The following is a 55,805-nucleotide window of genomic DNA, read 5'->3' as shown; positions in this document are numbered from 1 at the left end:
GTCAGGTGAGAGGGGCGGTCCGGCGGAGTCTAGGCGACCCCGAATCGATCGGACAACGCCAAGCATCGCATCCTGCCGCCGAAAGTGGCGACCCTCCGCCTGCACAGTTTCACCGGACTTCGCTCGGGGCCACTCCCCACGCCACCACGGGAGCACCGGACGGGAACCGACCCGTCGATCTCACCCGTTCAGCCGATGGCGGTCAACCTTCGTCGGCGGGGAACAGCTCCGACTGCGCCGGAACACCTCTGCGAGTGGCCTGGACCGGCGGAGTCAGGCCGAGGTGCTGCCAGGCGGCCGCGGTGGCGATCCGACCGCGCGGAGTGCGGGCGAGCAGGCCCTCGCGGACCAGGAAGGGCTCGGCGACCTCCTCGACCGTCTCGGACTCCTCCCCCACGGCGACGGCGAGTGTCGACAAACCGACCGGACCGCCGCCGAACAGCCGCAGCAGCGCGTCCAGCACCGCGCGGTCCAGCCGGTCCAGCCCGCGGGCGTCCACCTCGTAGACGTCCAGCGCCTGGGCGGCGATCTCGGCGTTGACCAGGCCGTCGTGCCGGACCTGGGAGTAGTCGCGGACCCGGCGCAGCAGCCGGTTGGCGATGCGCGGGGTGCCCCGCGAGCGCCCGGCGATCTCGGCCGCACCGGCCGGGTCTATCTCCACGTCCAGCAGCGTGGCCGAGCGGTGCACCACCCGCTGGAGCTCGGCCGGGGCGTAGAACTCCATGTGCCCGGTGAAGCCGAAGCGGTCGCGCAGCGGCGGCGGCAGCAGGCCGGCCCTGGTGGTGGCGCCGACCAGGGTGAAGGGCGGCAGCTCCAGCGGGATGGCGGTGGCGCCCGGCCCCTTGCCGACGATCACGTCGACCCGGAAGTCCTCCATCGCCATGTAGAGCATCTCCTCGGCCGGCCGGGACATCCGGTGGATCTCGTCGAGGAAGAGCACCTCGCCCTCGGTGAGCGAGGAGAGGATCGCCGCGAGGTCCCCCGCGTGCTGGATGGCCGGGCCGGAGGTGATCCGGATAGGGGCGCCCAGCTCGGCGGCGATGATCATGGACAGAGTGGTCTTGCCGAGCCCGGGCGGGCCGCTCAGCAGCACGTGGTCGGGCGCGCTGCCGCGCTTGCGGGCGGCCTGGAGCACCAGCGACAGCTGCTCGCGCACCCGCTCCTGGCCGATGAACTCGTCCAGCAGCTTGGGGCGCAGCGCCGCCTCCACCGCCTGGTCCTCGCCGTCGGCGGCGGCCGTGACCAGCCGGTCGGCGGGTTCCGAGTCGTACATCCTCGCGGGCTCCAGAGTCTCCAGTGTCGACAAACGGACAGATCGTCAGGTGATCAGCGGGCGCGGTTGAGGCCGCGCAGGGCGAGCCTGAGCAGGGCTCCGACGTCCGGCGTCGGCTGCGCCTCGGCCTCCGGGGTGACGGCGGCGACCGCCTCGTCCGCCTCGCGCGGGGCGTAGCCGAGGCCGGTCAGCGCGGAGTGCAGCTGCTCGCTCCACGGCGCCGGACCAACGGCGATCGGCTTCTGGGCGGGGACGGCGCCGTGCGGGGCGCCGAGCTTGTCCTTGTACTCCAGCAGCAGCTTGGCCGCCTTGGCCTTGCCGATGCCCGGCACGGCGACCAGCGCCTTCTCGTCGCCGCCCGCGATCGCGGCGCGCAGCGCGTCGGGGCTGTGCACGCCGAGGATCGCCTGCGCCAGCTTGGGGCCGACGCCGGGCGCCGCCTGGAGGATCTCGAACACGGCGCGCTCGTCGTCGTCCGCGAAGCCGAACAGGGTCAGCGAGTCCTCCCGGACCACCAGCGAGGTGGCCAGCCGGACCGGCTCGCCCAGCCGCAGCCCGGCCAGGGTGTTCGGGGTGCACTGTACGGCCATGCCGACGCCGCCCACCTCGACGACCGCGATCCCGGAGGAGACGGCCGCCACGGGCCCTTGCACGAAGGCGATCATCGGACGGTGCCTTTCGGAGGAGTGGAGCGGGTGGTGGTGCGGGCGGCCCGGACCGCGGCCTCCAGTCGGTTGCTCGCCCCGCCGCGCCAGATGTGGCAGATGGCCAGCGCCAGCGCGTCGGCGGCGTCGGCGGGCTTGGGCGGCGCGTCCAGCCGCAGCAGGCGCTGCACCATGGCGGTGACCTGCGCCTTGTCGGCCCGGCCCGAGCCGGTGACGGCGGCCTTGACCTCACTGGGGGTGTGCAGGGTGACGGGTATGCCGCGCCGGGTGGCGCAGAGCATCGCGACCGCACTGGCCTGGGCGGTGCCCATCACGGTGCGGACGTTGTGCTGGGCGAAGACCCGCTCGACGGCGACCAGGTCCGGCCGGTGCTCGTCCAGCCAGGCCTCCAGGCCCTGCTCCACCAGGAGCAGCCGCTGCCCGATCTCCGCCTCGGCGGGGGTGCGCACCACGCCGACCCCGGCCATCCGCAACGGCCGGCCCGGCGCGCCCTCGACCACGCCGACTCCGCACCTGGTCAGCCCCGGGTCCACGCCCAGTACCCGCACCACTCGCTCCGACTCCCTGCCACTCGCCACTCGAAGGACCCCCGCAGGCTACCGCCCGGGTCCGACAACCCGACCGACGACACCGGCCCGGTGGTCCAGGGACCACCGGGCCGGGCAGTGAGAACGGTCACTCGCCGTCGATCGATCGATGCCGTGTCACTCGGCGTCGAGCTGCGCACCGACCTCGTCGGAGATGTCGAAGTTGGCGAAGACGTTCTGCACGTCGTCGCTGTCCTCGAGCGCGTCGATCAGCTTCAGGATCTTGCGGGCGCCGTCGACGTCCAGCTCGACCTGCATGCTGGGCAGGAAGTTCGCCTCGGCCGAGTCGTAGTCGACGCCGGCGTCGACCAGCGCGGTGCGCACGGCGACCATCTTCGAGGCCTCGGAGACGATCTCGAACGAGTCGCCGAGGTCGTTGATCTCCTCGGGCTCCTGGTCCAGGACGACCTCGAACAGCTTGTCCTCGTCCACGCCGTCGGCCTTGGGGACGATGACGACACCCTTGCGGGTGAACAGGTACGACACCGAGCCCGGGTCGGCCATCGAGCCGCCGTTGCGGGTCATCGCGACGCGCACGTCGGAGGCGGCGCGGTTGCGGTTGTCGGTGAGGCACTCGATCAGGACCGCGACGCCGTTCGGGCCGTAGCCCTCGTACATGATGGTCTGGTAGTCGGCGCCGCCGGCCTCCAGGCCGCCACCACGCTTGACGGCGCGGTTGATGTTGTCGATCGGGACCGAGCTCTTCTTCGCCTTCTGGATGGCGTCGTAGAGCGTCGGGTTGCCCGCCGGGTCGGGACCGCCGGTGCGCGCCGCCACCTCGATGTTCTTGATCATCTTGGCGAAGAGCTTGCCGCGCTTGGCGTCGATCACGGCCTTCTTGTGCTTGGTGGTAGCCCACTTAGAGTGGCCGGACATCGCCAGCTCCTTTACGTCGCCAAAGGGAAATGAACAGATGAGATCTTACCGGTGTCGCCACCGGTGAGACGCACACGGTCAGCGCGCGGCCGCGGAGAGGTGCTCCTCGACCATCCGCACGAAGTACGCGTGCACCCGGTGGTCGCCGGTCAGCTCCGGGTGGAAGGAGGTGGCCAGCAGGTTGCCCTGGCGGACCGCCACGATCCGGCTGTCCGGGCCGTCCGCGGCGGGCAGCTCTGCCAGGACCCTGACGCCCGCGCCGACCGACTCGACCCAGGGGGCGCGGATGAAGACGCCGTGCACCGGCGCGTCGTCCAGGCCGGCGAAGTCGATCCCGGACTCGAAGGACTCGTTCTGACGGCCGAAGGCGTTGCGGCGCACCGTCATGTCGATGCCACCGACGGTCTCCTGGTCCTCGCGGCCGTCCAGGATCTTGTCCGCCAGCATGATCATGCCCGCGCAGGTGCCGTAGACCGGCATCCCGGCGGCGACCCGCTCGCGCAGCGGCTCCATCACGCCGAACAGCAGGGCCAGCTTCGACATGGTGGTGGACTCCCCGCCGGGGATCACCAGCGCGTCGACCTCGGCCAGCTCCTCGGCGCGACGCACCGGACGGGCGAGCGCGTCGGCCTCGGCCAGCGCCACCAGGTGCTCGCGGACGTCGCCCTGGAGGGCGAGGACGCCGATGACAGGAGTGCTCACGGTCTTCAACCTCTATCGATCGTTACGACGGACTACGTGGCGCGGCCCGCCGCGCGCCGAGGCGCTGCGGCGGCCCGGCCCGGAAACTGCGGGTGACTACCAGCCGCGGTTGGCGTAGCGCTCGGTCTCCGGCAGGGTGTCGCAGTTGATGCCGACCATGGCCTCGCCCAGGTTGCGGGAGGCGTCCGCGATGACCTTCGGGTCGTCGAAGAAGGTGGTGGCCTTGACGATGGCGGCGGCACGCTTGGCCGGGTCGCCCGACTTGAAGATGCCGGAGCCGACGAAGACGCCCTCGGCGCCCAGCTGGCGCATCAGCGCGGCGTCGGCCGGGGTGGCCACGCCACCGGCGGAGAACAGCACGACCGGCAGCTTGCCGAGCTCGGCGACCTCCTTGACCAGCTCGTACGGGGCGCGCAGCTCCTTGGCGGCGGCGTACAGCTCGTTGTTGTCCAGGGCGCGCAGGTGGCCGATCTCGTTCTTGATCTGGCGCAGGTGGCGGACGGCCTCGACGACGTTGCCGGTGCCGGCCTCGCCCTTCGAGCGGATCATGGCCGCGCCCTCGGCGATGCGGCGCAGGGCCTCGCCCAGGTTGGTGGCGCCGCAGACGAAGGGGGTGGTGAACGCGAACTTGTCCGAGTGGTTGACCTCGTCGGCCGGGGTCAGGACCTCGGACTCGTCGATGTAGTCGACGCCCAGCGACTGGAGCACCTGCGCCTCGACGAAGTGGCCGATGCGGGACTTGGCCATCACCGGGATGGAGACCGCCGCGATGATCTCCTCGATCATGTTCGGGTCGGACATGCGAGCCACGCCGCCGTCCTTGCGGATGTCCGCCGGGACCCGCTCCAGGGCCATGACGGCGACCGCGCCGGCGTCCTCGGCGATCTTGGCCTGCTCGGCGTTGACCACGTCCATGATCACACCGCCCTTGAGCTGCTCGGCCATGCCGCGCTTCACGCGGGCGGTGCCGATCTGCGGCTGGTCTGCGGTGGTGGGGGTGGTGGACACGTGAGACCTCACTCGAAGATGAATCAGTGCTATCGCCCTATGGTAGGCAGAACGGGTGACGCCTCCATGCGCCACCAAGTCCAGCCAGGACGACGGGACACGACAATCAGGCCGTATCCGGGGGACACCCTAAGCGGGCGCTCCTTCGGGCGTGAGAGCGGGCGGCGGGGCGTCGTCCATCTCGAACGCCAGCGGGAACGGCGCCTTCCCCGCCAGCCGGAAGTACCGCACCAGACGGTGCTCGCGCACCGCCCGCGCCGCCCGCACCGCGTCGTTGTGGAACCGACGGGCCATCGGCACCCGCCGCACCGCGGCCGTCAGGTCACGAACCGCGTCCTCACCGCCCGGCTCGGCCACCAGCGCCGCCATCTGCTCCGGCTCCTCGAACACCGCCCGCAGCGCCAGACTCAACTGGCTCTCCGCCACCTCGCGCTGCTCGTCCTCGGCCTGCCGGGCCGCGTGCGCCGCGTCCAGCAGCAGCAGCGAGGCCGCCGGATCCAGCAGCGAGGACGTCGCCAGCTCCATCGCCACCGACGCCCGGCGCACCAGCTGCGCGTCCAGCGCCGCCCGCGCGGCGTCGATCCGGGCGTGCAACCGGTCCAGCCGACCGGCCGTCCAACTCAGGTACATGCCGAACAGCACCACGGCCACGCCGGCCCAGATCCAGGTAGTCACGGGCCGCTACGTTACCGGGTGTCACCGGTTCAGCCCCGGGCGGTCGCGTTCCGGTAGCTCTCACGGTCGATGTCCGCGATGTTCACCGCCGTGAACAGCCGGGTGCCCGGCTTCGGCCGGACGTACTGCGCCAACAGCGCCAGCACGCCCTCGCTCAGCGCGGCCTTCGCCTCCGGCGTACGGCCGGGGAAGATCTGGAACTCCACGAACACCTGGGTGTCGGCGGCCGCCCCGCTGGTGCCCACCACCAGCACCTCGCTCTGCCGGAACACCGTCTTGCAGGACTCCGGCTTCGCGTCGATCGTCGCCTCCGCCAGCCGGTTGATCGCCAGGCCCAGGCCCCGGCGGTCGAAGGTGCCGGCCAGGTCGGCCGAGTAGTCGACGGAGATCTGCGGCATCGTCGCCCCCGTGGATCGCAGTGGTACGGACGCCCGACCCTAACCCCACCGACACCCGGACCCGCCCGCGGGGATCAGTCCCGCGCCAGCCCGAACCGGCCGCGCCGACCGCTGCGCACGTCCTCCTCGACCACCGCCGCCTCGCCGGCCGTCACCGTCTCGTACACCGCCAGGATGTCCGCGCCCACCGTCGACCAGTCGAACCGTCGCACGTGCCGCGACGCCGCCTCCCGCAGCTCCTCCAGCCGCGCCGGATCACCCAGCAGCCGCAGCGCCATACGGGCCAGCGCGTCCGCGTCCTCCACCGGGAACAGCTCCCCCGCGTCCCCGCCGTCCAGCACCTGCTTGAACGCGTCCAGGTCGCTCGCCAGCACCGGCGCGCCCGCCGACATCGCCTCGACCAGGATGATCCCGAAGCTCTCGCCACCGGTGTTCGGTGCCACGTACAGGTCCACGCTGCGCAGCAGCCGCGCCTTGTCCCGGTCGCTCACCATGCCGAGGAACTCCACCTGCGCGCGCACCTCGGGCGCCAGGCCCGCGACGGCCTCCTCCTCGTCGCCCTTGCCCGCCACCAGCAGCCGCACCCCCGGCCGCTCCGCCAGGATCCTCGGCAGCGCCGCCAGCAGCGTCGGCAGGCCCTTGCGCGGCTCGTTGATCCGGCCGATGAAGCCGATCGTGCCCGGCTCCCCCTTCGCCGCGCCGCCAGTCCAGCGCTCGTCCGGCTCCGCCTGCGCGAAGAAACCCACGTCCACGCCGTTCGGGATCACCACCGCGTCCCCGCCCAGGTGCTCCACCAGCGTCCGCCGGGCGTACTCCGACACCGCGATCCGGGCCCGCATCTTCTCCAGCCCCGGCTGGAGGATCGGCGAGGCCGCGATCATCACCCGCGACCGCGGATTGGACGTGTGGAACGTCCCCACCATCGGCCCGGTCGCCGACCACGCGGCCAGCATCGACAGGCTCGGCGCGGCCGGCTCGTGCACGTGCAGGATGTCGAACCGCCCGTCGTGCAGCCAGCGCCGCACCCGCGCCGCCGACAGGATCCCGAAGCTCAGCCGCGCCACCGACCCGTTGTACGGCACCGCCACCGACCGCCCCGCCGGGACCACGTACGGCGGCAGCGCCTCGTCGTCCTCGGCCGGCGCCAGCACCGACACCTCGTGCCCCAGACCGATCAGGTGCTCGGCCAGGTCCCGGATGTGGAACTGCACCCCACCGGGGACGTCCCAGTCGTACGGGCAGACGATGCCGATCTTCACGGGTTCCTCAAGCTCCTTCGGACAGTCGTGCGGGCGGGGACGGCGGGACGGCTCAGGACCCGGAGGCCTCGGCCGCGGGCTCCGCGGCCGCCTCCACCCGCTCCACGGGCGCCGCCTTCACCGTCTCACGGACCGGCAGATCGGCCAGCCAGAACTTCTGCAGCATGTGCCAGTCCTGCGGGTGCTCGCGGATGCCCCGCTCCCACACCTGCGCCATCGCCTGGGTCATCGCCAGGGTGCGCTCCTTGCGGTCGCCCTCCTCGGGCACCGGCACCTCCGGGTGGATCCGCGCCCGCAGCACCGGGCCGTCGTACCAGAGCGTCGCCGGCAGCAGCGCCGCCCCGGTCCGCTGGCACAGCGCCGCGGGACCGGCCGGCATCCGGGTCTCCTCACCGAAGAACGACACCCCGATGCCCGCCTCCGACAGGTCCCGGTCCCCCACCAGGCAGACCAGCCCGCCCTCGCGCAGCCGCCGCGCCAGGGTCCCGATCACGTTCACCGAACCACCGGTCAGCGCCAGGACCTCCATGCCCAGGCCCTCCCGGAACGCCACGAACCGGTCGAACAGCCGCTCCGGCTTCAACCGCTCCGCGACCGTGGTGAACGGATAGCCCTGCTGCGCCACCCAGGCGCCCGCGAGGTCCCAGTTGCCCATGTGCGGCAGCGCTATCAGCGCGCCCCGCCCGGCCTCCAGCTGCGCCCGCAGGTGCTCGAAGCCCTCCACCTGGACGTCCCTGGCCACCCGCTCCCGGCTCCACACCGGCAGCCGGAACGACTCCATCCAGTACCGCAGGTACGAGCGCATCCCCGCCCGGGACAGCTCCCGCAGCGCGGCCTCCTCCACCCCGGGACGGACCCGGCGCAGATTCGCCTCCAACTGCAGCACCCGCTTGCCGCGCCTGCGCCACGCGTAGTCCGCCAGCCGGTCGAACAGCCACCGGGCCACCCGCTCCGGCAGGTGCTTCAACAGCCCCCACCCCAGCGCGTACGCCCAGTACACCAGTCGGTCCGTCACCGCAGGACTCCCCCCATCAGCTCCCGGCCGCCGCTCGGTCGGCCTCGAACGCCTCCCGGCGCACGGTCAGCATCCGCTGGAACACCGTCACCAGGCTGCCCGCCGCCACCAGCCACAGCGCCACCGGCAGCAGCCACTCCACGTACGGCACACCGAACTTGTGCAGACCCGCGACCCCGGCCGCCACCAGGCTGGCCACCAGCCGCTCGGCCCGCTCCACCAGCCCGGACACGTCACACGGCAGGCCCTGGCTCTCCGCCCGCGCCTTCGTGTACGACACCACCAGACCGCTCGCCAGGCAGAAGATCGCCACCGCGCAGAGCAGGTCGTCGTCACCCTTGCCCGCGTACCACATCGCCAGACCGCCGAAGATCGCCGCGTCCGCGACCCGGTCCAGGGTGGAGTCGAGGAACGCCCCCCACTTCGTGCTCCGGCCCAGCTGGCGGGCCATGTTCCCGTCCACCAGGTCCGAGAAGATGAACAGCGTGATCGTGATGGTGCCCCAGAAGAACTCCCCACGCGGGAAGAACACCAGCGCACCGGCCACCGAACCGGCGGTACCGATCAGCGTCACGGCGTCCGGGCTCACGCCCAGGCGGATCAGGAACGCGGCGAACGGGGTCAGGACACGTGTGAAGAAGCCACGCGCGTATTTGTTGAGCATGGCCTTCCCAGCCGCTCCGATCTCCCAGATACCCGCCTTGCGCAGCACGCGCGGCAGACGGGCCGGGCGGATCAGCCCGTCCGGCGCACCCATCGTAGCCACGCCGAGGACACGCTCCGGCGCACGCACCGCCGGACGCCGCCCCCGCCCACCGTACGCACACGTCCGATCACCGGCCGGCCGTACGGCACCCGACCACCCGCACCCGACCGGCCGTACGGCACGCGCCACCGGCGACACCCGCCCCTAGACTGCGAAGGACAGCCTCGGCGCCACGGGAGGAGACCCCGATGCCCGACCGCAGCACGGCACGAGCCGGCCAGGCACCCGCCGTCAGCGGCCCGAAGGACCTGCGCAACGTCGTCCTCATCGGCCCCAGTGGTGTGGGCAAGACCACCCTCGCCGAATCCCTCGCGCTCGCCGCCGGCGCCACCGGCCGTGTCGGCCGCGTCACCGACGGCACCACCGTCTCCGACCACGAGGACATCGAGCATCAGCAGCAGCGCTCCGTCCAGCTCTCGCTCCTCCCCCTCGAGTGGAAGGGCGTCAAGATCAACCTGATCGACCCGCCCGGCCACCCCGACTTCACCGCCGACCTGCGCGCCGCCCTGCACGCCGCCGACGCCGCCGTCTTCGTCGTCTCCGCCACCGACCCGGTCACCGCCCCCACCCGCGCCCTGTGGCGCGAATGCGCCGCCGAGGGCATCCCCCGCGCCATCGCCGTCGCCAAACTCGACCTCGCCCGCACCGGCTTCGACGACATCCTCACCGCCTGCCACGACGCCTTCGAGCTGGGCCCCGACACCCTCCGCCCGCTCTTCCTGCCCGTCCACCACGACGGACACCCCGACGGCAGCGTCGACCTCCTCACCGGCGACACCTACGGCGCCGCCGACCCCCTGCCCGACACCGCCCCCGCCCACGACAGCCTCGTCGAAGCCATCTCCGGCCAGGACGACACCCTCATGGAGCGCTACCTCTCCGGCGACCCCCTCGACACCGACTCCCTCGAGGCCGGCCTGCGCCGCGAAGTCCTCTCCTGCGCCCTCCACCCCGCCGTCCCCACCAGCGAGAACGGACTCGGCGCCGCCGAACTCCTCGATCTCATCGCCCACACCTTCCCCGACCCCACCGAACGCACCCGCCCCGCCCCCGCGTGCGACCCCGACGCCCCGCTCGCCGCCCAGGTCGTCCGCGTCACCGGCGACGCCTACGTCGGCCGGATCAGCCTGCTGCGCCTCTACGCCGGCACCCTGCGCCCCGACACCAGGATCCACCTCGTCGGCCCCGCCCACACCGCCGACCAGGACGGCGACGAACGGGTCACCGCCCTCACCAGCCCCTTCGGCAAACTCCAGCGCCCCGTCCCGCACGCCGTCGCCGGCGACCTCGTCTGCGCCGCCAAACTCACCACCGCCCGCGCCGGCGACACCGTCCACGACCCCGGCCACCCCGTCGACCTCGAGGGCTGGAGCGTCCCCGAGCCGCTGCTCCCGATCGCCATCGAAGCCCACAGCAAGGCCGACGACGACAAGCTCTCCCAGGCCCTCGCCCGCCTCACCGCCGAAGACCCGGCGCTACGCCTGGAACAGAACCCCGACACCCACCAGCTCGTCCTCTGGTGCACCGGCGAGGCCCACGCCGACGTCGTCCTCGACCGCCTCCGCACCCGCCACGGCGTCCACGTCGACACCGTCGAGCCCAAGGTCGCCCTGCGCGAGACCTTCGGCACCGCCGCCGCCGGTCACGGCCGCCTGGTCAAGCAGTCCGGCGGCCACGGCCAGTACGCCATCTGCGACCTCGAGGTCGAACCCCTCCCGGCCGGCTCCGGCTTCGAGTTCCAGGAACACGTCGTCGGCGGCGCCGTCCCCAAGCACTTCATCCCCTCCGTCGAGAAGGGCGTCCGCGCCCAGCTCGCCAAGGGCGTCACCACCGGCTACCCGCTCGTCGACGTCCGGATCACCCTCACCGACGGCAAGGCCCACTCCGTCGACTCCTCCGACGCGTCCTTCCAGAACGCCGCCGCCCTCGCCCTGCGCGACGCCGCCGAGCACGCCGTCATCCGCCTGCTCGAACCCGTCGCCGCCGTCAGCGTCCTGCTGCCCGACGACTACCTCGGCGCCGTCCTCGGCGACCTCTCCGCCCGGCGCGGCCGCGTCCTCGGCACCGAGACCGGCGGCACCGGACTCACCCTGCTGCGCGCCGAGGTCCCCGAACTCGAACTCGTCCGCTACCCGGTCGACCTGCGCTCGCTCACCCACGGCACCGCCGAGTTCTCCCGCGCCTACCTGCGCCACGAACCCATGCCCGCCGCCCTGGCCGAGCGCTACACCGACTGACGACCGCCCCCGCGGTCCGACGGCCCTACGGCTGGGCGGGCTTCCGGACCGGCAGCGCGCAGGCCGCCGTACCCCCCGGCATCCGGTGCCGGTTGCGCGCCACCCAGCGGTACGCCAGGCCCGCCAGCGGCCGCACCGGCGCCGCCGTCAACACGGCGCCCAGATACGCCCACGCCCCGCCGGAGCGCATCAGCAGCCGCGCAACCGCCTGCGCGCCCCCGTACACCCGGCCGGTCGGCGTCACCCAGAGCACCTCGCGCTCCGCCCGCTCGGCCGACACCTCGCCCCGGCCGCCGGCGAGCCCGTCCAGCCCCGCCAGGTCCGCGAACTGGAACGGCACCGCCGCCCAGCCCCCCGAGGCCAGCGTCTGCCGCAGGTACCGCTCCGCCCAGCGCACGCAGGACGAACAGAACGAACAGTCCCCGTCGAAGACCAGCACCGGATCCTTCACGGCCGTTCCCCTTCCCTTGCTCCACCGTCCATCCTGCCCCACCGCCACCAGGAGCACCCCGGCGGGTATCGACCCGCCCGAAGCTGGGCATCATGCCCCTCAGGCCTCCGGTGACGGCACTTCAGACGATCATCCGCGCGGGGGTGCCACGGCACGGTAACCTGCCGCTGACAAGGGGAGGAGGGGACGCCACCGTGACCACACTCGACATGACCCCGGGTGCGCAGATACCCCGGACCGACGCCGGCCCGCAGACAGCCATCACCCAGGGACTCTCCTCGACCGCCTACCGCGACGGCGAGATCGGCGCCTTCGTCGGCGCCGTCACCGACGCCAAGGAGAAGAAGGGCCGCTTCGCGCTCTTCCGCCCCAACCTCGGCGAGGCCTTCAGCAAAGCGCTGATCTCCCGCGCCCTGGGCGGCGGCCGCAAACCCCTCGTCCCGGCCTTCGGAGTCGACACCCGCCAGGTCGTCGAACACTGCCTGGCCGCCGAGGAACTGCGCAACACCCGCGACCGGCAGCTCAGCACCGTCTCCGTCGTCACCGGCGTGCTCTTCCTCCCCGGCACCCTGATCTGGCTCGGCGCCTTCCAGCTCCGCGCCTGGCTCAAGCGGGACAACCCGAAGAACGCGGCCGTCTACGGCGGCATCGTGCTCGCCGCGACCGCCGCCCTCGCCGTCCTGCTCCTGCTGCGCCCACCGGCCGCCGGCTACCTCGGCATCTACCTGCGCGTCACCATGCTCGCGCCGGTCATCGGCTGGTACCTCGCCCGCCGGATCGTCGAGCGCTCCGCCAAGGACCTGCGCTCCCGCTGGCAGTCGCTGGTCGAGGGCAGCGTGGTGGCCGCCTCCGTCGCCAAGGCCGTCCCCCGCGACGACCTCGACAAGAAGGCCACCGACCTGCGCGACAAGCTCGGCCGCCTGGACGCCGAGCAGGAGACCAACATCCACCACTACGCCGGCCCCAGGGGCATCCTCGGTGCCGGCCGCCGCTGGGGCGAGTGGCGCCTCGCCGACACCCTCCACCCCGCCGACGGCCACGCCGACTTCCGCGCCTTCCACCCCTGGGACCTGGTCCGCCGGATCTCCTCCCACCTCAAGGGCCTCGGCATCAGCCACGTCGCCAACAGCGGCATGCCCAACGTCGCCATCAAGCAGTGGGTGGTCTTCGACATCGGCGAGGGCGCCGACGAGATCAGCCGCCCCGGCAACGCCGACATGGACGGCGACCGGATGCGCGACTTCGCCGTGCAGAGCGTCGCCGACAAGCAGACCTTCTCCGGCGGCCCCCGGCACTACCTCGCCACCCAGTTCATCACCCACGACGGCAAGCTGGTCCTCACCTTCACCGTCACCGTCACCCTGCTCGCCAACGTCCTCAACATCACGGTGTCCGGCTACGCGCTCGGCCCGGTCAAGGGCGTCTTCTTCGACAAGCCCAAGGACAAGGAGAAGTCGGTCGCCAAGACCGTGAAGTTCTGGGAGGAGCGCACCGTCAAGCTCCCCCTGATCGACAACGACGAGGTCGTCCGCCAGGCCGTCCGCGCCCCGTTCTACCGGATGCCCGGCCTGCTCGGCTGGCTCGGCGGCGGGCTCGGGCTGCCCGAGCCCTTCGGGCTGCGGCACATCTGGGCCGGCCGGGCCTGGGAGAACCGCTCCATGGTCGACAACGCCCAGAACGCCTCCGTCCCGGTGCTCGCCGCAGTCCACGCGGCCACGCTGGAGTTCCTGGAGGAGCACGACCTGGACGCCGACCGCTTCTTCAAGAACCGCACCTCGATCATCAAGGCCGAGGCGCAGAGCCCCCGCCCGTACGACGTGGACACCTTCAACGCCGGCTGACCCGGCGCGGAGCACGCGAGAGGGCCCCACCGAGCATCCCGGTGGGGCCCTCTCGCACGCGTCGCCAGAGCTCAGCCCTGCGGCCAGACCTCGGCCAGCATCTTCCGGGTGTCCGCCAGCAGCTGCGGCAGCACCTTGGTGTGGCCGACCACCGGCATGAAGTTGGTGTCCCCGCCCCAGCGCGGCACCACGTGCTGGTGCAGGTGCGCCGCGATCCCGGCCCCGGCCGCCGCGCCCTGGTTCATCCCGATGTTGAACCCGTGCGCCCCGGAGGCCGCCCGCAGCGCCGTCATCGCCTTCTTGGTGAAGTCCGCCAGCTCGGCCGTCTCGGCCTCGTCCAGGTCGGTGTAGTCGGCCACGTGGCGGTACGGGACCACCATCAGGTGCCCGCCGTTGTACGGGTACAGGTTCAGCACCGCGAACACGGCGCTCCCCCGGGCGATGACCAGGCCGTCCTCGTCGCTCAGCGACGGAATCGAGCAGAACGGGCAACCGTCGTCCGGAGCCGGGCCGGTGGGCTTGTTCTCACCCTGGATGTAGGCCATCCGATGGGGGGTCCACAGGCGGCGGAAGCCGTCCGGCTCACCGACGCCCCGCTGCAGTTCCGGCTCAGTCGTCATGCTGATCAGCATATTCGCCCGACGGTGCTTGCAAAGCCGCGCGGGGCAGACTCTTCGAGAGCCTGCCCCGCGCGGTACCCGCCAGGGCGGGGCCTACAACTTCTGCCCCAGCTTGATCATCTCGTGCATAGGGCCACCCCCGCTTGTGCGGGGCCTACCTCACACCTGGATGCGACGCTCCACCGCGTCTACGATCTCGGCGATCGCCTCGTCGACCGGGACGCCGTTCTTCTGCTCGCCGTTGCGGTAGCGGAAGGACACCGCGCCCGCCTCGACGTCGTCGTTGCCGGCGATCAGCATGAACGGCGTCTTGCTGCGCTGAGCGTTGCGGATCTTCTTCTGCATCCGGTCGTCCGAGGTGTCCACCTCGACCCGGATCCCGTGCTTCTTGAGCTTCGCCGAGACCTCCAGCAGGTACGGCACGTGCTCGTCGGTGATCGGGATGCCGGTGACGGTGACCGGGGCCAGCCACGGCGGCATGGCGCCGGCGTAGTGCTCCAGCAGCACCGCGAAGAACCGCTCGATGCTGCCGAAGAGCGCGCGGTGGATCATGACCGGACGCTGACGCGAGCCGTCCGCCGCCGTGTACTCCAGGTCGAAGCGCTCGGGCAGGTTGAAGTCCAACTGAATCGTACTCATTTGCCAAGTCCGGCCGATGGCGTCCCGCGCCTGCACCGAGATCTTCGGGCCGTAGAAGGCCGCGCCGCCCGGGTCCGGCACCAGCGGCAGGCCCTGCTTCTCGGCCACGCTCGCCAGGACGGCTGTGGCCTCCTCCCAGGTCTCGTCGCTGCCGACGTACTTGACCGGGTCCTTGGTCGACAGCTCCAGGTAGAAGTCGGTCAGACCGTAGTCGCGGAGCAGGTTGAGTACGAAGGTCAGCGTGGAGTCGAGCTCCTCCGCCATCTGCTCGCGGGTGCAGTAGATGTGCGCGTCGTCCTGCGTGAAGCCACGGGCACGGGTGAGGCCGTGCACCACGCCGGACTTCTCGTAGCGGTACACCGTCCCGAACTCGAAGAGGCGCAGCGGCAGTTCACGGTACGAGCGGCCGCGCGCGTCGAAGATCAGGTTGTGCATCGGGCAGTTCATCGGCTTGAGGTAGTAGTCCACGCCCTCGTCGAGCTGCATGGGCGGGTACATACCGTCCGCGTACCAGTCGAGGTGGCCGCTCTTCTCGAAGAGCTTCCCCTTGGTGGCGTGCGGCGTGTAGACGAACTCGTAGCCCTCTTCCTCGTGCCGCTTGCGCGAGTAGTCCTCCATCGCGCGGCGGATGATGCCGCCCTTGGGGTGGAAGACGGCGAGGCCGGAGCCGATCTCCTCGGGGATGGAGAAGAGGTCGAGCTCGTTGCCGAGCTTGCGGTGGTCGCGCTTCTCGGCCTCGACGAGGAAGTCGAGGTGGGCCTTGAGCTCGTCCTTGGTCGGCCAGGCGGTGCCGTAGATGCGCTGGAGCTGCTTGTTCTTCTCGCTGCCGCGCCAGTAGGCGGAGGCGTTGCGCATCAGCTTGAACGCCGGGATGTGCCGGGTGCTGGGCAGGTGCGGGCCGCGGCAGAGGTCGCCCCAGCACTGCTCGCCGCTCTTGGCGTCCAGGTTGTCGTAGATGGTGAGCTCGCCGGCGCCGACCTCGACGTCGGCGCCCTCCCCGGCGGTGGCGGCGGAGCCCTTGAGGCCGATCAGCTCGAGCTTGTACGGCTCGGCGGCCAGCTCCTCGCGGGCGGACTCGTCGGTGACCACGCGGCGGGAGAACTTCTGCCCGCGCTTGATGATCTCCTGCATGCGCTTCTCGATGGCCTTGAGGTCATCGGGGTGGAAGGGCTTCTCGACGTCGAAGTCGTAGTAGAAGCCGTCCTTGACCGGCGGGCCGATGCCCAGCTTGGCCTCGGGGTAGAGCTGCTGCACGGCCTGGGCCATGACGTGCGCGGTGGAGTGGCGCAGGATGTCGAGGCCGTCCTTGCTGTCGATCGCGACCGGCTCGACCTCCTCGCCGTCCTGGAGGACGTACGCGAGGTCCTTGAGCTGGCCGCTGACGCGGGCGGCGATGATCGAGCGGTCGTCGGCGAAGAGCTCGGCGGCCGTGGTGCCCGTCGTCACCACGCGCTCTTCCCGATCGGGTTCGCGGCTGATGATTACCCGGACGTCCGTCACCGGTCTCTCCTGACGTGCTGGATTTCAGAGGACGCAACACTGCGCTGCGCGTGACGATGGTACCGAGAGCGCCGCCCCTGCCGTCCACCTACGCCCCTTCTCCCCCTCCCTCCGCCGGCTCCCCGAGCGCTTTCAGCAGGCGCTCGCGGTCCCCTTCCTCCCAGCCGCGGAGTTCCAGTCCGTGCGGGCGGGTCAGCCGGCGGAAGCCGCCGTGCCGGTCCAGCCGGCCGGAGACCCGCAGGGGCAGGCCCGCGAGGTGGGCCTCGGCGGCGAGCCGGTAGTCGGGGTCGGGCAGGCGGAGCTTGAGTTCGCGGACGTCGGCGCCTGCCAGCACCCGCAGCCGTACCGAGCCGGGGCCCGTGGGATCGGCGCGCTTGAGCCGGGTGACGACGCCGAGCACGGTGACGGCGACGGCGGGTTCGATCCGTTCCAGCAGGTCGGCGGCCTCCACCAGGGCGGGCAGGTCGCCGGGTGAGAAGTCGAGGTCGATCCGGCGGTCCCCGAAGCCGCCCGGTGTTCCGGCGGCGGGTGACCAGGAGACGCTGAGCCGGGCGGCCGTCGCGTCGCGCACCAACTCCTCGACGGACTGGACGAGCTCCCGGCTGACCCCGGACCGGACGGCGTTCCCGAAGGCCTCGGGCCCGCCGCTGACCCGGCGGTAGTCCACGGCGTCGCGCAGCGCCTCCAGGGCGCGGACCAGGGTGGTGACGGCGGCGCGGCCCTCGGGGGCGGGGGTGTGGGCGGTGAGGGCGGCGCCCTGTTCGACCAGCAGGACGCGGTCCAGGAAGTCCCCGGCGGGGCCGTCCAGCCGGGCGCCGAAGTAGCCGGCCCTGGTGCGGGCGGCCTTGGCGCCGGCGGCGAGCATGCCGCGGGCCGCCCGCCGGAGCCGCTCGGCCTCGCCCCAGGCGGTGGTCCCGTCGGGGCCGGGCGGTTCGCGGTGCCAGCGCAGTTCGTCGCCGGGGACGGCGAGGGCGAGCAGGATGGCGCGGGCGGAGGGGGTGCGGGAGCGGGAGAGCGCGGTGACGGCGTCGGTGAGGAGGTCGACGGCGTCGTCGAAGCCGTCTCCGGCCGGGACGAGCAGGCTGGTGCCGGGTTCGCCGTCGGGCGGGGTCCAGCGTCCGTAGCGGGCGGCCGGTCCGCCGCGGCGGACCCAGCCGTGCCGGGCGAGCAGGGTGGCCAGGACCTTCGGGTCGACGGTGGCCGGGTCGGGCAGGGGCGGGGCCGGTTCGCCCGGTCCGTACGGCGGTGTCATGGGTCCGGTTCCTCCCTGCCGGGGCCGGGCCGTCACGGGCTGCCGCCCGCGCCGACCCGGGCCATGATGTCGCAGAGCGCGCGGTCGTCGAAGACCCGCTCGGTGGGCAGCCGGACGTTGGTGCGCCGCTTCCCGGTGACGGGGTGGCCGGCCAGGTTGACCCAGTAGCAGCAGTGCCGCAGTTCCAGGGCGTCCGGGCGGGCCCGCAGCCAGTGGTCGACCCGGCGCGGCAGCAGCATCACGACCAGGATCCGCGGCACCGCGACCCGGGGCCGGGCGAGCTTGCGCAGGTGGTCGTTGTCCAGGGTGAAGCTGAAGAACGGCCCGGCCGGGTCGGGCGCGACCTGCTGGGTGGCCTTGAGCTGGATCTTGACGGTGACCTCGTCGTCCACCTCGTGCTCGCGGGAGCCGTGGCTGACGTGCCAGTCGATGCCGTTGTCCGGGAAGGGTTGGGAGAGCGAGCAGCCGGCCGCGGCCGCCACCGCGTGCAGGTAGCCGACCTGCAGGGTCTCCATGCAGGCGGTGACGGCGAGGTTCCCCCGCAGTACCGCCGTCGTCGCCGTCTCCTCGGGCTGCGGCTGGGTCAGTGCCATCGCCCCGTGGCCTCCCCCGGTTCCGGGCCCGTCCCGGTCCGGACGGGCAGTCGATTCGAACGGGACGGTCATGGGCAGGATCCCCGGCCGGGCTTGGGCCAAACGGGTTGAAGGGGCGTCAGGACCGGGTATCAACCGGGCGCAACGCTCGTCTGAGGGGCAGTCATGCAGCAGCACTGGTACACCGGCCCGCTCGCCTCCTTCGACACCGAGACGACCGGCGTGGACGTGGAGAACGACCGCATCGTCTCGGCCGCCCTGGTCGTCCAGCTCGCGCCCGGCGCACCGGCCCGGACCACGACCTGGCTCGCCGATCCGGGGGTTCCGATCCCGGACGGCGCCCGCGCGGTGCACGGCATCACCGACGAGCAGGTGCGCGCCCACGGTCGGCCGGCCGGCACGGTGGTGGCGGAGGTCACCCGCGCGTTGGCGGCCGAGGCGCGGGCCGGGCGCCCGGTGGTGGTGATGAACGCGCCCTACGACCTGACGCTGCTGGACCGGGAGCTGCGCCGCCATCACGGGGTGACGCTGGCCGGCGGGCTGGCGGCGGCGGGCCTGGTGGTGCTGGATCCCCGGGTGCTGGACAAGCACGTGGACCGCTACCGCAAGGGCCGTCGGACGCTGACCGACCTGTGCGCCCACTACGGCGTGGAGCTGGCCGGGGCGCACGACGCGGCGGCGGACGCGACGGCGGCGCTGGCGCTGACCCGGCGGATAGGCGCCCGCTACCCGGCGGCGCTGGGCGGGCTGTCGGCGGCGGAGCTGCACCTGCGGCAGGCGATCTGGCACGCGGCGCAGGCGCGCGGGCTGCAGCACTGGTTCGACCGCTCGGGGACGCCGGAGCGGGTGGACCTGTCCTGGCCGCTGCGGCCGGCCCGGTGCGGCTGTGGGCGCCGGCTGGAGCCGGAGCACGGGTGTGAGGCGGCGGCGTAGCGGGCGGCCCCGGGATCCCGGGCCCGGAACGCGCCGCAGGCCCTGACCGGTTTCCTGGTCAGGGCCTGCGTGCTGTCCGGTGGGCGATACTGGGATCGAACCAGTGACCCCTTCGGTGTGAACGAAGTGCTCTCCCGCTGAGCTAATCGCCCGGGCAACGAGAAGAACTGTAGCACCATTCGGGGCCGGTCGTACAACTCGCCCTTCCGGGTAGCACCGGCACCGCCGCAGAACTCGCGCTCCGCACGGAAGATGACTGCGCCTCAGCCGATTACCGACGGCTCTTCAGGCGGATTCCGGAAATACACGTGAGGCCCAGCCGATAATCGGCTGGGCCTCACGTATCACAATGCATTCCGGTGGGCGATACTGGGATCGAACCAGTGACCCCTTCGGTGTGAACGAAGTGCTCTCCCGCTGAGCTAATCGCCCGGGTGCAGAGAAAACATTACCGCATCCGGGAGGGTGCTCCGACCACCCTCCCGGCTCCCGGACCCCGCACCCGGCCAGGTCAGCTCTCGTCCGGCTGCCAGGGGACGGCCAGGCCGTAGCGGGCGAAGTACCAGCCGCCCACCCCGACGAGGGCGGCCAGTCCGATCACGGTGAGCGTCAGGTTGCGGCGGCGCACCCGGGGGTCCATGGCCCGCTGGGCGGCCTCGGCGACCTTGCGGCGGGTCCAGCGCAGGGCCAGCTGGGCCCAGACGAACTCGGTGGCCCAGATCCCCATGCCGAGGAAGATCACCAGCCAGCCGGGGCCGGGCAGCGGCAGCATGACCAGCCCGAGCACCACCACCGCGAGGCCGGCCAGGAAGATCGCCATCTGCCAGATCCGGTGCAGCGTCGGCGAGCGGCGGACGAAGGCCGGGGCCCTCGAACCGACCGCCCGCCCACCGTCGACGGCCGCGTCAACAGCCTCGGCCGCTTCACCCGTTCCCGTGTTCCCGCCGGTCTTGTCGTTTCGCACAGTCATGCCAGGAAACTAACCAAGAAGCGCCCGGGTATTGCCCGGCCCGGCCGCTGCGGAGCGAATCCGCAATGCGCCGTAAGGGGTACGACTCGCGCCCGAATCGGGACAGAGGGGTTTACATCGGTCTTGGAGGTGGGATGGTCCGTTCGCCGACGTGCGATTCCCCGAGCGCACACTGAGCGAAAGGCCATGGCGCTTATGAACACCACGGTCAGCTGCGAGCTGCACCTGCGCCTCATCGTGTCCAGCGAATCCTCACTGCCCGTCCCAGCGGGCCTGCGCTACGACACTGCCGACCCCTACGCCGTGCACGCCACGTTCCACACGGGCGCCGACGAGACCGTGGAGTGGGTGTTCGCCCGAGATCTCCTCGCGGAGGGGCTGCACCGACCCACTGGTACCGGCGACGTCCGGGTGTGGCCGTCGCGCAGCCACGGGCAAGGGGTGGTCTGCATCGCCCTGAGCTCTCCGGAAGGAGAAGCCCTGCTGGAGGCCCCGGCCCGGGCGCTTGAGTCGTTCCTCAAGCGGACGGACGCCGCGGTGCCCCCCGGCACCGAACACCGTCACTTCGACCTCGACCGGGAGCTGTCCCACATCCTCGCCGAAAGCTGACTCCGTCCGGAGGCGGTCACGCCCCGCTGTCGGCGGGGCCGCAGCCCCTGCCGTCATCGCAGCCGTCCTACTCGGGGGCACGGCAGCGGACTCAGCCGCGCACGACGCGGCCTCGGGGCCGGTGAAACGGTTCTGCTCCCACGGGAGCGGTCCCCAGCACCGCAGACGCCCGGCGCCGAGGCCGGCCATCCTCACGGGTGGCCGGCCTCGGCGCCGGGCGTCGACGTGTTCCGGCGGCCGCGTCCGCCGGGGTCCGCACACCCCGACCCGGGGCCCGCCGCCCCGGACGGCGCCCGGTTTCGTACGCCTTGACGTACTGCGTACACGCATTCGAAAGAAGGCGCCGCCCCACCGGCACGGGGCCCGGTATGGTCTGGGGTAACCGCGGACGCGGGGTATCGGAGTCCCCCTGCGCGAGGAGCCCCCAACGTGCTGATCACCCATGACACCGAGTGCGCGCTGAGCATCCTCGTGGAGCTGCTCAACACCGCGCCCGAGGTGTGCGGCGCCGAGCGGCTGCCGGACGTCGCCGCACTGGACGCCTTCGTGGTCCGCCAGGAGATCAGCGAGATCGACTCACTGACCGAGGACGACCTGCGGCGGGTGCACGAGCTGCGGACCCGGCTGCGCGAGGTGTTCGCGACGGAGTCCACCGCGGAGGCCGCCGAACTGGTCAACTCGATCGTCGCGGCCGCCGGCACGACGCCCCGGCTGACCGACCACGACGGCCACGACTGGCACATCCACTACTTCGCACCGCACGCCGCGCTCGGCGACCACCTGGCGGCCGAGCTGGGCATGGCGCTGGCCTTCATCCTGGTGGCGGGCGAGCGGGAGCGGCTGCGCCGCTGCGAGGCGCCGGACTGCGCGCGGGTCTTCGTGGACCTCTCCCGGAACCGCTCGCGGCGCTACTGCGACAGCCGCACCTGCGGCAACCGGCTGCACGTCGCCGCCTACCGGGCGCGCCAGCGGTCGGCGGAGGCCGTCCCCTCCGCCTGACCCGCCGGCCCCGCCGCTCAGATCCCGCGCTTGCGGAGGATCTCCTCGATGTCGGCGAAGTCGCCGAGGCCGTCGTCCCGCTTGCCCGCGGCCTGCTTCTTCGGGGCCCCGGGCGGCGTCGGCGCCACCGCCTGGCGCTCGGGCGCCGGGCGGGCCGCGGCCGGGCGCTCCGGGGCGCCCTCCACCGCCGCCGCGCCGCCCCGGCGGCCCACCCAGCGGGTGATGACCAGCAGGACCGCGGAGACGCCGAGCAGCGCGATGCCCGTCCACACCCGGGGGTCGAAGACCAGCTTGGCCGCCCAGTCGGCGAACTCCCCGGCGATCGTGCTCGCCAGCGGGAACAGGCCGGTCAGGTAGAGCCCGGCGGGCAGCAGGGCCACCGCGAACCAGCGGGTCGCCGACAGGAAGCGCCGCCGGTAGGCCCGCAGTCCCGCGAAGGCCACCCCGCCCGCGGTGAGGACGAAACTGATCGCCGCACTCAGCACGGAAGCGCTCCTTCGTGTTCGGTCGTCCTGGTCATCGGTGCCTTCCTCTCGGTCCGCCTCCGGGCGCACCTCCGGCCGGAGCGGGCGCCCATTAGTGGAACACTGGGGCAATGATCGATGGTTCCCTCCCCCGCCTCGAGTTCTGGTGCGACCTCCAGTGCCCGGACTGCCACACCGCGCTGGACGACGTACGGGCGCTGCGCGCGCAGTACGGCGACGCGCTGCCCGTGGAGGTGCGGCACTTCCCGCTGGAGAAGCACAAGCACGCCTACGCCGCCGCGGAGGCGGCCGAGGAGGCGTTCGCGCAGGGGCTGGGCTGGCCGTTCGTGGAGGCGCTGCTGGCCCGCACCGCGGAGCTGGACGCGCGTGGGCAGCAGGTGCTGCTGGACGTGGCCCGGGAGGTCGGGGCGGACGTCGAGGAGGTGGACACCGCGCTGGTCGACGGCCGGCACATGCTGACCGTCGACGCCGACCAGGCCGAGGGCAAGGCGATCGGGGTCACCGGCACTCCGACGTACGTGATCGGCGGGAAGCGCCTCGACGGCGGCAAGAGCCAGGACGGGCTGCGCGAGCGGATCGTGGCCGTCATCGAGGCGGCGAAGGAGTCCTGACGACACGTCAGGTCACAGCGGCTTGCCGTAGAGGCGCTCGGTGACCTCGTATCCGAGCGAGTCGTAGAGCCGGACGGCGACCTCGTTGCGGGTGAAGACGTTGAGGCCGAGGTCGTGCACCCCGGCGGCCAGGCACTCGCGTTCGGCGAGCAGCATCAGTGTGCGTCCGTGTCCCCGGCCCCGGTGGTCCGGGGATACCTCGACGCCCATCACCCAGGCGAGCGGTTCGCCGTCCGGCAGGTCGCGCAGCCGCAGTTGCACCCAGATCGAGCCGTACGGACCCTCTCCGCCGTCGGCGCCGTACAGCCTGCGCAGGACGACGCCCGGGGTGTCGACGCCCTGCGGGACGGGGTTCGGCGGGTCGTCGCCGCCGGTCCTGGCGCGGGCCTGCTCCTCGGTGAGACCGGACCCGACGAGCGACCGGCGGTAGCCCTCCGCCGACCGGGCGAGCCAGTCGTCGAGGTCGGCCGGGTCGAAGGGGCGCGCGCTCACCCCGGCGGGCAGCGCGGGGGCGGCGACCAGCCGCTTGGACATGCTCAGGGCCCGCTCGGTGTAGCCGAGGGCGACGGCGAGCCCGCGCGCCGTCGTGGCCGCCTCGGGGACGCCGACGTCCACCCTGGTGCAGCCCCAGTTGCGCAGTACCTCCTCGGCGGCCAGGGCGCCGAACGTGCCCCGGCCCCGGCCGCGTCCCTCGGTGATCTCCAACTCGGATATCCGGCCCCAGAGTTGACTGCCCTGCGGATCGGCGGTGGTGCGCAGCGCGCCGACCGGGTGACCGTTGGAGAGGATCAGCCAGCGTCTGGTGCGGCCGCCGGCCGCGGTGGGTGTCTTCGGGCCCTCGGGGCGCAGCGTGGTGGTCATGTGGTGGTCCCTTCCCCCTGTGCGGAGGGTTATCCACCCGGTCGGCGCGCGCTCCGCGGGTCGGGGGTCACGGGTCGAGGTCGTCGCCGCTGCGCTCGGCGAAGACGGCCATGGCCTTGGCGGTGACGGGGCCGGTGCCGGGCAGTTCGCGGTCGTCGACGCGGGTGACGGCCTGGACGTCGCGGGTGGTGGAGGTCAGGAAGACCTCCTCGGCGTTCCGGAGGGCGCCGAGCGGGAGGTCGGCCTCCTCGGCGCCGCACCAGTCGATGACGAGCTGCCGGGTGATGCCGGCCAGGCAGCCGGAGGCGAGGGTGGGGGTGAGCAGGCGGCCGTCGAGGACCACGAAGACGTTGGAGCCGGTGCCCTCGCAGAGCAGGCCGGCGGTGTTGGCGAACAGGGCCTCGGAGGCGCCGGCGCGGTGGGCGGCGGCCAGGGCGACGACGTTCTCGGCGTACGAGGTGGTCTTGAGGCCGGCGACGGCGCTGTGCTCGTTGCGGCGCCAGGGGACGACGGTGACGGCGGTCTCGTCGGGGCGGTGGGTGATCGGGCTGAGGGCGACGACCAGGGTGGGGCCGGTGGTGCCGCGCTCGGAGCTGAGCGGGCCGTTGCCGCCGGTGTAGGTGATGCGCAGCCGGCCGAGCGGTGCGGGGTTGGCGGCGAGGACCCGGGTGCAGGCCTCGCGGACCAGGTCGTGGTCGGGGTCGGCCAGGCCGAGGCCGCGGGCGGAGCGGGTGAGCCGGTCCAGGTGGCGGGTGACCGCGAAGGCCCGGCCGTCGACCGTCTTCATGGTCTCGAAGACGCCGTCGCCGGTGGTGAGGCCGTGATCGAGGACGGAGACGGCCGCGTCGGCGGAGTCGACGAGCGTGCCGTTGACCCAGCTCGTGGTGCGGTTGTGCATCGGGCTGCTCCTAGGCGGTGGGGGCTCAGGCCCCGGTCGGCTCGGATCCGCGACCGGACTCGGCTCCGGTTTCGGCTGTGGGCTCGGCTCCGTGCTCGGCTGCGGGCTCGGCTCCGGGTTCGTTGCCCGACGCTATCGCGACCAGGCGGGCGGCCTTCAGTTCGGTTTCGGCCCATTCGCGCTCGGGGTCGGAGCCCCAGGTGATGCCGGCACCGGTACCGAAGCGCAGGACGGGTGCGCCCGGGTCCGTCCGGTCGATCCAGAAGGTGCGGATGCCGACGGCGAGTTCGGCCTCGCCGCGGTCCGCGTCGACCCAGCCGACGGCGCCGCAGTAGGGGCCGCGCGGGGCGGTCTCCAGGGCTTCGATGATCCGCAGGGCGCTGGACTTGGGGGCTCCGGTGACGGAGCCGGGCGGGAAGGTGGCGGCGAGGAGCTCGGGCCAGCCGGCGTCTTCGCGCAGGGCGCCCTCGACGGTGGAGACCAGGTGGACCAGGCCGGGGTGCTTCTCGACGGCGCAGAGGTCGGGGACGGTGATGCTGCCGGTCTCGCAGACCCGGCCGAGGTCGTTGCGGACCAGGTCGACGATCATCACGTTCTCGGCGTGGTCCTTGTCGAGGAGGTCGTCCTCGGTGCGGCCGGTGCCCTTGATCGGGCCGGAGGAGACGGTGCGGCCGGTGCGGCGCAGGTAGAGCTCGGGCGAGGCGGTGGCGATCTCGACGCCGTGACCGGGCAGGCGGATGGTGCCGGCGTAGGGGGCGGGGTTGCCGTGGGCGAGGAGGCCGGTGAGGGCGTCGACGTCGCTGCGGTCCGGGTCGGGCAGCGGTGCGGACAGCACCCGGCAGAGGTTGGCCTGGTAGACCTCGCCGGCGGCTATGTGCTCGCGGATGCGGCGCACGCCCGCGGTGTAGGCGGCGCGGTCGAGGGAGCTGTACCAGCTGCCGGCCTGCGGTCCTCGCCAGCCAGCGCCGGAGGGCGGGGCGGGGGCGGGGCGGACCTCGTCGAAGCGGGCGCAGGTGAGCCGGCCCTCGAAGTCGTAGGCGACGGCCCAGTAGCCGGCGGAGTCGAGGGCGGCCGGGTCCGAGGTGACGTCGCGCAGCCCGGTGGCCAGGCGGCCTCCGAAGCGGGCGAGCGGGGTGCGGGGGTCGGGGTGGCCGGACACGGTTCTCCTGCGCGGTGGTGCTGGGCGGCGGTGCCTGAAGTGTAGGTCGGGGGCGCGGGGCCCGGACCGGCTCGCGCCCCGCGTACGAGCACCCGTGTGCGTCACCCGGGTGTGCGCCGGGTGACCTGCGGATGATCGTCCGGGAGCACCGCAGGTGGCGGCCGGTGACCTGCCGGGAGGGCTGACGGGACGGCACTCGTCGACCATCCCCTCGGCATGCTGCGGGAACGGATTTTTAGCTGGCCCGGGAATCCGCTAGAGTTCAACACGTCGCCAGGGAGCGCAGCCGAAGAAAAGCGGTGAAGGCCCTGGGAGACAGGCGGACGTGGCTCAGTTGGTAGAGCATCACCTTGCCAAGGTGAGGGTCGCGAGTTCGAATCTCGTCGTCCGCTCGGTGGAGAACAGTGTAGGATCGTTCTTCATGTGTTGCCTGGTGGAGTGGCCGAGAGGCGAGGCAACGGCCTGCAAAGCCGTGTACACGGGTTCAAATCCCGTCTCCACCTCCAAGAGGTTCCCCCGGTTCCACCGGGAGACCTCCCCGCGCGATTAGCTCAGCGGGAGAGCACTACCTTGACACGGTAGGGGTCACTGGTTCAATCCCAGTATCGCGCACGTCGGACTCATCGGGGTCCGCTGCAGGACCGCCGCACCCGGCGCGATTAGCTCAGCGGGAGAGCACTACCTTGACACGGTAGGGGTCACTGGTTCAATCCCAGTATCGCGCACAGTAACGGGCCCTTCAGGGTCTGCTGCAACACCGCCACACCCGGCGCGATTAGCTCAGCGGGAGAGCACTACCTTGACACGGTAGGGGTCACTGGTTCAATCCCAGTATCGCGCACGTCGGACCCGTCGGGGTCCGCTGCAGGACCGCCACATCAGGCGCGATTAGCTCAGCGGGAGAGCACTACCTTGACACGGTAGGGGTCACTGGTTCAATCCCAGTATCGCGCACAGTAACGGCCGGGGCCGCGATCCGTCAGGGTCGCGGCCCCGGCCGTTTGTCGTCTGTCTGCGGCCCTGCCCCGCCGCCGTGCCGTGTGCCGGGGAGCGTCGGGGAAAGAAAAGAGAAGAGCCGCGTACGGACGCCCTCACCGACGTCCGCACGCGGCATCTCCGCCTGCCGGGGCGCTCTGCGCACCGCTCCTCGCCCGTCCGCGTGTCATCGCGGCCGCGGCCTCCCCGGCGGCACCGCTCCCCGTCCCCAGGGGTTCGGTGCCCGTCTTCGACCGGCCTCGAGGCCGGTGTCCTTCTTCCTGCTCAGCGGGCGATCAGATCGGCGACGGCCTGGGCCTGGCTCGCCATCTGCTCCCACCCGCCGAAGAGCAGCACCAGGAGCACGGCGCACGGCAGGGCCATGGCCAGCGCCACGGCGGGATGCCGCGTGGGCTGCTCGGCGGACCGGGACTGGACGAAGGCCGGCCGACGGCGGCGGGGGGTTCCCGTGAGCTGCGGTGGCATGTCCTTGCTCCTGATCCGGTCGAGTTGGCGCGGTGGACGGCTTACCTCGGGGGACGAGCTCCCCGTCCACCGCTGAGCACAACGCTATTGGTCGGGGGGTCCTCCGGGCGTCATGCCGTCGTACTGTTCCTCGGACGTCCGGGAGGATGACGATCAGACTCGGGGCCTACTACCGCAGGGGGACGGAAGGCTCATCCGACCCCCGAGGGAACCCTGAGGGGAAACCCCGAGAAGCGCTTCGACACCCCTGCGACCTGCAGGTCAGCGCAAGATCGGACAATCGCACGGTGGCTTCAGGTGTTGCGTATCAGCACACCGCAGCGGGCAGTCCGTAAGCTGTGCCAGACAGGAACTGACGATGGCCCAACCGACGGGGCCTCACCCACCGGCTGACGGGGAACGAAACATGGCGATGATGCGGCTGAGGCGTGAGGACCCCCGCATCGTCGGGCCGTACCGCCTGCACCGGCGACTGGGCGCCGGCGGCATGGGCGTGGTCTACCTCGGGTCCGACCGCCGCGGGCAGCGCGTCGCCCTCAAGCTGATCCGCGCCGAGCTCGCCGAGGACCAGGAGTTCCGCACCCGCTTCGCCCGCGAGATCGCCGCCGCCTCCCGGATCCGGGGCGGCTGCACCGCGCGCGTGGTCGGCTCGGACATCGAGACCGAACGCCCCTGGCTGGCCACCGCGTACGTGCCGGGGCCCTCGCTCTACAAGCGGGTCGGCGACGAAGGCCCGCTGAGCTGGCCCGAGGCGGCCCGGATCGGGGCCGCACTGGCCGACGGACTGGTCAAGGTGCACGAGGCCGGCGTGGTCCACCGGGACCTCAAGCCCTCCAACATCCTGCTCTCGCCCCGGGGCCCGCGGATCATCGACTTCGGCATCGCCTGGTCGCGCGGCGCCAGCACGCTCACCCACGTCGGCACCGCGGTCGGCTCCCCCGGCTTCCTCGCGCCCGAGCAGGTGCGCGGAGCCGCCGTCACGCCCGCCACCGACGTGTTCGCCTTCGGCGCCACCCTCGCGTACGCCCTCACCGGGGACACCCCGTTCGGCTCCGGGGCGTCCTCCGAAGTGATGCTGTACCGGGTCGTCCACGAGGAGCCCGACCTCTCGGCCGTACCACCGCAACTGGCGCCGCTGATCCGCGCCTGCCTGGCCAAGGAGCCCGCCGAGCGGCCCGGGGCCGCCGCGCTGCACGAGCGGCTCAGCGAGCTGGCGGCGCGCGGAGCGGCGGGCGGCAGCACCCGCGCGCCGCGGCCCGGGCGGGGCGCGGCCGCTCCGGCTCCGGCTCCGGCCCGGCAGGAGAACGGCCGTCAGGGAGTACCTGCCCCCGGACGCTCCCCCGAGCCGCCCGCCGCGGCACGGGCCAGGGCGGTGGCGGGCCGCCCCGGCGCACAGGCGGCCGGAGCCGCCGGGCGCCGCCCGCAGCAGGGGCCGGCCGCACCCGCCCCCCGGCCCGAGCCGACACCGGTGACCCGCCCGCTGCGGGAGCGTCCGGACCGTCCGCAGACCCCGCCGCCGGCCCGCCCCGGCCCCGGGCCCGGCCCCCGCGACCGGGCACGCCCCCGGGACCGCCAGCACACCCCCGCCCCCGGCGGACGGCCCGGCACCGCCCGGCAGCGGCTGCTCCGGCAGCGGCTGGTCGTCTTCGTCACGGTGACCATCGGAGTGGCGCTGGCCATCGCCGCGGCTCAGGGGTGCGAGAACCGGGACAACCGGAGCGTGCGGCCGCCGACCGGGGTGGTGGCGACCACGGGCTCCGGCGGCGAGCAGGCGGTGCCGGGGACCTCGGCGGACGTCGCACCGCCGGCCGCGACCGCGCCGCTCCCGGCCGCGGCGCGCGCAGGTGCCGACGCCGGTCTGACGCCGCCGCAGGCACCGGTACCGGCGGTCGACTGGCCCAACCGCAGCTACCCCGACGGAGCCGGCGGGCCGGCCATCGCGCTGCAGAACGGGCACTCCGTCGGGGCCGGGCCGCAGGTCGCGCTGAGCGCGGTGCTGCCGGCCCGGTACAAGGGCCTGCCGGCCGCGGTGGTCGTCCTGCGGCGGGCGGAGGGCTCCACCTCGGTCGACCTCGTCCAGCTCTACACCTTCACCGGGGACACCCCCGTCGCCGTCACCTCCCGCACCTCGGTGGCGGACCCGCAGGCGGCGGCCACCTGGCGGCTGGACGGCAGCACGGTCGTCCGCGAGGAGCGCGCGGCCGCCACCGGCACCGTCACCTCCACCCGCTACGCCGTCCGCCCCGACGGCACCCTCGACGAATCCTGGCCCGGCGCCACCACCCCTCCCCCCGCCGCCGCACCGGCCCCACCCACTTCCCCCATCGGCTGACGCCCGCGTCACGAGAAGCCGGGCCGGCCGACATCTGGCGGCGAGGGCACGGCGGGTAGAGCGCGCCAGAAGTCGACCAGGCCGACTTCCGGTGCCGGCCGCCCCGAGAACCACCACAGCCAGGCGCCCCAGTACATGGCCCCGGCAAGGCCGCACTCACGAAAAGTCGGCCCAGTCGACTTCTCGCGCAGCAAGAGCCCCTGCCGGGGCGCGAGCAGCACGCGGCGGGAGAGCCCTGTGGAGGCGGGCGCCGGGTGGGAAGGGGAAGGCGCGCGCCGACTTCTGGGGCGGGGCCGTGCCGAGGGGCGCTGCGGCGGGCGCCGGGTACGTGGCCGGCTCGACTTCTCGCGCGGTGGGAGGGCGCCGGGCGGGATGGGGAAAAGGCGCGCGCATGAGAAGTCGGGCGGGCCGACTTCTCATGCGGAGGGGCGGCGTCAGGGGGTGGGGGTGGTGACGGCGTAGAAGGCCACGGCTGCGGCGGCGCCGACGTTGAGGGAGTCGATGCCGTGGGCCATGGGGATGCGGACGGGGTGGTGGGCCGCCGCGATGGCGCGGGGGGTGAGGCCGTCGCCCTCGGCGCCGAGCATGAGGGCGGCCTTGGGGAGGCCGTGCGGGGTGAGGGTGTGGAGGTCGACGGCGGTGTCGGCGGGGGTGAGGGCGAGCAGGGTGAAGCCGGCCTCGCGGACGGTGTCGAGGGCGGCGGGCCAGGGGTCCAGGCGGGCGTACGGGACCGCGAAGACGGCGCCCATGGAGACCTTGACGGCGCGCCGGTAGAGCGGGTCCGCGCAGTCGGGCGAGAGCAGGACGGCGTCCATGCCGAGGGCGGCGGCGCTGCGGAAGATGGCGCCGAGGTTGGTGTGGTCGACCAGGCCCTCCAGCACGGCGACCCGGCGGGCCCCGGCGAGCACCTCGGCGGCGTCGGGGAGGGGCTTGCGCTCCATCGAGGCGAGGGCGCCGCGGTGCACGTGGTAGCCGGTGACGGCTTCGGCGAGGGCGGGCTCGACCACGTGGACGGGGGCGTCGGCCTCGGCGATGACGTCGCCCATCACCTCCAGCCACTTGGGGGTGAGCAGCATCGACCGCATCCGGTAGCCGGCGGCGAGGGCGCGGCGGATGACCTTCTCCCCCTCGGCGATGAAGAGGCCCTCGGCGGGTTCACGGCGGCGGCGCAGCTCGACGTCGGTGAGGCCGGTGTAGTCGGCGAGGCGGGGGTCGGCGGGGTCGGTGATGGTGCGGGGTTCGGACACCCTGCGATCTTGCCAAGCCCGGGTGGGGAAGGCCAAACGGCCGAGGGAGCGGGGTGGTCCCCGGCTGGTCGTAGTGCAAACATGACCGTATGGCCCGAAATCCGGGCCGATCCTGGGCTTCGTCGGCCTCTGGTGCCGCTGACTCCGCCGGCTCCCCCGGTGGGGGCCCACACGGTCGGCCACAGCTGGCGCGCGCGAAGCCGCGGTGGCCGGTGTGGCGCCGGTCGGTGGCGGGACAGGTGTTCGCGCTCCAGGTCGTGGTCGTGCTGCTGCTGGTGGCGGCGGCCGCGGTGGCGCTGGTGGTGCAGTCGCGCAACGACGCCGATCACGAGGCGCGCAACCGTTCGGTGGCGGTGGCCCAGACCTTCGCCAACTCCCCGGGCATCGTCGACGCGTTGCGCTCCCCGAACCCGACGGCCCTCCTGCAACCGAGCGCGGAGGCCGCGCGGGTCGCCTCGGGGGTGGACTTCATCGTCGTGCTGAACGACCAGGGCATCCGCTACACCCACCCGAACCCGGCCCGGATCGGCCAGAAGTTCACCGGCGTCTACGAGCCCGCGCTGCACGGGCAGGTGGTGACCCAGAACGTCGCGGGCACCCTCGGCCAGCTGGTACGGGCGGTGGTCCCGGTGCACGCGCCGGACGGCTCGGTGGTCGGGATGGTCTCGGCGGGCGTCACGCTGAGGAACATCAGCAGCGCCAGCGAGCGGCAGCTGCCTGTGGTGCTGGGCGCGGCGGCGGCCGCGGTGGGGCTGGCCACGCTCGGGACGGCGCTGATCAGCCGGCGGCTGCGGCGCCAGACGCACGGGCTGGGCCCGGTCGAGATGACCCGGATGTACGAGCACCACGCGGCGGTGCTGCACGCCGTGCGCGAGGGCGTGATGATCGTCGGCGGGGACGGGCGGCTGCTGCTCTGCAACGACGAGGCGCGCCGGCTGCTGGACCTGCCGCCGGACGCCGAGGGCCGCCCGGTGAGCGAGCTGGGCCTGGAGCAGGCGCCGCTGGAGCTGCTGACCGCCGGGCGCCCGGTGACCGACCAGGTGGTGCTGTCCGGGGAGCGGCTGCTGGCGGTGAACGTCCGGCTGATCGACCGGCCCGGCGGTCCGCCCGGCTGCGTCGCCACGCTGCGCGACTCCACCGAGCTGGCGGCGCTGTCCGGCCGGGCCGAGCGCGCCCAGCGGCGGCTGCGGCTGCTGTACGACGCCGGGGTCACGGTGGGCAGCACGTTGGACGTGACGCGGACGGCGCAGGAGCTGGCGCAGGTCACGGTGCCGCGGTTCGCGGACTTCGTCACGGTGGACCTGGCGGACCAGGTGCTGACCGGCGAGGAGCCGCCGCCGGGCCCCTCGCTGGGGCGGATGCGCCGGGTCGCGGTGGCGGGAGTCGAGGACGACGCGCCGTTCTATCCGGTCGGCACGGTGCTGGACGTGGTGCCCTCGACCCCGCTGGCGGTGGCGCTGCACAGCGGGGAGCCGGCCGTCGAGCCGCACCTGACGGACGCCGGCCAGTGGCGGGAGCAGGACCCGGAGGGGTCGGCGCAGGTGCTGGCGTACGGGGTGCACTCGCTGGTGCGGGTGCCGCTGCGGGCGCGCGGGGTGCTGCTGGGGGTGGTCCGGTTCTGGCGGGCTCAGCGGACGGAGCCGTTCGAGGCGGAGGACCTGGCGCTGGCCGAGGAGCTGGTGGCGCACGCCGCGGTGTGCATCGACAACGCCCGCCGCTACACCCGGGAGCACACCATGGCGGTGACGCTCCAGCACAGCCTGCTGCCCCGAACCCTGCCGGAGCAGTCGGCGCTGGAGGTGGCGCACCGCTACCTGCCGGCCCAGGCCGGGGTGGGCGGCGACTGGTTCGACGTGATCCCGCTGCCGGGCGCGCGGGTGGCGCTGGTGGTCGGGGACGTGGTGGGGCACGGGCTGCACGCGGCGGCGACGATGGGCCGGCTGCGCACGGCGATCCACAACTTCTCGACCCTGGACCTGCCGCCGGACGAGCTGTTGGGGCACCTGGACGAGTTGGTGAACCGGATCGACCAGGACGAGGCGGCGGGCGGCGAGCGCGCGGAGCTGGCCGGGGCGACCTGCCTGTACGCGATCTACGACCCGGTGTCGCGGCGCTGCACGCTGGCCAGCGCCGGGCACCCGCCGCCGGCCGTGGTGGACCCGCAGGGCCGGGTGGTGTTCCCGGAGCTGCCGACCGGGCCGCCGCTGGGTCTGGCGGTGCTGCCGTTCGAGACCGCGGAGCTGGAGCTGGCCGAGGGCAGTCGGCTGGTGCTGTACACGGACGGGCTGGTGGAGGACCGGGAGCGGGACATCGACGAGGGGCTGGAGCTGCTGCGGGCGGTGCTGGCCGGGCCGCCGCACTCCCCGGACCAGACCTGCGCGGACGTGCTGGCGGCGCTGCTGCCGGCGCACCAGCAGGACGACATCGCGCTGCTGGTGGCCCGGACCAGGGTGCTGGCGCCGGACCACGTGGCGCAGTGGGAGGTGCCCTCGGACCCGGCCGCGGTGGGCCGGGTCCGGGCCGCGGTGGCGGAGCGGCTGACGGCGTGGGGGCTGGAGGAGGCGGCGTTCGTCACCGAGCTGATCCTGAGCGAGCTGGTGACCAACGCGATCCGGTACGGCGCCGGACCGATCCGGGTGCGGCTGCTGCGGGACCGTTCGCTGATCTGCGAGGTGTCGGACGGCAGCAGCACCTCGCCGCACCTGCGGTACGCGGCGACCGAGGACGAGGGCGGGCGCGGGCTGTTCCTGGTCGCGCAGTTCGCGGACCGCTGGGGGACTCGCTACACGGCGACCGGGAAGGTCATCTGGACGGAGCAACCGCTGGAGTAGGAAGTCGGCCGGGCCGACTTCCTACTCCTGGGGGGACCGCTCCCGTGCGGCCTTACGGCTGGAAGGCCGCGGCCAGCACGTTGACGACGTCGCCGACGACGATGACCGCCGGGGGCTTGACGCCCTCGGCCTCGACCACCGCGGCGACGGTGCCCAGGGTGGCGTCCACCCGGCGCTGGGCGGCGGTGGTGCCCTCCTGGACGACGGCGACCGGGGTGTCCGCCGGACGGCCGTACTCGACCAGCCGGGCGGCGATCGCGCCGATCTTGTCCACGGCCATCAGCAGCACCAGGGTGCCGCTCATCTTCGCGGCGGCCTCCCAGTTGGTGAGCGAACGCTCGTCGTCCGGGCCGACGTGGCCGGAGATCACGGTGAACTCGTGGGTCATGCCGCGGTGAGTGACCGGGACGCCGGCCGCCGCGGGGACGCTGATCGAGCTGGAGATCCCGGGCACCACGGTGACCGGCAGCCCGGCCTCCACGCAGGCCAGCAGTTCCTCGCCGCCGCGGCCGAAGACGTACGGGTCGCCGCCCTTGAGCCGGACCACGAACTTGCCGGCCTTGGCGTGCTCGACCAGGGTGCGGTTGATCGCCTCCTGGGCCATGAACCGGCCGTACGGGATCTTGGAGGCGTCGATCACCTCGACGTGCTCGGGCAGTTCGGCGAGCAGCTCGCGCGGGGCGAGGCGGTCGGCGACGACCACGTCGGCGTCGGCGAGCAGCCGGCGGCCGCGCACGGTGATCAGGTCCGGGTCGCCGGGGCCGCCGCCGACTAGGGCCACGCCGGCGCCGTGCGAGCGGTACTGGCGGGCGGCCAGCGAGCCGTCCCGCAGGCCGTCCACGATGGCGTCGCGCAGGGCGGCGGAGTGGCGCGGGTCGCCGGTGAGGACGGCGACGGTGGCACCCGCGTCGCGGCCGCTGGCCGGGGTCCAGGCGGTGGCCGCGGCGGCGTCGTCGCTGCGGGAGCAGAACACCCGCTCGCGCTCGGCCTCGGCGCTGACCGCCGCGTTGACGGCCGGGTCGTCGGTGGCGACCAGGGCGTACCAGGTGTCGGCCAGGTCGCCGTCCCGGTACGGGCGGGCGTGCCAGGTGAGCTCGCCGGCGTCGGCCATGGCCTGGACGGCCGGGGTGGTGGCGGGCGATATCAGGTGCAGGTCGGCGCCGGTGGCGATCAGGGCGGGCAGCCGCCGCTGGGCGACCTGGCCTCCCCCGACCACGACGACGCGGCGGCCGGCCAGCAGCAGGCCCACCGGGTAGGGGGTGCGGCCCTCGGTGCTCGGGTGCGGGGTGGGCGCGGTCATCGGCGGTGCTCCTGATCGGGGGTGAGGGTGTGGGGACGGTACGGCACGTCACCGCTCCGCGGTCCGGCGCGCCCTCGGGCCGGTCCGCGGAGCGGTGACGGGATGCCTCAGGCCTTCTCGGTGACCCCGGCGGAGTCGAAGGTGGCTACATCGTGCATCGCCCGGGCAGCGCTCTGCACCAGCGGCAGGGCCAGCAGGGCACCGGTGCCCTCGCCGAGCCGCAGGTCCAGGTCGATCAGCGGACGCAGGCCGAGCTTCGCCAGCGCGGCCTGGTGGCCCGGCTCGGCGGAGCGGTGTCCGGCGATGCACGCGGCCAGCACCTCGGGGGCGATGGCCTTGGCGGCCAGCGCGGCCGAACCGGCGATGACGCCGTCCAGGACCACCGGGGTGCGCAGCGAGGCGGCGCCCAGCAGGAAGCCGGCCAGGGCGGCGTGCTCCAGGCCGCCGACGGCGGCGAGGACGCCGACCGGGTCGCTCGGGTCGGGCTGGTGCAGGGCCAGCGCGGCGCGGACGACCTCGATCTTGCGGGCGTGGGTCTCGTCGTCGATGCCGGTGCCGCGGCCGGTGACCTCGGCCGGGTCGAGGCCGGTGAACACCGAGATCAGGGCGGCCGAGGCGGTGGTGTTGGCGATCCCCATGTCGCCGGTGATCAGCGCCTTGTTGCCCGCCGCGACCAGGTCGCGGGCGGTCTCGATGCCGACCTCGATGGCCTTGAGGGCCTCCTCGCGGGTCATCGCCGGGCCCTGGGTCATGTCGGCGGTGCCGGGGCGGACCTTGCGCGGCAGCAGACCGGTCGCGCGGCCCTGCTGGACGGCCTCCGGCAGTTCGGCGGCGACGCCGACGTCGACCACGCAGACCTCGGTGCCGATCTGCTTGGCGAAGGAGTTGATCACCGCTCCCCCGGCCAGGAAGTTGGCGACCATCTGGGCGGTCACCTCCTGCGGCCAGGGGCTGACGCCCTGGGCGTGCACGCCGTGGTCGGCCGCGAAGACCGCCACGCAGGCGGGCTCCGGGATCGGCGGCGGGCACTTGCGGGACAGCCCGCACAGCTGGGCGGAGATGATCTCCAGCATGCCGAGCGAACCGGCCGGCTTGGTCATCCGCTTCTGCCGGTCCCAGGCCTCGCCGAGCGCCTTGGCGTCCAGCGGGCGGATGCCGCGCAGGGTCTCGGCGAGCAGGCTCTGCGGCTCCTCGCCGGGCAGCGCGCGGTTGCCGTACTGCTCCTCGTGGACGACCCAGGACAGCGGGCGCTTCTTGGCCCAGCCCTGCTGCTCCAGCTCGGGCTCGTCCGGGAACTCGTCGACGAAGCCGACGCACAGGTAGGCGACGACCTCCAGGTGCTCGGGCAGCCCGAGCTCGCGGACCAGCTCCTCGTCGTCGAAGAAGCTCACCCAGCCGACGCCCAGGCCCTCGGCGCGGGCGGCCAGCCAGAGGTTCTCCACGGCCAGGGCGGCCGAGTACGGGGCCATCTGCGGCTGGGTGTGCCGGCCCAGGGTGTGCCGGCCGCCACGGGTGCGGTCGGCGGTCACCACGATGTTGACCGGGGTGTCGAGGATGGCCTCGATCTTGATTTCCTTGAACTGCTTGGCCCGGCCCTTGGGCAGCGAGTCCGCGTACGCCTCGCGCTGGCGCTCGGCCAGGGCATGCATCCGCCGGCGGGTCTTCGCCGAGCGGATCACCACGAAGTCCCAGGGCTGCGAGTAGCCGACGCTGGGCGCGGTGTGGGCGGCCTCCAGGACGCGGATCAGCACCTCGTGCGGGATCGGGTCCGGGCGGAAGCCGTTGCGCACGTCGCGGCGCTCGCGGATCACCTGGTGGACGGCCTCGCGGCCGGCCTCGTCGTAGCCGGGGGCGGCCGGGCCGCGCGGCTCGGCGGGCTCCTCGGGCTGCTGCTCCGGCTGCTCCTGCGCCTCCTCGGCGGAGGGCTGCCCCGCGACGGCCTCGGCGGCCTCGGACGCCTCGGCGGCCTGCTCCGCGGGGGTCTCGGCGGCGGACTGCTCGGCCTGCGGCTGCTCGACGGGCTCCGCCGTCGCCTCGGCGGCCTGCTCGCCGACGGGCTCGGCCTCGGCGGGCTGCTCCTGGACGGGCTCGGCGACGGCGGCCTCGACCTCGGCCGGGGCCTGGGTCCGGGCGGGCTCGGCGGCCTGCTCCGCGGGAGTCTCGGCCTCGGGGGCGGCGGCCTGCTGCTCGGCGACGCCCTCGGCGGGTGCGGCCTCCTCGGCGGGCGCGGCGGTCTCGGCGGCAGGCTCCTCGGCGGCCTCGGCGGGCTGCGCCGGCTCCGCTTCGGGGGCGGCCTCGGCCGGTGCCTCGGCGGCCGGCTCGGCAGCGGTGGCAACGGCGGTGGCGGCGGCCTCCGCGGGCACCTCCACGGGCTGCTCCGCGACCTGCTCGGCCGGGACCTCGGCCTGCTGCTGCGGCTGCTCGGCCTCGGCGACAACGGGCTCGGCGGCGACGGGCTCGGCGACAACGGGCTCGGTGACGGCCTGGCCGGAGGGCATCTCGCCGGTGCCCGCGGCGGTCTGCGCGACCGGCTCAGCGACGGCCTCCGGCGCGGCCCCGGCGACGGGGGCCTGCTCAGCGGCCTCGACGACCTCGGCGGCTTCCACAGCCGGGGCGGGCTCGGTACCCGCCACGACCTCGGCGGTCTCCACGGCCTGCGGGGCCTCGGCAGCCGCTATGGGCGCGGACTCCTGCGGGGCCGCCTCCTGGACGACCGGAGCCTGCTGGGCCGCCTCGACCTTGGGCAGGCCGTGCGGGGTGGGCGCGGCGAGGAAGGCGGAGATCCGGCGCGGCTGACCGGCCGGGGCCACGGCCTCGGGCTGCTCGGCGGGCACGGCGGCGCCCTCGACGGCGGCGCCCTCAGCGGCGACGCCCTCGACGGCGACGGCCTCGGCCACGGGCGCCTCGGCAACCCCGGCCGCCGGCTGGGCCTGCTCGGCCACGACGGCCTGCGGCGCGACCGCGACGGCCTCCGCTGCGGTCTCGACAACCGCCACGGTCTCGGCGGCCTGGGCCGCCGTCACGTCCTGCGCGGGCTGGGCCGGGGCGGCCTGGACGGCCTCCGGCAGCTCGACGACCTCGATCACCTCGATCGCCCCGACCGTCTCGACGGCCAGCACGGTCTCGACCGGCGGCGCGGCCAGCGGCACCTGCTGGGCACCGTGGGCCTGCTGGAAGTCCGGCGTCTGCGGCAGCTGCTGCCCGTCGACGACCGGGATCCCCTGGGCCACCGGAGCGACCGGCGCCACCGGGACGGCCTGCGGCGCGGCGGCCGGAGCCTGGGCGGCGGCCTCGGCCATCGGCGGGCGGCCGACCACCGGGATGCCGTGCGCGGGCGTGCCGCCCTGCGAGGGGCCGCGGTCGGCCAGCGAGCGGACCGGCACCTGGCCGGTCATCAGCGACGGGTCCGGGATCGGCGGACCGGCGTGCAGCGGCCGGCGCGGCTGTTGAGCCTGCGTCATCGGCTGCTGCGGCTGCACCTGGACGGGCTGCTGCTGGACGGCGTGCTCGGCGCCGAGCACCGGCGGGTCCACCGGCGGCCAGGACGGCTCGACCGGGGTGCCGTCCTGCTGCGGCGCGAGCGGCATCTGATCGGCCGGGACGGCCGCGGCGGGCTCGCCCCAGGAGCCCTGCGGGCCCGGCATCAGCAGCACGTCGTCATCGTCGTCCAGTCCGTCCGGCTGGTCGAGGAAGTGGAAGGCCGGGCGCGGGGCGCCCTGGTCGACGGCCCAGCCCTCGCCCGGGTGACCGGGCTGGGGCACGCCGGGAACGCCGTAGCCGTGCTGGCCCTGCGGCGGGATGACACCCGGGCCCGGGGGCATCGCACCGGGGACGCCGCCGAGCGGGGCCGCCGGGTTGGGGATCACCCCGCCGTCCGTCGCGACGCCGTGGAGGGGTGCAACGCCCGCGACGCCCTCCGGTCCGCCGAGCGGGTCAGGCCCGGCGTGCAGGTGCTCGGGCAGTCCCTCGCCCGGGACGTGGCCGCCATCGGTCATTGTCAAAGCTCCTTCCAGGCCGCTGCCGCGCCCTCGGCGACACGATCACCGATCGCAGCGCCCATCCGCGCGGGCCGAACCAGCACCGACCCGCCCCTAACCACACGCGGCCGCCGCGCCGTGGCGCTGCGGCCCAAGTCCATCCGGCGCACTGCGGCACCCCGGCCCGGCGCACCGCCCGTACGGGGCGGCACATCGTCTGAAACAACGACAACCCGGAGCAACCGGCACGACCGCACCGGACCCTACGGCATTCTCCAGGTCCGGCACGAGGCCCGTCGAATTGCCCACACTCCGAGCGGAATCGGATTGCACCACGTCAAAAAGGTGACAAACCGACCGAATCGGGTGGGTCGCCGACCGATGCAGCCGCCCAGGACGTCACACTACCGGCACCGCGCGGTCACCTCTCGAATCGGTGTCCGGATGCGACCTGGATCACCGTCGACGGCAGCGGACGGCACCGGCGCGCGCCCACGGCCTTCACACGATCTGCTCACCCCAGAGCACCAGCGCGCCGGTCGTGCCCGCGCCCAGTGCCAGCCCGTCGCCCTCGTCCACCGGCCGCAGCGGGGTCGCCTGGAGCAGCGCGCCGTCCGCCCGGTAGCCCGCCCCGGCGATCGCCCGGCGGACCTCCTCCGCCTCGGCGAGTGTCCGGGGCAGTGCGACGAACCGCTCGGGCCGGCGGGCCAGCACCGCGCGCACCACGTCCAGGCCGCCGGACTCCACCACGGCCGCGTCCGGCTCCGGCAGGCCGCCCAGCACCTCGGGTCCGCTCCCGTACACCGCCTCCACCTCGACGCCGTAGCGGCGGGCGTTGACGGTCAGCCGGGCGCAGGCCGAACGGGAGCCCTCGACCGCGACCACCGCGGCACCGAACCGGGCCGCCTCCACGGCGAGGGCGCCGCTGCCGGCACCGACCGACCAGACCAGGTCCCCGGGACGTGCACCCAGACGGGCCAGCACCAGGGCGCGCACATGGGCGGGGAGTGCCTCGGGCGCGCCCGGCTCGCCTTCCGTGCGCCCGGCGCCCGTGTAGGCGTCACCGGGGAGCGCCCAGCCGCGTTCCACGCCGGGGTAACCGACCGGGCGCCCGGCGAGCCAGCCGGCCGCCTCGTCCACCGCCGCGGCCTGGGCGCCGCCGCCGATCACCAGCACCACGTTGGGGTCGCGCCACACGTGGTCGGCGATCCGGTCGGAGGTGAGGACGGTGACGTCCTCCTCGGGGGTGCCGAGGGCCTCGCAGACCACGAAGGTCCGGTGCACCCCGCGCAGCATCAGGGCGAGTTCGGCGGGCCCGGCGCCCGGCGCGGTGAGCACCGCGACCTTGGGGTGGGCCCGGCAGATGTTGGCGGCGCGGCGCAGCCGTCCGCCGTGCGCGCTGACCACCTGGGCGTCCTCCCAGGGCATGCCGGCCCGGGCGAACGCGGCGGCCACCGAGGAGACGGCGGGCAGCACCTCCAGTTCGAGGCCGAACTCGGGGCGGCGCAGGGTGCGCACCACCCCGAAGAAGCCCGGGTCGCCCTCGGCGACCACGACGGCGGCGCCGCGGTGCTCGGCGATCCTGCGGGCGGCCTGCCGGACGTTGCCGAGGGTGATCCGCTCGGCGGACTCCGGCACCGGGAGCGCGTTCAGTTGGTAGGGGGCGCCCGCCACCAGGGTCGCCGCGGCCAGGGCCGCGCCGGCGGCCTCGGTCGGCGGTGTGCCGTCCCACCCGATGACCGTGATCCGGTCAGCCATCTGCGGCCGTTCTCCCTCGCCTCGGTGCGCCACTCGATCCGCTGTCGTGCGGTGCCGGTCCAGAGGCTACCGGGTGTGGTACCCCGGAGCCCGACATCTCGCACACATGTGCGTGCCGGGTGAACGGGGGCGGGGGCGATCAGTCGCGCAGCACGTAGCGGTGGTCGCCGTGCCAGCCGGCGCGGTGCGCTTCGGGCGACTCCAGGTCCTCCGGGAGCAGGCTCCACAGGATGAGGTCGCTGCGGCTCTCTCCCCCGGCCTGGCGGCCGGGCGGTGCCCCCACCACCTCGCCGGACTCCCCGCGGACTATCCAGGCGCTGCGCAGCACGCCCTCGCTGATCCCGCCGACCTTCTGGGCGACCTGCTGGGCGGCGGTGTTCCCGGCGGCGGTGCGCAGCTCCAGGCGCAGGAAGCCGCGGTCCTCGAACAGCCACTGGGCGACACCGAGGACGGCCTCCGGCGCGTAGCCCTCGCCGCGCGCCCAGACGGCGGTGACGTAGGAGATCTCGGTGCTGCGCAGCCGCCAGTCGGTGTTGCGCAGCTCGACCAGGCCGACCAGGCGCTGGGTCAGGTGCTCGGTGACGGCGAAGACGATGCCGCGTCCGGCGGCCCGGTGGGCGGGGGCGAGGGTGCGGGCGAGCTCGGCCGCGTACGCCTCGGTGAAGGGGTGGGGCAGGTCCGTCCAGGCGAGGACGAGGTCGTCGGCCATCATCGTGGCCAGGCCGGGGGCGTCGTCCTCCGCCAGGGGGCGCAGCAGCAGCCGTTCGGTGCTGATGGCGGTCTCGGGGAAGCTCGCTGCCATGCCGTCTCTCCTCGCCGGGTCGTGAACACAACACCGTACGCCTCCGTCGTGCCCCGGATGCCACGCGGTGCGCCGCCCGCACGACGGTACGTCAGAACGCGGCCGGCCGGAGCGTCCCTGCCGCATACTGCCCGACCGGACCCCCGCCGAGGTGCGGCGGGGGCCCGGTCGGGATCGGGGCGTCGGGCGGGGTCCGGCTCAGGAGGCCGGGATGACCGAGCCCTGGAAGGTGTCGGCGATGTACTTCTTGACCTCGTCGGAGTGCAGCAGCTCTTCCAGCTTCTTCACCCGCGGGTCGTTCTCCTTGCCCTTCTTGACGACCAGGATGTTGGCGTACGGGTTGTTCTCGGCCTTCTCCAGCACCAGGGCGTCGGTGGTCGGCTTCAGGCCGGCCTGGATCGCGAAGTTGCTGTTGATGACGGCGGCGTCGAGGTCGGAGTAGGAGCGGGGCAGCTGGGCGGCCTCCAGCTCCTTCCACTTGAGGTTCTTCGGGTTGCCCGTGACGTCGGCCGGGGTGGCGGCGGTGCCGGCGCCGTCCTTGAGGGTGATGAGCTTGTTGTCGGCGAGCAGCTTGAGTGCGCGGCCCTCGTTGGTGGCGTCGTTCGGCAGGCCCACGGTGGCACCGTCCGGCAGGTCGGCGAGCGACTTGACCTTCTTGGAGTAGGCGCCGAGCGGCTCCAGGTGCACGTTCTCGACCGAGACGAGGTCGGTGCCGTTCTTCTTGTTGAAGTCCTCCAGGTACGGCAGGTGCTGGAAGTAGTTGGCGTCGGCCGAACCGTCCTGCACCGCCGTGTTGGGGGTCACGTAGTCGGTGACCTCCTTGATGTCGAGCTTGAGGCCCGCCTTCTCCGCGAGGTTGTCCTTGACGAACTTCAGGATCTGGCCGTGCGGGGTCGGGGTCGCCGCGACCTTGAGCGGCGCGTTCGGGTCCGAGGAGGAGGACCCGGAGCTGCCGCAGGCGGCGAGCGAGAGGGCGACGCCGGCGGTGGCGAGGATGCTGGTGAACTTCAGGGCGTTGCGCACGAAAAGTGCCTTTCTGCGTGGAACGGGGAGCCGCGTCCGGGGTCGGACGAGGGAGGTCTAGGGGGCGACGAGGTCCTCGTCGGCGGGGGCGGCGGGGCGGCTGCGCAGCAGTCGGGTACGTCCGCCGCCGTGGCCGCGGTTGCCCAGCCGGCGCACGGCGTAGTCGCCGGCCAGCTGGATCACGGTGACGATGACCGCGATCTCCGCCACGATGATCCACATGAAGGTGGTCTCGAACCGCAGGTAGCCGTACCGGTAGGCGAGGTCGCCGAGGCCGCCGCCGCCGACGGTGCCGGCCATCGCGGAGTAGCCGATCAGCGCGATGACCGTGGTGGTGACGGAGGCGACGATGCCGGGGAGGGCCTCGGGGACCAGCACCTTGCGGACCAGGGTCCAGGTGCCGCCGCCCATCGCGTGGACGGCCTCGACCAGGCCGCGGTCGACCTCACGGACGGAGGTCTCGACCAGCCGGGCGAAGAACGGGATCGCGCCGACGGTCAGCGGCACGGTGGCCGCCTGCCAGCCGAGGGAGTTGCCGGTCAGCCAGCGGGTGAAGGAGATCAGCGCGATCATCAGGATGATGAACGGCATCGAGCGCGTGAGGTTCACGACCGCGCCGAGCACCTTGTTCACCGGCTGGTTCTGGAGCACCCCGCCCTTGGAGGTGAGCACCAGCAGGATGCCGAGGGGCAGTCCGAGGAGGACGGTGCAGAGGGTCGACACGCCGACCATCTGGAAGGTCTCCAGGGTGGCGGGCCACATCAGCTCCTGCATCTGGTCCCAGGTCATGCCACCGCTCCGTTCGTCACACCGACGCCGTCCGAGTCGAGGACGGCCACCTGCAGGCCCTGCTCGCGCAGGTAGCCGATCGGCACCACGTTGTCCTGGTGGCTGCCGGGAAGCTCGACCCGCATCCGGCCGACCGTCCGGCCGGCGATGGTCTCCACCGCGGCGCCGAGGATGTTGATGTCGATCTGGTAGGTGCGGGCGAGCTGGGAGACGAACGGCTGGGCCGAGCTGTCGCCCTGGAAGGTGATCTCCACCACGGTGGAGGCGGGGCGGCCGGTGCCGAACTCGCCGAGCGGGAACAGCTCGCGGGCCAGCTCCGAACCGGGCTGGGCCAGCAGGTCCGTGAGTTCGCCGGACTCGACCACCCGGCCGCCGCGCATCAGGGCGGCGGAGTCGCAGACGGACTTGATGACGTCCATCTCGTGGGTGATCAGCAGGACGGTGAGGCCCAGCTGCTGGTTGAGGTCGCGCAGCAGCTTGAGGATCGAACGGGTGGTCTCCGGGTCGAGCGCCGAGGTGGCCTCGTCGGAGAGCAGCACCTTGGGGTCGCCGGCCAGCGCCCGGGCGATGCCGACGCGCTGCTTCTGGCCGCCGGAGAGCTGGTGCGGGTAGCTGCGGGCCTTGTCGCCGAGGCCGACCAGGTCGAGCAGTTCGGCGGCCTTGCGGCGGCGCTCGGTGCGGTCCAGTCCGACGATCTCCAGCGGGAGTTCGACGTTCTGCTGCACGGTCCGCGAGGAGAGCAGGTTGAAGTGCTGGAAGACCATGCCGATCCGGCGGCGGGCCTCGCGCAGTTCCCTGCCGGCCCGGTTCTCGCCGCCGGACAGCGCGGTGAGCTCGAGCCCGTCCACGGTGACCGTGCCGGAGGTCGGGCGCTCCAGCATGTTCACGCAGCGGATGAGGGTGGACTTGCCGGCACCGCTGGTGCCGACGACTCCGTAGACCTCGCCCGGGCGGACGTGCAGGTCGACGCCGGCGAGGGCGGTCACCTCGCGGCCTCGGGAACGGTAGACCTTCGTCAGGTCCGTGGTGGTGATCACAGCGGCTTTCCGTGGGTCGGGGGCGGGCGGCGTGGATCGACCGTCCGACCGGCGTGCGGTCGACGGTGTCACGGCGCTGCGCCGGGGGGATCCGGACTCGACTCCCTCGGTCGTGGCCGTGGCAGGGCCGGGCCGCGCGACGGCGTGGCCCTGACGAGTCACCCGGCCCGCGGGTGGGCGGGCACGGCCGAGGAAGGGGTTCGGGAGGAACGGCGCGCTCGCACGGGCGGGAGCGGCGCCGGAGTCTCGCTTCGGGGCGCGAGGGGGAGGCACCTTCAGCGGGTGCCGGGGGCGATGGCCCTCAGCAGTGACACATTCGACGACACATGGCACGCTCACCTGCCGGCAGGGTGCCGGTGGGGGTCCAGTTCGTCGTCGCAGTCATGTGAGCCAGTAAAACAGATGGGTCGAATTCCGCCCAATCTTTTCGCCGAGCTGTCCGCAATGCGGACATGCGGCGCCTTGACCAGCGGAGACATGACTCGGCGCCGCCACCGGTGGTCCGGATGGTGGCGGCGCCGGAGGCGTGCGCGGGGCGGCGGGCTCAGGCCGTCGCGGCGAGCGCGGTCGCGGTCGCGGCGGGCTTCTCCAGGTGGACGAAGCTCAGCCGGCTGTTGACCTGCTCGACCTCGGTCTGCCGGTACCCCTGTCGAGCGTACAGCCGCAGGTTGCCGAGGCTGCGGTGGCCGGTGAACAGCCGGTAGGCGCTCACCGGGCCGTCCTGGGCGATGCGGCGCTCCAGCGCGTCCAGCAGGCGGCCGCCGAGGCCGTGGCGCTGCATCCGCGGGTGGACGACCAGGCGCCCTATCCGGGCGACACCGTCGGCGCCGACCCGGCCGCGGACGGTGCCGACCACCTCGTCGCCCAGCCGGGCCACCAGGAAGTGCTGCTCGGACAGCTCGGCGCGCAGGCTCTCCAGGCTCTGCGTCAGGGGCTCGATCGCCCAGTCGCCGTACAGCTCGGCCTCGGGCTGGTAGCCGAGGTACTGGAGCTTGAGGATCTGCTCCGCGTCCTCGGCCTCAGCAGCCGAGATGATCACGCTCATGCCCATGTGGAGGGGCCTCCCCAGTCGTCGTGCCCGGCGCGCAGAGGGTGGCGCGCGCTCACGCTCAGTATCCGAGCGATCGCGCCACCGTCAAGAGCCGCGTTCGCCAGCGCTCTACCCGGGCGTCAGCTCCGCTCAACCTTCGCGGGGGCGGACGTGAGGAGGGTCACCTGCCGGGCCGGGTGTGCCGCGCCCGGTCGTCCGGGCCCGCGCTCAGGGGTACCGCTCCGCGTGGAGCAGCATCCGCAGGCAGGCCAGACAGCGGGAACGGGTGGGGCCGATCGAGCCGCGCGGCATGTCGAGCCGCTCGGAGAGTTCACGGTAGGTGGGCGGCGGGTCCTCGGCGAGCGCGGCGATCAGCTGCGGGCAGCGGCCGGGCAGGGCGGCGACGGTCTCGCGGACCACGCGGCGGCGGTGTTCGGCGAGGTAGACGTCCTCGGCGGAGGGGACGGGTGGAAGGGCGGTGCACACACCGTGCATGACGGTCCGGGACGGGGCCGGTTACGCCCGGGCCGAGGCGCGGACGCGGGAGGGGCGCGCCGGTCGGACCGCCGCGCCCCTCCCCCGTCGCGCCGGGGATCGGCCCCCGGGTCGGGGCTCAGCCCCGCGACCACTCCTGCTGCCGCGCCAGGTCCGCCTTCACCTCGGCGAGCTGGACCGCGACCGCCGAGGGGGCGGTTCCGCCGCGCCCGTTGCGGGCGGCGATGGCTCCGTGGACGTTGAGCACCGAGCGCACCTCGGGCGTCAGGTGCTCCGAGATCGCGGCGAACTGCTCGTCCGTCAGGTCGGACAACTCGATGCCCTCGGCCTCGCAGACCTTGACGCAGGCGCCGGCCACCTCGTGCGCGACCCGGAACGGCACGCCCTGCTTGACCAGCCACTCGGCGATGTCGGTGGCGAGCGAGAAGCCGGCCGGGGCCAGCTCCTCGAGCCGCTCCCGGTGCACGGTGAGGGTGGCCATCATCCCGGTGAACGCGGGCAGCAGCACCTCCAGCGTGTCGCAGGAGTCGAAGACCGGCTCCTTGTCCTCCTGGAGGTCCCGGTTGTAGGCGAGCGGCAGCGCCTTGAGGGTGGCCAGCAGGCCGGTCAGGTTGCCGATCAGCCGGCCGGACTTGCCGCGGGCGAGCTCGGCGATGTCCGGGTTCTTCTTCTGCGGCATGATCGAGGAGCCGGTGGAGAAGGCGTCGTGCAGCGTGATGAAGCCGAATTCCTTGGTGTTCCAGATGATCACCTCCTCCGCGATCCGGGAGAGGTTGACGCCGATCATCGCGGTCACGAAGGCGAACTCGGCGACGAAGTCGCGCGAGGCGGTGCCGTCGATGGAGTTGCCGACCGATCCGCCCTCGAAGCCGAGGTCGGCGGCGACGGCCTGCGGGTCGAGGCCGAGCGAGGAGCCGGCCAGCGCGCCGGAGCCGTACGGCGAGACGGCGGTGCGGGCGTCCCATTGGCGCAGCCGCTCGGCGTCCCGGCCGAGGGCCTGCACGTGCGCGAGGACGTGGTGGGCGAAGAGCACCGGCTGGGCGTGCTGGAGGTGGGTGCGGCCCGGCATCGCGGTGTCCGGGTGCGCCTCGGCGAGGCCGACCAGGGCCTGCTGGAGGTCGAGCAGCAGGCCGCCGATGGTCTTCGCGTGGTCCCGCAGGTACATCCGGAACAGGGTGGCGATCTGGTCGTTGCGCGAGCGCCCGGCGCGCAGCTTGCCGCCGAGGTCGGGGCCGAGGCGCTCCAGCAGGCCGCGCTCCAGGGCGGTGTGCACGTCCTCGTCGGCGACGGTGCCGGTGAAGGTGCCCGCCTCGACGTCGGCGAGCAGTTGGTCCAGCCCGGCCAGCATGCCGGTCAGCTCCTCGTCGGAGAGCAGGCCCGCCTTGTGCAGGACCCGGGCGTGGGCCTTGGAGCCGGCGATGTCGTACGGCGCGAGGCGCCAGTCGAAGTGGACCGAGGCCGAGAGCCTGGCCAGCGCCTCGGACGGGCCGTCGGCGAAGCGCGCGCCCCAGAGGCGGACGTCGGAGGACTGCTCGGCGGTCATCGCGTGGCTCCTTCATGCATGTGCAGTGGACGGCATAAGTATGCACGACACCGTATGAAAAACAAACCCCGGCCGGACGGTCTCCGTCAGGCCGGGGTTCTTCGGGTCGGAACGCTACTGCGCCTTCGCCTGGGCGAGTTGCATGAGGTGGTCGGCGAGCGCCTGGCCGCCGGCCGGGTCCCGGCTGATCAGCAGCACGGTGTCGTCGCCGGCGATGGTGCCGATGATCTCGAACACCTCGGCCTGGTCGATCGCCGAGGCCAGGAACTGGGCGGCGCCCGGCGGGGTGCGCAGCACCACCAGGTTGCCGGAGGCCGTCGCGGAGACCATGAGCTCGCCGGCCAGCCGGGCCATCCGGCCCTCGCTGGCCGACTCCCCCATCGGCGCGCGCGGCGTGCGGTCGCCGCCCTCGGCCGGGACGGCGTAGATCAGCGCGCCGTCCCGGTTGCGGATCTTGACCGCGCCCAGCTCGTCCAGGTCCCGGGAGAGGGTGGCCTGGGTGACCACGAGTCCGTCGTCGGCGAGCAGCTTGGCGAGCTGGCTCTGCGAACGCACGGGCTGGCGGGTGAGCAGGTCCACGATCCGCCGGTGGCGCGCGGTGCGGGTCTGCGGGACCTGCGGCGTCGGGCCGGTGGCGGACGGGCCGGAATGGGAAGCGGTCATGTGATTATTCTCCCGGACAACGGTCAACTCGCATCGGCCGGGGCGCTCTCGCGCACCGTCCGGAGGATGCCCGGCAGCGCGGCCAGGAAGGCGTCCGCCTCCTGCTCGGTCAGCACCAGCGGCGGGGCCAGCCGGACGGCTTCCGGGACGGCCGCGTTGACCAGGAAGCCCGCCTCCTGGGCGACGGCCTGGACCTTGGCCGATACCGGCTCGGTGAGCACGATGCCGAGCAGCAGACCCGCCCCGCGCACGTGCGAGACCAGCGGGTCGCCGAGCGCCTCGACGCCGTCGCGAAGCCGCTCGCCGAGCTTGCGGACGTGCTCCAGCAGGCCCTCGGACTCGATGGTGTCCAGCACCGCCAGCCCGGCCGCGGCGGCCACCGGGTTGCCGCCGAAGGTGGTGCCGTGCTGGCCCGGGGTGAGCAGCTCGGCGGCCGGCCCGAAGGCGAGCACCGCGCCCATCGGCAGGCCGCCACCGAGCGCCTTGGCCAGGGTGACCACGTCCGGCTCCACGCCCTCGTACGCCTGGTGGGCGAACCAGTGGCCGGTGCGGCCGACGCCGGTCTGGATCTCGTCCAGGACCAGCAGGGTGCCGGTGGCCCGGGTGATCTCGCGGGCCGCCTTCAGGTAGCCGTCCGGCAGCGGGATCGCGCCGTTCTCGCCCTGGACCGGCTCCAGGAAGACGGCCGCGGTCTCGGTGGTGACGGCCGCGCGCAGCGCCTCGACGTCACCGAACGGGACGTGGGTGACGTCGCCGGGCAGCGGGCGGAACGGGTCCCGCTTGGCGGGCTGGCCGGTGAGCGCGAGGGCGCCCATGGTGCGGCCGTGGAAGGCACCCTGGAGGGCGACCAGGTGGGTGCGGCCGGTCCGCCGGCTGATCTTGAAGGCGGCCTCGTTGGCCTCGGCGCCGGAGTTGCAGAAGAACACCCGGCCGCCGGGGCGGCCGTCCAGCTCCAGCAGCCGCTCGGCGAGGGCGATGGTGGGCTCGGCCATGAAGAGGTTGGAGACGTGGCCGAGGGTGGCGATCTGCCGGCTCACCGCCTCGACGACGGCCGGGTGGGCGGTGCCCAGGGCGTTGACGGCGATGCCGCCGAGCAGGTCGGTGTACTCCTTGCCGTCGGCGTCCCAGAGCTTGCTGCCCTCGCCGCGCACCAGCGGGATGCGGGGGGTGCCGTAGTTGTCGGTGAAGGAGTGCTGCCACCGCTCGGTGAACTGCTCGTTGTGGGTCGCTCCGGTGCCGCCGGTCGTGCCGGTCATGCCAGTCCCCCGATCACGGTCGTCTCGTCGTCCGGCACGACCATCGTGCCGATGCCCTCGTCGGTGAAGATCTCCAGCAGCAGGCTGTGCTGGACCCGGCCGTCCAGCACGCGGGCGGTGCCCACGCCGGAACGGACGGCCCGCAGGCAGCCCTCCATCTTGGGGAGCATGCCGCTGGCCAGGTCGGGCAGCAGCTCCTCCAGCTCGGTCGCGGTGAGCTGGCTGATCACGTCGTCGGAGTTCGGCCAGTCCTTGTAGAGGCCCTCGACGTCGGTGAGGACGACGAGCATCTCGGCGCCGAGCGCGACCGCGAGCGCGGAGGCGGCGGTGTCCGCGTTGATGTTGTAGACGTGGCCGTCGGCGCCGCGGGCGATCGAGGAGATGACCGGGATCCGGCCGTCGGCGATCATCGCCTTCACCGCGCCGGCCTCGATGTTGACGATGTCGCCGACCAGGCCGATGTCGACCTGCTCGCCGTCCACCACCGCGTAGCGCTTGACCGCCGTCATGGTGTGGGCGTCCTCGCCGGTCATGCCGACGGCGAACGGGCCGTGCTCGTTGAGCAGGCCGACCAGCTCGCGCTGCACCTGGCCGGCCAGCACCATCCGGACCACGTCCATGGTCTCCGGGGTGGTGACCCGCAGGCCGTTGGTGAAGCTCGACTCCAGGCCCAGCCGGTCGAGTTGGGCGCTGATCTGGGGGCCGCCGCCGTGCACCACGACGGGGTGCAGACCGGCGTAGCGGAGGAAGACGACGTCCTGGGCGAAGGCGGCCTTGAGGCTCTCGTCCACCATGGCGTTGCCGCCGAACTTGATCACGACGGTCTTGCCGTGGAAGCGCTCCAGCCACGGGAGCGCCTCGATCAGCGTCATGGCCTTGGGCAACGCGGTGTTGTTGCGGGCCTGTTCGCCCTTGGGTGCGATCTGCACGGGTTTCCCTCGTCGGAACGGATGTCGCGGATCGGGTGTCGCGACTCGGGGTGTCGCAACTCGGGGTGTCGCGGCTCAGGGTGTCGCGGACGAAGTGACGCCGGTCAGGTCGAGTAGGCGCTGTTCTCGTGAACGTAGTCGGCCGTCAGGTCGTTGGTCCACAGCGTGGCGCCCGCCGGGCCGGCGTTGAGGTTCGCCGTGATGACGACCTCGCGGCCCTTCATGTCCACCAGGTCGCGGTCCTCGCCGACGCCGCCGGACTTGCACACCCAGACGCCGTTGATGGCGACGTCCAGCTCGTTCGGGTCGAAGGCGGCGGAGGTGGTGCCGATCGCGGCCAGCACCCGGCCCCAGTTGGGGTCCTCGCCGTGGATGGCGCACTTGAGCAGGTTGTTGCGGCTGATCGTCCGGGCGACCTCGACCGCCTCGTCCTCGGTGGCGGCGCCGGTGACGTCGATCCGGATCTCCTTGCTCGCGCCCTCGGCGTCGCCGATCAGCTGACGGGCCAGGTCGGCGCTGACCGTGCGAACGGCCTCGGCGAACTCGGCCTGCTCCGGGGTGACGCCGGAGGCGGCGGAGGCGAGCAGCAGCACGGTGTCGTTGGTCGACATGCAGCCGTCGGAGTCGATCCGGTCGAAGGTGGTGCGGGTGGCGCCGCGCAGCGCGGTGTCCAGGGCGGCGCCGTCCAGATCGGCGTCGGTGGTGAGGACGACCAGCATGGTGGCGAGGCTCGGGGCGAGCATGCCCGCGCCCTTGGCCATGCCGCCGACCGTCCAGCCGGCCGGGCTGGTGTACTGGGCGGTCTTGTGCACCGTGTCGGTGGTCTTGATGGCGATCGCGGCGGCCTCGCCGCCGTCCTCGCCGAGCTCGCCGGCGGCGAGCGCGACCCCGGGGAGCAGGATGTCCATCGGCAACCGTACGCCGATCAGGCCGGTGGAGGCGACGGCGACCTCGCCCGCGTTCAGGCCCAGCTCGGCGGCGACCTTCTCCGCGGTGGCGTGGGTGTCCTGGAAGCCGAGCGGGCCGGTGCAGGCGTTGGCGCCACCGGAGTTGAGGACGACGGCGGAGACCCGGCCGCCCTTGAGGACCTGCTCGGACCAGAGCACCGGTGCCGCCTTGACCCGGTTGGCGGTGAAGACGCCGGCCGCGGCGAGCGAAGGGCCGTCGTTGACCACCAGGGCGAGGTCGGGGGTGCCGGAGGCCTTGATGCCCGCGGTCACGCCGGCGGCCCGGAAGCCCTTGGCGGCGGTCACTCCGACGTTCGTGCTCTTGCTCACGGTGCGACTCCGTTCACGGGAAGGCCGAGCTCCTCGGGCAGACCGAGGGCGATGTTCATGCTCTGCACCGCGCCGCCGGCGGTGCCCTTGACCAGGTTGTCGATCGCGCTGATCGCGATGATCCGCCCGGCGGTGGCGTCCAGGGCGACCTGGACCAGGGCGGTGTTGGCGCCGTAGACGCTGCTGGTCTGCGGCCACTGCCCCTCGGGCAGCAGGTGGACGAAGGGCTCGTCCACGAAGGCCTCGGCGTACGCGGCGCGCAGGCTCTGCGCCGTCACCCCGGGCCTGGCCTTGGCCGAGCAGGTGGCGAGGATGCCGCGCGGCATCGGGACGAGGGTGGGGGTGAAGGAGACGGTGACCGGCTCGCCCGCCAGTGGGGAGAGGTTCTGGGCCATCTCCGGGGTGTGCCGGTGGACGCCGCCGACGCCGTACGGGCTGACGCTGCCCATCACCTCGCTGCCCAGCAGGTGCGGCTTGGCGGCCTTGCCGGCGCCGGAGGTGCCGGAGGCGGCGACCACCACGGCCTCCGGTTCGGCGAGCTGCGCGGCGTACGCGGGGAACAGCGCGAGGGAGACGGCCGTCGGGTAGCAGCCGGGTACGGCGATCCGGTTGCTGCCCTTCAACGCGGCGCGGTGGCCGGGGAGTTCGGGCAGGCCGTAGGGCCAGGTGCCGGCGTGCGCGGAGCCGTAGAACTGCTCCCAGTCGGTGGCGGCCTTGAGCCGGAAGTCGGCGCCGCAGTCGATCACCAGGACGTTCGGGCCGAGCTCCTCGGCGACGGCCGCGGACTGACCGTGCGGCAGCGCCAGGAACACCACGTCGTGGTCGGCCAGCACCTCGGGGGTGGTGGCCTCGAGGACGCGGTCGGCGAGCGGGAGGAGGTGCGGCTGGAGCGTGCCCAGCCTGGTGCCCGCGTTCGAGCCGCCGGTCAGCGCCCCGATCTCCACCTCCGGGTGGCCGAGCAGCAGGCGCAGCACCTCGCCGCCCGCATAACCGCTCGCGCCGGCGACGGCGACTCGCAATGCCATGGCGTTCCTCCTTCGTCTTGGCATGAATATACGCGCGGTGGAAAATTCATGCAAGGAGTTCGCGCCGGACCCCCGCCGGGGCGGGGCGGCGGGGTCAGCGCTTCACGGCTCGCAGCACCACGAACTTGGGGTTCCCGGCGACGAGTTGGCAGTTGCCGAAGAGACGGCGCAGCTTGACGTGGTAGCCGAGGTGGCGGTTGCCGACCACCCAGAGCTCCCCGCCGGGCCGCAGCGCCCGCTTGGCGCCGGTGAACATCCGCCGGGCGGTGGCGTCGGTGGTGGCCTGGTGGGAGTGGAACGGCGGGTTGTTGAGCACCAGGTCCACCGAGCCGGGCGCCACCGCGTCCGCGGCCAGGGCGTCGGCGGTCAGGAACTCGGCCGCGGCGTCCGGGCCCAGGTTGGTGCGGAAGGTCTCCTCGGCGGAGGCCACCGCCTGGTGCGACTCGTCCACGAACACCAGCTCCGCGCCGGGCCCGGCCAGCGCGGCGGCCGTACCGACCACGCCGTTGCCGCAGCCCAGGTCCACCACACGGGCGCCCGGGGCGGGGACGGGCAGGTGGGCGAGGAGGAAGCGGGTGCCGATGTCCAGCCGATCGGCGCAGAAGGTGCCCGCGTGGTTGACGACGGTGCGGCCGGAGACCGGGCCGATGTCCGGGGGCAGCGCGTAGCGGTGCGGCCACGGGTTGGGGCCGGGGTCGAGCGCTCGGTCGGGGGTGCAGAAGATCAGCCGGGCCTTGCGGGCGGCCAGCGAGGTGCGGGTCGGGCCGAGGATCCGCTCGAAGAGCCGGAGCGTGGAGGTGTGGATCTCGGTGACCATGCCGGTGCCGATCACCACCGTGTCCTCGTGGAGGGCGGGGGCGAACCGGTGCAGCTGGTCCTCCAGCAGGGCCAGGCTCTTGGGGACGCGCACCAGCAGCACGTCGATCCGCTCCGGCGGGGTGTCCCGGGTGGTGAGCAGCCGGGACTCGTCGACGGCGGCGCCGGCCCGGGCCAGGTTGGCCAGGGTGGCCCGGCGGCCGAGGTGGGAGTCGGTGATCTGGAACGGTCGGTGGTCGGCGAGCGCGGTGGTCAGCGCGCCCCAGCGGTCGCCGAGGACGGCGACCGTGCGGCCGGCCAGCCCGGTCGCGGCGCCGGCCGCGCTGTCCGCCTCGCCCGCGAGGTGGCGCAGCAGGTACTCGTCGGCGGCGTCCCAGGCCCGCAGCCGCTCGCGCGGATCCTCGGGGAACCGGGTGAGTTCGAAGGTGCCCCACGGGGTGGCGAAGGCGGTGTCCGGCGGGGTCGCGGCGGGCGTGGTCTGGGGATTCATCGTGTTCTCAGGCTATCCGACGGCCCCCGGCGGCGATTACGGACGGATACTGGAAGGGGCCCGACCGAGAGGGGTGAGGGCGATGGAGTGGAAACTCGAAGTCGTGGTGGTCCCGGTGTCCGACGTGGACCGCTCGAAGCTCTTCTACGAGGAGCAGGCCGGGTTCACCGTCAACCACGACACCCTGCTGCGGGACGGGGTCCGGGTGGTCCAGCTGACGCCCCCCGGCTCGCCCTGCTCGATCGTGGTGGGCGAGGGCGTGATCGACTCGCCGCCCGGATCGGTCAAGGGGCTCCAGCTGGTGGTGCCCGACATCGAGCGGGCGCACGCCGAGCTGCAGGCCAGGGGCGTGCAGGTCAGCCCGGTCCAGCACTTCGTGGCGGGGGGCCGGGTCGACGGGCACGGCGAGGCCTGGAACAACTTCGTGTTCTTCAACGACCCGGACGGGAACGGCTGGGCGGTCCAGGAGGCGCCGCGCGCCGCGTAGGGCGGACCGGCCCCCGGCCTTGGGTAGGCTCCGAGGATGGCTGAACACGAGGGAAGCGTGCGGGTGGACAGCTGGATCTGGTCGGTCCGGCTGGTCAAGACGCGGGCGCTGGCGGCGGCCGCCTGCCGCGCCGGGCACGTCAAGGTGAACGGCGAGCGGGCCAAGCCCGCGCAGGCACTGAAGCCCGGCGACGAGGTGCGGGTCCGCGAGGAGGGGTACGAGCGGGTCGTGGTCGTGCGGCAGTTGATCCGCAAGCGGGTCGGCGCCGCGGTCGCGGCGGAGTGCCTGGTCGACAACAGCCCGCCGCGGCCGCCGCGCGAGTTCGTCGCGGCGGCCGGGACCCGGGACCGCGGGACCGGGCGGCCGACCAAGCGGGAGCGCCGCGAGCTGGACCAGCTGCGCGGGCACTGAGCGGGCACCGAGCGGCCCCGGACGCCGGGGTCTCGAGTGCGGAGAGCCTCGGGTGCGGAAGAGCCGTGGAGCCGTTACGCGGCCGCGGTGGCGAGCACCCTGGCGAGGAAGCCGTCGAGGTTGGCCACCGTACGGTCGATCTGTAGCTCCAGCGGCAGCGACTCGTCGGGCCGGGTGACCAGGGTGGACTTCTTCAGCCCGCGCACGTAGAGCGAGCAGGCGAGGTCGGCGCAGATGTAGGTGCCGACCGTGTTGCCCTCGCGCCCGGCCACCCCGGCCCGGCGGGCGGCGAGCAGCGCCACCCCCGACCCGGCGTGCGCGGTGATGCACAGCGAGCACACGTTGGTCTTGGTCAGGCTGCGCCGGATCACCGGCGAGCGCAGCGTCACGCCGACCAGCTCGCCCCCGTACGGCGCCACCAGGTACGCCCGGTCGGGCGCGCCCTGGTCCCGCCAGCCGAGGAAGTCCAGGTTCTCCCAGGGCAGTTCGGCCAGGCCCCGGGGCAGGTTGAGCCGACGGGCCTCGCCCTTGGAGCAGTTGACGAAGGACGCGCGGATCTCGTTCTCACCCAGGGATTCCATGCCGCGGAAGCTAACACCCGCCGACCGGCCGTGTCGCTCCGATTTTCACCCGGTCCGCACCGGGTGGGCGGCCTGGACGGCGAGCCGGCGCGGGGCGTCCTCGCCGATCCGGGTGAGCAGGTCGTCCAGGGCGAGGAAGGCCTCCCAGCGCTCCCGCCCGCCGGCGGCGGCGAGGCGCTCGACCACCAGGTCCTCCAGGTCCCGGACCCGCTTGTCCTTCCAGGCCTTGTCGGCCAGGCTGACCAGCAGTGACTCGACGGTGACACCGGGGCCGTCCCAGCTCGCGTGGGTGCGGGCGAAGCGGGCGAGGTGCTCGGGGACGCCGTGGGCGAGCAGCAGGGCGTGTCCGGCGGGCTCGTGCCG

Annotated in this window: 50 protein-coding genes, 8 tRNA genes and 1 pseudogene (1 of these 59 only partly in view); 16 read left to right on the top strand and 43 right to left on the bottom strand. The window is 73.4% G+C overall.

Features of this window, described 5'->3' with window-relative positions:
- Positions 1-202: 202 nt before the first annotated feature.
- The 11 genes from ruvB to pgsA all read right to left on the bottom strand — a co-directional run bounded on the left by ruvB (position 203) and on the right by pgsA (position 9,122).
- On the bottom strand, positions 203-1,273 hold the full coding sequence (gene ruvB, locus ACGF0D_RS06435; RefSeq protein WP_392914161.1) for a Holliday junction branch migration DNA helicase RuvB: 1,071 nt from the start codon (positions 1,271-1,273) through the stop codon (positions 203-205).
- A gap of 53 nt (positions 1,274-1,326) precedes the next feature.
- Positions 1,327-1,938 (bottom strand): Holliday junction branch migration protein RuvA, encoded by a 612-nt coding sequence (ruvA, locus tag ACGF0D_RS06430; protein ID WP_392914160.1) that lies wholly within the window; start codon positions 1,936-1,938, stop codon positions 1,327-1,329.
- Positions 1,935-2,486, bottom strand: coding sequence for a crossover junction endodeoxyribonuclease RuvC (gene ruvC, locus ACGF0D_RS06425; protein WP_392914207.1), 552 nt, complete (start codon positions 2,484-2,486; stop codon positions 1,935-1,937). Before ruvC ends, ruvA begins: the two co-directional genes overlap by 4 nt.
- Before the next feature lie 156 nt (positions 2,487-2,642).
- Positions 2,643-3,401 (bottom strand): YebC/PmpR family DNA-binding transcriptional regulator, encoded by a 759-nt coding sequence (locus tag ACGF0D_RS06420; protein WP_049651428.1) that lies wholly within the window; start codon positions 3,399-3,401, stop codon positions 2,643-2,645.
- Positions 3,402-3,479: 78 nt separating this feature from the next.
- A complete protein-coding gene (pdxT, locus tag ACGF0D_RS06415) occupies positions 3,480-4,103 on the bottom strand; it encodes a pyridoxal 5'-phosphate synthase glutaminase subunit PdxT (RefSeq protein WP_392874674.1) in 624 nt (207 codons plus the stop codon).
- 96 nt (positions 4,104-4,199) lie between these two features.
- Positions 4,200-5,111, bottom strand: coding sequence for a pyridoxal 5'-phosphate synthase lyase subunit PdxS (pdxS, locus tag ACGF0D_RS06410; protein WP_392874671.1), 912 nt, complete (start codon positions 5,109-5,111; stop codon positions 4,200-4,202).
- Between the two features lie 129 nt (positions 5,112-5,240).
- Entirely contained in the window at positions 5,241-5,786 is a 546-nt protein-coding gene (locus tag ACGF0D_RS06405) for a hypothetical protein (protein ID WP_392874668.1), read from the bottom strand.
- 29 nt (positions 5,787-5,815) lie between these two features.
- A complete protein-coding gene (locus ACGF0D_RS06400) occupies positions 5,816-6,184 on the bottom strand; it encodes a 5-carboxymethyl-2-hydroxymuconate Delta-isomerase (protein ID WP_392874666.1) in 369 nt (122 codons plus the stop codon).
- Positions 6,185-6,258: 74 nt separating this feature from the next.
- Positions 6,259-7,443, bottom strand: a complete 1,185-nt coding sequence (locus ACGF0D_RS06395; RefSeq protein WP_392874663.1) for a glycosyltransferase family 4 protein — start codon at positions 7,441-7,443, stop codon at positions 6,259-6,261.
- Positions 7,444-7,495: 52 nt separating this feature from the next.
- Entirely contained in the window at positions 7,496-8,458 is a 963-nt protein-coding gene (locus ACGF0D_RS06390; RefSeq protein ID WP_392874660.1) for a phosphatidylinositol mannoside acyltransferase, read from the bottom strand.
- Between the two features lie 16 nt (positions 8,459-8,474).
- Entirely contained in the window at positions 8,475-9,122 is a 648-nt protein-coding gene (pgsA, locus tag ACGF0D_RS06385; RefSeq protein ID WP_392875765.1) for a phosphatidylinositol phosphate synthase, read from the bottom strand.
- A gap of 290 nt (positions 9,123-9,412) precedes the next feature.
- Between pgsA and ACGF0D_RS06380 the strand changes: the two genes are divergently transcribed.
- Positions 9,413-11,461, top strand: a complete 2,049-nt coding sequence (locus ACGF0D_RS06380; RefSeq protein WP_392914159.1) for an elongation factor G-like protein EF-G2 — start codon at positions 9,413-9,415, stop codon at positions 11,459-11,461.
- 25 nt (positions 11,462-11,486) lie between these two features.
- On the opposite strand, the gene ACGF0D_RS06375 is transcribed toward ACGF0D_RS06380, so the two are convergent.
- On the bottom strand, positions 11,487-11,912 hold the full coding sequence (locus tag ACGF0D_RS06375; protein WP_392874654.1) for a thiol-disulfide oxidoreductase DCC family protein: 426 nt from the start codon (positions 11,910-11,912) through the stop codon (positions 11,487-11,489).
- Between the two features lie 194 nt (positions 11,913-12,106).
- On the opposite strand from ACGF0D_RS06375, the gene ACGF0D_RS06370 reads away from it, so the two are divergent.
- Positions 12,107-13,753 carry a hypothetical protein gene (locus ACGF0D_RS06370; protein ID WP_392914158.1) on the top strand — a complete coding sequence of 549 codons (1,647 nt, stop codon included), beginning with the start codon at positions 12,107-12,109 and terminating at the stop codon, positions 13,751-13,753.
- 71 nt (positions 13,754-13,824) lie between these two features.
- On the opposite strand, the gene ACGF0D_RS06365 is transcribed toward ACGF0D_RS06370, so the two are convergent.
- The 4 genes from ACGF0D_RS06365 to ACGF0D_RS06350 all read right to left on the bottom strand — a co-directional run bounded on the left by ACGF0D_RS06365 (position 13,825) and on the right by ACGF0D_RS06350 (position 18,357).
- Positions 13,825-14,385 (bottom strand): HIT domain-containing protein, encoded by a 561-nt coding sequence (locus tag ACGF0D_RS06365; RefSeq protein WP_097238679.1) that lies wholly within the window; start codon positions 14,383-14,385, stop codon positions 13,825-13,827.
- Between the two features lie 147 nt (positions 14,386-14,532).
- Positions 14,533-16,512 carry a threonine--tRNA ligase gene (gene thrS / locus ACGF0D_RS06360; RefSeq protein ID WP_392914157.1) on the bottom strand — a complete coding sequence of 660 codons (1,980 nt, stop codon included), beginning with the start codon at positions 16,510-16,512 and terminating at the stop codon, positions 14,533-14,535.
- An 88-nt stretch (positions 16,513-16,600) separates the two neighbouring features.
- Complete coding sequence (locus ACGF0D_RS06355; RefSeq protein ID WP_392874645.1) at positions 16,601-17,764, bottom strand: hypothetical protein; 1,164 nt, start codon at positions 17,762-17,764, stop codon at positions 16,601-16,603.
- Between the two features lie 32 nt (positions 17,765-17,796).
- Positions 17,797-18,357: a DUF4365 domain-containing protein gene (locus ACGF0D_RS06350; RefSeq protein ID WP_392874643.1), complete on the bottom strand. Its 561-nt coding sequence runs from the start codon at positions 18,355-18,357 to the stop codon at positions 17,797-17,799.
- A gap of 165 nt (positions 18,358-18,522) precedes the next feature.
- On the opposite strand from ACGF0D_RS06350, the gene ACGF0D_RS06345 reads away from it, so the two are divergent.
- Positions 18,523-19,290, top strand: a complete 768-nt coding sequence (locus tag ACGF0D_RS06345; protein ID WP_392874640.1) for an exonuclease domain-containing protein — start codon at positions 18,523-18,525, stop codon at positions 19,288-19,290.
- Between the two features lie 80 nt (positions 19,291-19,370).
- On the opposite strand, the gene ACGF0D_RS06340 is transcribed toward ACGF0D_RS06345, so the two are convergent.
- The 3 genes from ACGF0D_RS06340 to ACGF0D_RS06330 form a co-directional block, all read right to left on the bottom strand.
- Positions 19,371-19,442: transfer RNA gene (locus ACGF0D_RS06340), tRNA-Val, on the bottom strand.
- Positions 19,443-19,650: 208 nt separating this feature from the next.
- A tRNA-Val gene (locus tag ACGF0D_RS06335) sits at positions 19,651-19,722 on the bottom strand.
- 79 nt (positions 19,723-19,801) lie between these two features.
- Positions 19,802-20,260 (bottom strand): TIGR02611 family protein, encoded by a 459-nt coding sequence (locus ACGF0D_RS06330; protein WP_392914156.1) that lies wholly within the window; start codon positions 20,258-20,260, stop codon positions 19,802-19,804.
- A gap of 195 nt (positions 20,261-20,455) precedes the next feature.
- On the opposite strand from ACGF0D_RS06330, the gene ACGF0D_RS06325 reads away from it, so the two are divergent.
- Both ACGF0D_RS06325 and ACGF0D_RS06320 read left to right on the top strand, forming a co-directional pair.
- The gene (locus ACGF0D_RS06325; protein ID WP_030056266.1) at positions 20,456-20,869 is read left to right on the top strand and encodes an SsgA family sporulation/cell division regulator; all 414 of its coding nucleotides are present in this window, start codon (positions 20,456-20,458) and stop codon (positions 20,867-20,869) included.
- A 429-nt stretch (positions 20,870-21,298) separates the two neighbouring features.
- On the top strand, positions 21,299-21,868 hold the full coding sequence (locus ACGF0D_RS06320) for a CGNR zinc finger domain-containing protein (RefSeq protein WP_392914155.1): 570 nt from the start codon (positions 21,299-21,301) through the stop codon (positions 21,866-21,868).
- Positions 21,869-21,885: 17 nt separating this feature from the next.
- On the opposite strand, the gene ACGF0D_RS06315 is transcribed toward ACGF0D_RS06320, so the two are convergent.
- Positions 21,886-22,353, bottom strand: a complete 468-nt coding sequence (locus tag ACGF0D_RS06315; protein ID WP_392914154.1) for a hypothetical protein — start codon at positions 22,351-22,353, stop codon at positions 21,886-21,888.
- 110 nt (positions 22,354-22,463) lie between these two features.
- Between ACGF0D_RS06315 and ACGF0D_RS06310 the strand changes: the two genes are divergently transcribed.
- On the top strand, positions 22,464-22,964 hold the full coding sequence (locus ACGF0D_RS06310; RefSeq protein ID WP_392874628.1) for a DsbA family protein: 501 nt from the start codon (positions 22,464-22,466) through the stop codon (positions 22,962-22,964).
- 12 nt (positions 22,965-22,976) lie between these two features.
- Here ACGF0D_RS06310 and ACGF0D_RS06305 read toward each other — a convergent pair whose 3' ends face one another.
- The 3 genes from ACGF0D_RS06305 to ACGF0D_RS06295 form a co-directional block, all read right to left on the bottom strand.
- Entirely contained in the window at positions 22,977-23,825 is an 849-nt protein-coding gene (locus ACGF0D_RS06305; RefSeq protein WP_392914153.1) for a GNAT family N-acetyltransferase, read from the bottom strand.
- A 67-nt stretch (positions 23,826-23,892) separates the two neighbouring features.
- Positions 23,893-24,723, bottom strand: coding sequence for an aminotransferase class IV (locus ACGF0D_RS06300; RefSeq protein WP_392914152.1), 831 nt, complete (start codon positions 24,721-24,723; stop codon positions 23,893-23,895).
- Between the two features lie 25 nt (positions 24,724-24,748).
- A complete protein-coding gene (locus ACGF0D_RS06295; RefSeq protein WP_392914151.1) occupies positions 24,749-25,882 on the bottom strand; it encodes a chorismate-binding protein in 1,134 nt (377 codons plus the stop codon).
- Between the two features lie 319 nt (positions 25,883-26,201).
- Between ACGF0D_RS06295 and ACGF0D_RS06290 the strand changes: the two genes are divergently transcribed.
- The 6 genes from ACGF0D_RS06290 to ACGF0D_RS06265 all read left to right on the top strand — a co-directional run bounded on the left by ACGF0D_RS06290 (position 26,202) and on the right by ACGF0D_RS06265 (position 26,836).
- Positions 26,202-26,274 (top strand) — tRNA-Gly (locus ACGF0D_RS06290).
- A gap of 40 nt (positions 26,275-26,314) precedes the next feature.
- A tRNA-Cys gene (locus tag ACGF0D_RS06285) sits at positions 26,315-26,388 on the top strand.
- A 34-nt stretch (positions 26,389-26,422) separates the two neighbouring features.
- Positions 26,423-26,494: transfer RNA gene (locus ACGF0D_RS06280), tRNA-Val, on the top strand.
- A 41-nt stretch (positions 26,495-26,535) separates the two neighbouring features.
- A tRNA-Val gene (locus ACGF0D_RS06275) sits at positions 26,536-26,607 on the top strand.
- Positions 26,608-26,651: 44 nt separating this feature from the next.
- Positions 26,652-26,723: transfer RNA gene (locus ACGF0D_RS06270), tRNA-Val, on the top strand.
- A gap of 41 nt (positions 26,724-26,764) precedes the next feature.
- Positions 26,765-26,836 (top strand) — tRNA-Val (locus ACGF0D_RS06265).
- A 306-nt stretch (positions 26,837-27,142) separates the two neighbouring features.
- On the opposite strand, the gene ACGF0D_RS06260 is transcribed toward ACGF0D_RS06265, so the two are convergent.
- Positions 27,143-27,343 carry a hypothetical protein gene (locus ACGF0D_RS06260; RefSeq protein WP_392874617.1) on the bottom strand — a complete coding sequence of 67 codons (201 nt, stop codon included), beginning with the start codon at positions 27,341-27,343 and terminating at the stop codon, positions 27,143-27,145.
- A 406-nt stretch (positions 27,344-27,749) separates the two neighbouring features.
- On the opposite strand from ACGF0D_RS06260, the pseudogene ACGF0D_RS06255 reads away from it, so the two are divergent.
- Positions 27,750-29,087, top strand: a pseudogene (locus ACGF0D_RS06255) (serine/threonine-protein kinase); the annotation flags it as partial.
- A gap of 1,022 nt (positions 29,088-30,109) precedes the next feature.
- Here the strand turns inward: ACGF0D_RS06255 and ACGF0D_RS06250 are convergent.
- A complete protein-coding gene (locus ACGF0D_RS06250; RefSeq protein ID WP_392914150.1) occupies positions 30,110-30,922 on the bottom strand; it encodes a TrmH family RNA methyltransferase in 813 nt (270 codons plus the stop codon).
- 89 nt (positions 30,923-31,011) lie between these two features.
- On the opposite strand from ACGF0D_RS06250, the gene ACGF0D_RS06245 reads away from it, so the two are divergent.
- Entirely contained in the window at positions 31,012-33,753 is a 2,742-nt protein-coding gene (locus ACGF0D_RS06245; protein ID WP_392874612.1) for a SpoIIE family protein phosphatase, read from the top strand.
- A 52-nt stretch (positions 33,754-33,805) separates the two neighbouring features.
- Here ACGF0D_RS06245 and cobA read toward each other — a convergent pair whose 3' ends face one another.
- From cobA to ACGF0D_RS06165, 16 genes are all read right to left on the bottom strand, one after another.
- The gene (gene cobA, locus ACGF0D_RS06240) at positions 33,806-35,053 is read right to left on the bottom strand and encodes a uroporphyrinogen-III C-methyltransferase (protein ID WP_392914149.1); all 1,248 of its coding nucleotides are present in this window, start codon (positions 35,051-35,053) and stop codon (positions 33,806-33,808) included.
- Between the two features lie 107 nt (positions 35,054-35,160).
- On the bottom strand, positions 35,161-39,048 hold the full coding sequence (cobT, locus tag ACGF0D_RS06235; RefSeq protein ID WP_392914148.1) for a nicotinate-nucleotide--dimethylbenzimidazole phosphoribosyltransferase: 3,888 nt from the start codon (positions 39,046-39,048) through the stop codon (positions 35,161-35,163).
- Between the two features lie 483 nt (positions 39,049-39,531).
- Positions 39,532-40,788 (bottom strand): precorrin-6y C5,15-methyltransferase (decarboxylating) subunit CbiE, encoded by a 1,257-nt coding sequence (gene cbiE / locus ACGF0D_RS06230; protein WP_392914147.1) that lies wholly within the window; start codon positions 40,786-40,788, stop codon positions 39,532-39,534.
- Positions 40,789-40,927: 139 nt separating this feature from the next.
- Positions 40,928-41,590, bottom strand: a complete 663-nt coding sequence (locus ACGF0D_RS06225) for a GNAT family N-acetyltransferase (RefSeq protein ID WP_392874601.1) — start codon at positions 41,588-41,590, stop codon at positions 40,928-40,930.
- A 198-nt stretch (positions 41,591-41,788) separates the two neighbouring features.
- Positions 41,789-42,613 (bottom strand): MetQ/NlpA family ABC transporter substrate-binding protein, encoded by an 825-nt coding sequence (locus tag ACGF0D_RS06220; RefSeq protein ID WP_392874598.1) that lies wholly within the window; start codon positions 42,611-42,613, stop codon positions 41,789-41,791.
- Positions 42,614-42,670: 57 nt separating this feature from the next.
- Positions 42,671-43,402 (bottom strand): methionine ABC transporter permease, encoded by a 732-nt coding sequence (locus ACGF0D_RS06215; RefSeq protein ID WP_392874595.1) that lies wholly within the window; start codon positions 43,400-43,402, stop codon positions 42,671-42,673.
- Positions 43,399-44,439, bottom strand: a complete 1,041-nt coding sequence (locus tag ACGF0D_RS06210; RefSeq protein WP_392914146.1) for a methionine ABC transporter ATP-binding protein — start codon at positions 44,437-44,439, stop codon at positions 43,399-43,401. Before ACGF0D_RS06210 ends, ACGF0D_RS06215 begins: the two co-directional genes overlap by 4 nt.
- A gap of 544 nt (positions 44,440-44,983) precedes the next feature.
- Positions 44,984-45,490: a GNAT family N-acetyltransferase gene (locus ACGF0D_RS06205; protein WP_392874589.1), complete on the bottom strand. Its 507-nt coding sequence runs from the start codon at positions 45,488-45,490 to the stop codon at positions 44,984-44,986.
- A 207-nt stretch (positions 45,491-45,697) separates the two neighbouring features.
- Positions 45,698-45,955, bottom strand: a complete 258-nt coding sequence (locus ACGF0D_RS06200) for a hypothetical protein (RefSeq protein ID WP_392874586.1) — start codon at positions 45,953-45,955, stop codon at positions 45,698-45,700.
- Between the two features lie 127 nt (positions 45,956-46,082).
- Positions 46,083-47,507 (bottom strand): argininosuccinate lyase, encoded by a 1,425-nt coding sequence (argH, locus tag ACGF0D_RS06195; RefSeq protein ID WP_392914145.1) that lies wholly within the window; start codon positions 47,505-47,507, stop codon positions 46,083-46,085.
- Between the two features lie 114 nt (positions 47,508-47,621).
- Entirely contained in the window at positions 47,622-48,170 is a 549-nt protein-coding gene (locus ACGF0D_RS06190) for an arginine repressor (RefSeq protein WP_360343103.1), read from the bottom strand.
- A gap of 23 nt (positions 48,171-48,193) precedes the next feature.
- On the bottom strand, positions 48,194-49,426 hold the full coding sequence (locus ACGF0D_RS06185) for an acetylornithine transaminase (protein ID WP_392914144.1): 1,233 nt from the start codon (positions 49,424-49,426) through the stop codon (positions 48,194-48,196).
- Complete coding sequence (gene argB, locus ACGF0D_RS06180; protein WP_392875762.1) at positions 49,423-50,298, bottom strand: acetylglutamate kinase; 876 nt, start codon at positions 50,296-50,298, stop codon at positions 49,423-49,425. The genes ACGF0D_RS06185 and argB overlap by 4 nt, the downstream gene beginning before the upstream one ends.
- Before the next feature lie 161 nt (positions 50,299-50,459).
- Positions 50,460-51,632 (bottom strand): bifunctional glutamate N-acetyltransferase/amino-acid acetyltransferase ArgJ, encoded by a 1,173-nt coding sequence (gene argJ, locus ACGF0D_RS06175; RefSeq protein ID WP_392914143.1) that lies wholly within the window; start codon positions 51,630-51,632, stop codon positions 50,460-50,462.
- The gene (gene argC, locus ACGF0D_RS06170) at positions 51,629-52,657 is read right to left on the bottom strand and encodes an N-acetyl-gamma-glutamyl-phosphate reductase (protein WP_392914142.1); all 1,029 of its coding nucleotides are present in this window, start codon (positions 52,655-52,657) and stop codon (positions 51,629-51,631) included. The genes argJ and argC overlap by 4 nt, the downstream gene beginning before the upstream one ends.
- 94 nt (positions 52,658-52,751) lie before the next feature.
- Positions 52,752-53,963, bottom strand: coding sequence for a methyltransferase (locus ACGF0D_RS06165; RefSeq protein ID WP_392914141.1), 1,212 nt, complete (start codon positions 53,961-53,963; stop codon positions 52,752-52,754).
- A gap of 82 nt (positions 53,964-54,045) precedes the next feature.
- On the opposite strand from ACGF0D_RS06165, the gene ACGF0D_RS06160 reads away from it, so the two are divergent.
- Complete coding sequence (locus ACGF0D_RS06160) at positions 54,046-54,450, top strand: VOC family protein (protein ID WP_392874567.1); 405 nt, start codon at positions 54,046-54,048, stop codon at positions 54,448-54,450.
- Positions 54,451-54,486: 36 nt separating this feature from the next.
- Positions 54,487-54,861: an RNA-binding S4 domain-containing protein gene (locus tag ACGF0D_RS06155; RefSeq protein ID WP_392874564.1), complete on the top strand. Its 375-nt coding sequence runs from the start codon at positions 54,487-54,489 to the stop codon at positions 54,859-54,861.
- Between the two features lie 74 nt (positions 54,862-54,935).
- Here ACGF0D_RS06155 and ACGF0D_RS06150 read toward each other — a convergent pair whose 3' ends face one another.
- Complete coding sequence (locus ACGF0D_RS06150; RefSeq protein WP_392874561.1) at positions 54,936-55,442, bottom strand: FBP domain-containing protein; 507 nt, start codon at positions 55,440-55,442, stop codon at positions 54,936-54,938.
- A gap of 45 nt (positions 55,443-55,487) precedes the next feature.
- Positions 55,488-55,805, bottom strand: the 3' portion of a protein-coding gene (locus ACGF0D_RS06145; RefSeq protein WP_392914140.1) for a phosphohydrolase. The gene runs 237 nt beyond the window's last position; only the last 318 of its 555 coding nucleotides appear in the window; its start codon lies beyond the right edge, outside the window; the stop codon is at positions 55,488-55,490.

The organism is Kitasatospora sp. NPDC048298 (genome assembly GCF_043201465.1).
Lineage (GTDB): Bacteria > Actinomycetota > Actinomycetes > Streptomycetales > Streptomycetaceae > Kitasatospora.
Note: the sequence above shows the minus strand (reverse complement) of the source record. Positions and strands in the feature narration are given on the sequence as shown.

Excerpts from the sequence above, each read along its gene's own strand:
- ruvB (WP_392914161.1), bottom strand. The coding sequence starts at position 1,273 with ATGTACGACTCGGAACCCGCCGACCGGCTGGTCACGGCCGCCGCCGAC.
- ruvA (WP_392914160.1), bottom strand. The coding sequence starts at position 1,938 with ATGATCGCCTTCGTGCAAGGGCCCGTGGCGGCCGTCTCCTCCGGGATC.
- ACGF0D_RS06420 (WP_049651428.1), bottom strand. The coding sequence starts at position 3,401 with ATGTCCGGCCACTCTAAGTGGGCTACCACCAAGCACAAGAAGGCCGTG.
- ACGF0D_RS06400 (WP_392874666.1), bottom strand. The coding sequence starts at position 6,184 with ATGCCGCAGATCTCCGTCGACTACTCGGCCGACCTGGCCGGCACCTTC.
- pgsA (WP_392875765.1), bottom strand. The coding sequence starts at position 9,122 with ATGCTCAACAAATACGCGCGTGGCTTCTTCACACGTGTCCTGACCCCG.
- ACGF0D_RS06380 (WP_392914159.1), top strand. The coding sequence starts at position 9,413 with ATGCCCGACCGCAGCACGGCACGAGCCGGCCAGGCACCCGCCGTCAGC.
- ACGF0D_RS06365 (WP_097238679.1), bottom strand. The coding sequence starts at position 14,385 with ATGCTGATCAGCATGACGACTGAGCCGGAACTGCAGCGGGGCGTCGGT.
- ACGF0D_RS06355 (WP_392874645.1), bottom strand. The coding sequence starts at position 17,764 with ATGACACCGCCGTACGGACCGGGCGAACCGGCCCCGCCCCTGCCCGAC.
- ACGF0D_RS06350 (WP_392874643.1), bottom strand. The coding sequence starts at position 18,357 with ATGGCACTGACCCAGCCGCAGCCCGAGGAGACGGCGACGACGGCGGTA.
- ACGF0D_RS06345 (WP_392874640.1), top strand. The coding sequence starts at position 18,523 with ATGCAGCAGCACTGGTACACCGGCCCGCTCGCCTCCTTCGACACCGAG.
- ACGF0D_RS06330 (WP_392914156.1), bottom strand. The coding sequence starts at position 20,260 with ATGACTGTGCGAAACGACAAGACCGGCGGGAACACGGGAACGGGTGAA.
- ACGF0D_RS06325 (WP_030056266.1), top strand. The coding sequence starts at position 20,456 with ATGAACACCACGGTCAGCTGCGAGCTGCACCTGCGCCTCATCGTGTCC.
- ACGF0D_RS06310 (WP_392874628.1), top strand. The coding sequence starts at position 22,464 with ATGATCGATGGTTCCCTCCCCCGCCTCGAGTTCTGGTGCGACCTCCAG.
- ACGF0D_RS06305 (WP_392914153.1), bottom strand. The coding sequence starts at position 23,825 with ATGACCACCACGCTGCGCCCCGAGGGCCCGAAGACACCCACCGCGGCC.
- ACGF0D_RS06300 (WP_392914152.1), bottom strand. The coding sequence starts at position 24,723 with ATGCACAACCGCACCACGAGCTGGGTCAACGGCACGCTCGTCGACTCC.
- ACGF0D_RS06260 (WP_392874617.1), bottom strand. The coding sequence starts at position 27,343 with ATGCCACCGCAGCTCACGGGAACCCCCCGCCGCCGTCGGCCGGCCTTC.
- ACGF0D_RS06245 (WP_392874612.1), top strand. The coding sequence starts at position 31,012 with ATGGCCCGAAATCCGGGCCGATCCTGGGCTTCGTCGGCCTCTGGTGCC.
- cobA (WP_392914149.1), bottom strand. The coding sequence starts at position 35,053 with ATGACCGCGCCCACCCCGCACCCGAGCACCGAGGGCCGCACCCCCTAC.
- cobT (WP_392914148.1), bottom strand. The coding sequence starts at position 39,048 with ATGACCGATGGCGGCCACGTCCCGGGCGAGGGACTGCCCGAGCACCTG.
- cbiE (WP_392914147.1), bottom strand. The coding sequence starts at position 40,788 with ATGGCTGACCGGATCACGGTCATCGGGTGGGACGGCACACCGCCGACC.
- ACGF0D_RS06225 (WP_392874601.1), bottom strand. The coding sequence starts at position 41,590 with ATGGCAGCGAGCTTCCCCGAGACCGCCATCAGCACCGAACGGCTGCTG.
- ACGF0D_RS06215 (WP_392874595.1), bottom strand. The coding sequence starts at position 43,402 with ATGACCTGGGACCAGATGCAGGAGCTGATGTGGCCCGCCACCCTGGAG.
- ACGF0D_RS06205 (WP_392874589.1), bottom strand. The coding sequence starts at position 45,490 with ATGGGCATGAGCGTGATCATCTCGGCTGCTGAGGCCGAGGACGCGGAG.
- argH (WP_392914145.1), bottom strand. The coding sequence starts at position 47,507 with ATGACCGCCGAGCAGTCCTCCGACGTCCGCCTCTGGGGCGCGCGCTTC.
- ACGF0D_RS06190 (WP_360343103.1), bottom strand. The coding sequence starts at position 48,170 with ATGACCGCTTCCCATTCCGGCCCGTCCGCCACCGGCCCGACGCCGCAG.
- ACGF0D_RS06185 (WP_392914144.1), bottom strand. The coding sequence starts at position 49,426 with ATGACCGGCACGACCGGCGGCACCGGAGCGACCCACAACGAGCAGTTC.
- argB (WP_392875762.1), bottom strand. The coding sequence starts at position 50,298 with ATGACGCTGATCGAGGCGCTCCCGTGGCTGGAGCGCTTCCACGGCAAG.
- argC (WP_392914142.1), bottom strand. The coding sequence starts at position 52,657 with ATGGCATTGCGAGTCGCCGTCGCCGGCGCGAGCGGTTATGCGGGCGGC.
- ACGF0D_RS06165 (WP_392914141.1), bottom strand. The coding sequence starts at position 53,963 with ATGAATCCCCAGACCACGCCCGCCGCGACCCCGCCGGACACCGCCTTC.
- ACGF0D_RS06160 (WP_392874567.1), top strand. The coding sequence starts at position 54,046 with ATGGAGTGGAAACTCGAAGTCGTGGTGGTCCCGGTGTCCGACGTGGAC.
- ACGF0D_RS06155 (WP_392874564.1), top strand. The coding sequence starts at position 54,487 with ATGGCTGAACACGAGGGAAGCGTGCGGGTGGACAGCTGGATCTGGTCG.
- ACGF0D_RS06150 (WP_392874561.1), bottom strand. The coding sequence starts at position 55,442 with ATGGAATCCCTGGGTGAGAACGAGATCCGCGCGTCCTTCGTCAACTGC.